This is a genomic window from Achromobacter sp. GW823-FHT04E03 (assembly GCF_058796095.1).
Genome location: NZ_JBXAIJ010000007.1, coordinates 56,654 through 113,601, shown reverse-complemented (window position 1 = coordinate 113,601; position 56,948 = coordinate 56,654). Strand labels below are relative to the sequence as shown.

The window sequence follows — 56,948 nt, the reverse complement described above, 5'->3', positions numbered from 1 at the left end:
TTCGGCGTTGGTCTTGGTGGCGCGCATCTTGTCCAGGATGAATTCCATCGACTGGACTTCGTCCATGTCGTGGATGAACTTGCGCAGCACCCAGACCTTCTGCAGCAGGTCGGGGGCGATCAGCAGCTCTTCGCGGCGGGTGCCGGACTTGTTCAGGTTGATCGACGGGTAGACGCGCTTTTCGGCCAGGCGGCGCTCGAGGTGGACTTCGGAGTTGCCGGTGCCCTTGAATTCTTCATAGATGACTTCATCCATGCGGCTGCCGGTTTCGATCAGCGCCGTGCCCAGGATGGTCAGCGAACCACCTTCTTCCAGGTTGCGGGCCGCGCCGAAGAAGCGCTTGGGGCGTTGCAGCGCGTTGGCGTCCACGCCGCCGGTCAGCACCTTGCCGGAGGCCGGCACCACGGTGTTGTAGGCGCGGGCCAGACGGGTGATCGAGTCCAGCAGGATCACCACGTCCTTCTTCATTTCGACCAGGCGCTTGGCCTTCTCGATGACCATTTCCGCGACCTGCACGTGGCGGGTGGCGGGTTCGTCAAAGGTCGAGGCGACCACTTCGCCGCGCACGGTGCGCTGCATTTCGGTCACTTCCTCGGGGCGTTCATCCACCAGCAGGACGATCATGACCGCGTCGGGGTAGTTGGTGGTGATGGCGTGCGCGATGTGCTGCATCATCACCGTCTTGCCGGACTTGGGGCTGGCGACGATCAGGCCGCGCTGGCCCATGCCGATGGGGGCGAAGACGTCAAGAATGCGGCCCGTGAGGTTTTCCTCGCTCTTGATGTCGCGTTCCAGGCGGATGTTGCGGTTCGGGTGCAGCGGCGTCAGGTTTTCGAACATGATGCGATGCTTGATCGCTTCCGGCGCCACGCCGTTGACCTTGTCCACCTTCACCAGGGCGAAATAGCGCTCGCCGTCCTTGGGCGTGCGCACTTCACCTTCGATCGAGTCGCCGGTGTGCAGGTTGAAGCGGCGGATCTGCGAGGGCGAGATGTAGATGTCGTCCGTGCTGGCCAGATACGAGGTCTCGGGCGAGCGCAGGAAGCCGAAGCCGTCGGGCAGGACTTCCAGGACGCCGTCGCCGAAGATCTGCTCGCCTTGCTTGGCGCGCCGTTTCATGATGGCGAACATCAGCTCCTGCTTGCGCAGGCGGTTGGCGTTCTCGATTTCCAGGCCGGCGGCCATTTCCAGCAGCTGCGAGACGTGCAGCGCCTTCAGTTCGTTGAGGTGCATCGCGGTGGATTTTTGGGGGAAAGTGAAGGAGAGTTCTGGCGGCGCGCCACGGACGGGCACACGCGGTATTGAATGAGCGCCGCCCCGAGGGCGGCGCCTTCGTTCACGGCACGCGGCTTACAGCGCGCCGTCCAGGAATGCGGTCAGTTGCGACTTCGACAGCGCGCCAACTTTGGTGGCGGCAGCTTGGCCGTCTTTAAAGAGCATAAGGGTGGGAATGCCGCGGATGCCGTACTTGGTGGCGGTACCCTGGTTTTCATCGACGTTCAGCTTGGCGATCGTCAGGCGGCCAGCGTACTCCGTGGCGACTTCTTCCAGGATCGGGGCAATCATCTTGCAGGGGCCGCACCAGGCAGCCCAGTAGTCCACCAGCACCGGCTGGCCGGATTTCAACACATCGGCATCGAAGCTGGCGTCACTGACGTTCTTGATTTGGTCGCTCATGATGGTGATTCTCGGTTCGGCAGCAAAAGGCGCGTAAAAAGGGACGCGCCCCGCCGTTGTTCTTGTTTGTGGATGGACTCAAGCATACCACTGTCAATATCAACAGGCATACCACTGTTAATAACAACAGGAGTTGCTGGATTTGTGTAGGATGTTGCGGCGCAGTTGTCGCGATCCGGGCGGTACCGACCCGATGCGCTGGCTGTGACTGTCATCATCCTACCGAATTCGGAGCTGGTCAGGTCGTGCTCATCCCACTGGGAGCCGCGCAGAATCTGGACTTATCCGTAAAATGTCGGTTTTTTTCCACAGATGTTGGGGATAACTTGGCCACTCCACGTTACACCGAGGCGTCCATTCGCGTCCTGAAGGGACTGGAGCCCGTGCGCCAGCGCCCGGGCATGTACACCCGAACCGAAAACCCCCTGCACGTCGTGCAGGAGGTCATTGATAACGCCGCAGACGAGGCATTGGCCGGATACGGCAAGCAGATCCAGGTCACGCTGCACGTCGACGGCAGCGTTTCCGTCGAGGACGACGGGCGCGGCATTCCCGTTGGCCTGCACCCTGAAGAGAACGCTCCCGTGGTGGAGCTGGTGTTCACGCGCCTGCACGCAGGCGGCAAGTTCGACAAGGCGGGCGGCGGCGCCTACGCCTTTTCCGGCGGCTTGCACGGCGTGGGCGTGTCCGTCACCAACGCCCTGGCCACGCGCCTGGAAGTGGTGGTGTGGCGCGATGGCGCCGTCAACCGCCTGGTCTTCAAGGGCGGCGACGTGGCCGAGCCCCTGGCGCCCTACGACCAGGGTGGCCGCAAGAAGTCCGGCACCCGCGTGCGCGTCTGGCCGGACGCCAAGTATTTCGACAGCCCCAACATTCCGCTGGGCGAGCTGACGCACCTCCTGCGCAGCAAGGCCGTGCTGCTGCCGGGCGTCAAGGTTTCCCTGGTCAACGAGAAAACCGGCGACACCAAGACCTGGCAGTACCAGGACGGCCTGCGCGGCTATCTGTCCGAGGCGCTGGCCGGGGCGGAGCTGATGGTGCCGTTCTTCGAAGGCGAACAGTACGCCGGGGCCGACCATGAGAACTTCGCCGAAGGCGAGGGCGCCCAGTGGGTGGTGGCCTGGACCGAGGACGGCAACGCCGTGCGCGAGTCGTACGTGAACCTGATTCCGACGCCTGCCGGCGGCACCCATGAATCGGGCCTGCGCGAAGGCCTGTTCGGCGCGGTCAAGGGTTTCGCCGAGCTGCACAGCCTGCTGCCCAAGGGCGTCAAGCTGCTGCCGGAAGACGTGTTCGCCCGCGCCAGCTTCGTCTTGTCGGCCAAGGTGCTGGATCCGCAGTTCCAGGGCCAGATCAAGGAACGCCTGAACAGCCGCGACGCGGTGCGCCTGGTCGGCGGCTTCTCCAAGAGCGCGCTGGACCTGTGGCTGCACAGTAACGTCGAATACGGCAAGAAGCTGGCCGAACTGGCCATCCGCCAGGCCCAGGCGCGCCAGCGCTCGGCCCAGAAGGTCGAAAAGCGCAAGAGCTCGGGCGTGGCCGTGCTGCCGGGCAAGCTGACCGATTGCGAATCCAGCGACGCGACCCGCACCGAAGTCTTCCTGGTCGAGGGCGACTCCGCGGGCGGTTCGGCCAAGATGGGCCGCGACAAGGAATTCCAGGCCATCCTGCCGCTGCGCGGCAAAGTGCTCAATTCCTGGGAAGTGGATCGCGACCGGCTCTTCGCCAACAACGAAATCCATGACATTTCCGTCGCCATCGGCGTGGACCCGCACGGTCCCGGCGATACCCCGGACCTGTCGGGCCTGCGCTACGGCCGCATCTGCATCCTGTCCGACGCCGACGTCGACGGTTCGCACATCCAGGTGCTGTTGCTGACGCTGTTCTATAAGCACTTCCCCAAGCTGGTCGAAGCCGGCAACGTGTTCGTGGCCAAGCCGCCGCTGTTCCGGCTGGACGTGCCGGCGCAGGGCAAGCGTCCGGCGCGCAAGATCTACTGCCTGGATGAAGGCGAACTCGAGGCCGCGCAGGACAAGCTGCGCAAGGAAGGCGTGCGTGAAGGCGCCTGGGCCGTCAGCCGCTTCAAGGGCCTGGGCGAAATGAATCCCGAGCAACTGTGGGAAACCACCATGAATCCGGACACGCGCCGCCTCCTGCCCGTGGGCTATGGCGACCAGACGCCCGAAGACACCACCCGCATGTTCGACATGCTGATGGGCAAGGGCGAGTCCTCGCAGCGCCGCGCCTGGATCGAAGAGAAGGGCAATCTGGCGGAGCTGGACATCTGATGGCCGGGTCCGCGCCCGGCTCGGCCCGCATGGACGTCCAGATGACTGCCGACGACTACGCCGACTTCGCCGCTTACGTGTACAAGCGGCCGGAGCTGCGCCGCCGCCGCTACCGCTCCCATCTGCGTTTCGCGGTCCTGATGATCGTGGCCCTGCTGGCCTACCTGATCTGGCAGACCTGGGACGGCAATACGCCGAACTGGGGGCGGATCCTGCCCGTGTATTTCCAGGGCTTGGCGGTGGGCCTGGGCATTCTTGCGCTCCTGGCGCTGGCTTACGAGTACGTCCTGCCCTCGCTGGTCAGGATGAACACGCGCCGCATGCTGAAGCGTCAGCCCGACGAGCTGTTCCTGGGACGGCATCAGCTGGACTTCGGCCCCGACGGCATCACGGATACCACTGCCACCGCCTCCGGACGCATGGACTGGTCCGATGTGCGGCGGGTCGAGGAAACCCCGCAGCATCTCTATGTCATTCTCGGCACTTTGCAAGGCGTGATCATCCCCAAGCGCGGGCAGGACGCCGCCACGTTGGATGCGGTGCGGACCCAGTTGCGCGCGCATGTCGCCGATACGCAGCTGATGTCGTCCGCGCAGGCGCTTTGACGCCGTTTCGATGAAATTGTCTACCTGAATACATCATGACCGACAGCAATCAACCCGGCTTGTTCGATTCCAATCCGCCCGGCGGCGATGGCGGTGGCGATGGCGACGCCGCCATCACCCTGGCGCGCTACGCCGAGCAAGCCTATCTGGACTACGCGGTGTCCGTGGTGCGCGGCCGCGCCCTGCCGGACGTGGGCGACGGGCAGAAGCCCGTGCAGCGGCGCATTCTCTTCGCCATGCAGGCGATGGGGCTGGCCGCTGGCGCCAAGCCCGTCAAGTCCGCGCGCGTCGTGGGCGACGTGCTGGGCAAGTATCACCCGCACGGCGACCAGGCCGCCTATGACGCCATGGTGCGCATGGCGCAGGATTTCTCGCTGCGCTATCCGCTGATCGACGGCCAGGGCAACTTCGGTTCGCGCGACGGCGACAACGCCGCCGCCATGCGCTACACGGAAGCCCGCCTTACCCCCATCGCCAAGCTGCTGCTGGACGAGCTGGACGAAGGCACCGTGGACTTCGTGCCCAACTACGACGGCAGCCAGCAAGAGCCGCAGATGTTGCCGGCGCGCCTGCCCGTGATGCTGCTCAACGGCGCCTCGGGCATCGCGGTCGGCATGGCGACCGAGATCCCGCCGCACAACCTGCGCGAAGTGGCGCAGGCCTGCGTGGCGCTGCTGAAGCATCCGCAGATGCCGGACGCCGAGCTGCACGCCCTGATCCCGGGGCCGGATTTCGCGGGCGGCGGGCAGATCATCACGCCGGCCGAGGACATCGCCCAGATCTACGCGGGCGGCCGCGGTTCGCTCAAGGTGCGAGCGCGCTGGCAGTTCGAGGAAATGGCGCGCGGCCAATGGCAACTGGTGGTCACCGAGCTGCCGCCGGGCACCTCGGGCCAGAAGGTGCTGGAAGAGATCGAGGAAATCACCAACCCCAAGGTCAAGACCGGCAAGAAGAGCCTGACGCCCGAGCAGACGCAGGCCAAGGCCGTGATGCTGAACCTGCTGGACGCCGTGCGCGACGAGTCGGGCAAGGACGCCGCCGTGCGCCTGGTCTTCGAACCCAAGACCTCGCGCGTGGACCGCGACGAATTCGTCAACACGCTGCTGGCGCAGACCAGCATGGAAAGCAGCTCGTCCATCAACCTGGTGTGCATCGGCACTGACGGCCGGCCGCGCCAGAAGGGGCTGCGCGACATCCTGGTCGAGTGGCTGGCGTTCCGCACCAACACCGTGGTGCGCCGCACGCGCTTCCGCCTGGACAAGGTCATCGACCGCATCCACGTGCTGGAAGGCCGCATGGTCGTCTACCTGAACGTGGACGAAGTCATCCAGACGATCCGCGAATCCGACGAGCCGCGCGCCGCGCTGATGGAACGCTTCAAGCTGTCCGAACGCCAGGCCGAGGACATCCTGGAAATGCGCCTGCGCCAGTTGGCCCGCCTGGAAGGCTTCAAGATCGAGCAGGAACTGGCCGACAAGCGTGACGAACAGGTGCGCCTGCAGGAACTGCTGGACAATCCCGCTTCGCTCAAGCGCCTGCTGGTCAAGGAAATCGAGGCCGACGCCAAGCAATACGGCGACGACCGCCGCACGTTGATCGAGACCGCCGAACGCGCCGTGCTCGAAACCAAGGTGCTGGACGAGCCCGTCACCGTGATCGTGTCGCAGAAGGGTTGGCTGCGCGCCCGCCAGGGCCACGGCCACGATGCGTCGCAATTCGGCTTCAAGCAGGGCGACGATCTGTACGGCGCCTTCGAGTGCCGCACCACCGACACGCTGATCGCCATGGGCGACAACGGCCGCGTCTATTCGGTGCCGGTCGCCGGGCTGCCTTCGGCCCGCGGCGACGGCCAGCCGGTCACCACCATGATCGACCTGGGCAGCGGCACGCGTATCGTCCACACGATCGCGGCCGCGCCCGACAGCCGCTGGCTGCTGGCTACGCGCGGCGGCTACGGCTTTGCCGCCAAGCTGTCCGACATGGTCAGCCGCCAGCGCGCCGGCAAGCAGTTCATCACCCTGGAAGAGGGCGACGAACTGCTGCGTCCGGTGCCGCTGTTCGACGGCGCCAAGCAATTGGCGTTGCTGTCGCACAAGGGCAAGTTCCTGGTGTTCGGCCTGGACGAGGTCAAGACGCTGTCCGGCGGCGGCCGCGGCACCATCCTGATGGGGCTGGACGGGACCGACAAGCTGGACCAGACCGTGCCCATCGGCGCGGGCGGCCTGCGCGCGGCCGGCATCTACCGCAACAAGCACACCGAGGACATCCTGGCGGGCGACGCGCTGGCGCCGTACATCGGCAAGCGCGCCCGCAAGGGGCGGGCGCTGGATGTGCGGCCCAAGCAGCCGGTGGTGCTGTCGCCGGTGCTGGGCTAGGTTCCGGGCGGGCAGACAAGAGAATGGCGGGCTGCGGCCCGCCATTTTTTTCGTCTGTTGACCGGCTGCGCGATCCCGGTATTTAATAGATAGATCATTCAGTCTATTAATAGCATGCGCAAGATCGACCCCATCAAGCAGCAGGAACGGCGCACCCAGATATTGGCCGCCGCAGCGGATTGCTTTGCAGAGCAGGGCTTCCATTCGACCTCGACGGCGCAGATCTGCGCCCGCGCCGGCATGAGCCCCGGCAACCTGTTCCACTACTACGGCAGCAAGGCGGAAATCATCGAAGCGATGATTGCGTCGGATACCGAGTCCGCGCGCGAACGCATGCGGCAAGCGTGCGCCGCGCCCGACGCGAGGCGGGCGTTGGCGGATTGGGTCGCCGCGCAGTTGGCGCAGCATCAAGACCCGGCCTACGTCAGGCTGGGCATGGAGATCCTGGCCGAAGCCGTGCGCAACCCGCGCGTGCACGCGCTGGTGCTGGAGAACGAGGCGGCGCGCAAGGCCGGGTTGATGGCCTTGCTGGAAACGGTGTGGGCACAACGCACGCCGCCGCAGGCGGCAGCCGAGATGGCCGATACGCTGTTGTTGCTGCTGGACGGCGTCTACAGCCGGTCGGTGGTCGACCCCGCCTTTGGCGCGGCGGCCGGCAGCCGTCTCCTGGAACAGGCCTTGTCGCGGTGCCTGCCTGGCGACGCGCAACAAGGCGCAGCCGCAGGGGGGCAGGCATGAGCGCGGCGGCAACCCATGCGCGGCTTGAGCAGGTCGATGCGCTGCGCGGCTTCGCGCTCTTCGGCATCCTGGTGGTCAACATCGGCGTGTTCTCGTCGCCGTTCTATGGCGCCGGCGTGGCCGACCCGGCGTACTCGCAGCCCTTGGACCTGGCCGTGCGCTGGCTGATCGCGTGGCTGTTCGAGACCAAGTTCTACCTGCTGTTCTCTTTCCTGTTCGGGTACAGCTTCACCTTGCAGATGACCGCTGCCGAACGCAGCCAGGCGGCTTTTGCGCCGCGCTTCCTGCGCCGCTTGGCGGGCCTGGCTTTGCTGGGGCTGGCGCACGCGGTGCTGTTCTACCAGGGCGACATACTGCTGACCTACGCATTGCTGGGCCTGGCGCTGCTGCTGTGCCGGCGGATGGAGCCGCGGCGGGCGCTGCGCATTTCGCTGTGGCTCATCGTGCTGACGGCCTCGTTGTGGGCCATTCTGGGCGCATTGAGCTATCTGGACCCGGTGTCGCCCGGGTACGAGGCGCAGTACCACGCGGACGCCCTGGCGGCGATCGACGCCTACCGGGGCAGCATAGGCACGACCATCGCGCAGCACTGGAAAGAGCTGACCGGGGGCGTGTGGTTGACGGTGCTGTTCGTGCAAGGGCCGTTCGCGTTCGCAATGTTCCTGGCGGGCTACGCGCTGGGCCGCCGTAACGCGCTGGCCGATCCCTGGCGTCAGCCTCGTGTGCTGTGGTTGCTGTGCGCGCTGGGCCTGGCGCCAGGCCTGGCCGGTTCTGCGGCCTACGCCTTCAGCACGCTGCCGTCAGCGGGGGCAGCCTGGGAACTGCCGGGTCTGGCGGTGGACCTGCTGACCGCGCCGTTGCTCAGCATGTCGTACGCGGCGGCCTTGCTGCTGGCCATGCGCACGCAGCCGGGGGCGCGGCTGGCGGGCTGGCTCGCGCCCGCCGGGCGGATGGCATTGAGCAACTACCTGATGCAATCCGTGGTCTGCGCCTTTCTTTTCACCGCTTGGGGCCTGCGCCTGTTCGGCTCGGTCTCGCCGCTGGCGACGTTCTGCATTGCCGTCGCGATATTCGCGGCGCAGTTGCCGCTGTCCGCCTGGTGGCTGCGGCGCCACGCCTACGGCCCGGTCGAGTGGTTCCTGCGCGCGCTCACCATCGGCGCCTGGCCGGCCTGGCGGCGCGCGCGGGCTGACTGATCAGACCGGCTTGGCGCGCAGCCGGCCGACGGGGGCGCCGCCGTCGCGCCGGCCCTGGCGCGCCCACATGCCTGCCAGCAGCAGCAACGCCGGCACATATACCCAGAAGTCGGACCAGCGCTGCGGGTTGGGCGCCTTCACTTCCAGCACGTCCCAGCCTTGTTCCCAGCCGGCGCGCTGGGCGCGGCTGCCGAAACGCACGCCGCCGATCTGCGTCTGCTCGCCCAGGCTCATCAGTGTCAGTCCGGCCTCGGCCAGGCGCTTGCGGCCCGCGTCCTGCCCGCCCGGGTTGTCCGTCAATTCGGGCAGGGCAACGGCCACCGTCTTGGTCAGTTCGTCGCCTTCCAGGTTGATGCCGCGCAGCACCACCGTCAGCCTTCCATTGTCGGGCAGCGCGCCCGCGATGGCCTGCATCTCGGAGGCCGGACGGCTTTCATGGCGCGGCGCGAAATGGTCCATGAACCAGTCCGGACGGAACAGCATGAACGTGACCAGCAGCAGCACGCCGACTTCGGCCAGCGTGCAGCGCACGCGGAACCAGCGCATGGTGGCGGCGGCGAAGGTCAGCGAGGCGATCGTGGCGCCCGTCACGACCAGCGCCAGTTCCCAACCGTAGGTGACGTCGATCAGCAGCAGCATGGGGTTGAACACGAACATGAACGGCAGGATGGCCGTGCGCGCCGCGTAGGTCACGCCCTGGATGCCGGTCTTGATCGGGTCCTCGCCCGAGATGGCGGCGGCCGCGAAGGTCGCCAGGCCGACGGGTGGGGTGATGTCGGCCATGATGCCGTAGTAGAAGACGAACATGTGCACCGCGATCAGCGGAATCACCAGGCCGCTCTGCGCGCCCAGCTCCACCACCACGGGCGCCATCAGCGTCGCCATCAGGATGTAGTTGGCCGTGGTCGGCATGCCCAGGCCCAGGATCAGGCACACCACCGCCGTGAAGATCAGCATCAGCAGCACGTTGCCCATGGACACCAGTTCGACGAAGGCCGTCATGCGCAGGCCCAGGCCGGTCAGGGTGATGGCGCCCACGATCAGCCCGGCGGTGCCGCAGGCGATGGCGATGCCTATCATGTTGCGGGCGCCGTCCTCCAGGCCGCCGATGGCGTCGCGCCAGCCGTGGCGCCAGGCCGCGGACACCGGCTGCTTGCGGAACCAGGCGATCAGCGGACGCTGCGTCACCATCTGGAACAGCATCGCCATCGCCGCCCAGAACGCCGACAGTCCGGCCGACAGCTCTTCCACGCTCAGGCACCAGACCAGGATGCCGATGGGAATCAGAAAGTAGAGCCCGGCGCGCACCGTGGGCCAGGGTTGCGGGCGCACGGGGTGGTTGATGTCGATGTCCTGCGGCAAGTCGGGGTGGCGCGCCGCCACGCGCAGCAGCCACAGATAGAGCACGGCCAGGATGGCCAGCAACACCCAGATGGCCGCGGCGCCTGCCACGGCCTGCACGCCCGTGCCTATCCAGTAGACCGCGCCCATCACCAGCAAGGTGCCGCTGATGCCCATGCCCCATCCGGCCAGCTTCTGCAGCGGCGTGCGCGCGGGGCCCGAGGCCATCATGGGCTGGATGCCCAGTTTCAGGGCTTCCAGGTGGACGATGTAGAACAGCGCGATGTAGGAGATCGCGGCCGGCAGGATCGCGTGGCGGATGATGTCGGTGTATGGAATGCCGACATACTCGATCATCAAAAAGGCGGCTGCGCCCATCACGGGCGGCATGATCTGGCCGTTGACGGACGAGGCGGTCTCGATGGCCCCGGCGCGCACGCCGCCGTATCCGGCCTTCTTCATCAGCGGAATCGTGAAGATGCCGCCCGTCACCACATTGGCCACCGACGACGCCGACACCAGGCCGTTGACGGCGGAGGACACCACCGCCACCTTGGCCGGCCCGCCGCGCAGGTGCCCCAGCAGCGCGAACGACACCTGCATCATGTAGTTGCCCGCGCCGCACTTGTCCAGCATCGAGCCCAGCAGCACGAAGATGAAGATGTACGACACCGATACGCCCAGCGCCACGCCATAGACGCCTTCCGTTGTCAGCCACATGTGCGACATCAGGCGTTCCAGCGACGCGCCGCGGTGCGCCAGCACGTCGGGCAACCAGGGACCGGCCAGCGCGTAGGCCACGAACACCAGGCCCAGCACGGTCATGGGCAGGCCGAGCGCGCGGCGCGTCACCTCCAGCAGCAGCGCCAGGCCAATCGCGGCAGTGGCCACGTCCATGGTGGTCGGCTGGCCGGGACGGCCCGCCAGCTCGTTGTAGAAGACGTACAGATAGCTGCCGCAGAAGCCCGCCATCAGCGCCAGCGCCCAGTCGTACCAGGGCATGCGGTCGCGCGCAGAGCGCTTGCTGGCGGGGTAGGCCAGATAGCCCAGGAACATGGCGATGCCCAGGTGCAGGGCGCGCGCCTCGGTGTCGTTGAAGATGCCCCAATTCAGGGAGAACGGCAGCGGCGACGCGTACCAGAGCTGGAAGAGGGACCAGATCAGCGCGCCCGCCGCCAAGGTGGCGCCCGCCAGGCCGCGCACATTGCGGCCTCCGCGGTCGGCGTCGGCGACCAGCTGTTCCAGGTCCGGGGCCGGCGTATGCGGCTCTTTATTCATGAAATTCCCCTACGTGTCATGGCGCGCGCCGGCGGCGCGGCGCGCGTTGAGCCCCCGCGCTTGCTGTGCGCAGGGGACGGCAGCCTGCGTGGCGGGGTTGGACCCGGCCACACACGCGTGCCGTTTCAGCGGCCCTTGGGCCTGGGCCTCAGAGCAGGCCCTTTTCCTTGAAGTACTTCTCGGCGCCCGGATGCAGCGGCGCCGACAGTCCGTTCTTCACCATGTCCGCCGCCTTCAGGTTGGCAAACGCGGGGTGCAGCTTCTTGAAGTCGTCGAAGTTGTCGAACACCGCCTTGACCACGGTGTAGACCGTCGCCTCGGGCACGTCGGCGGAAGTGACGAAGGTAGCGGTCACGCCGTAAGTCTTGGTTTCCGTCGGGTTGTTCGGATACAGCCCGGCCGGAATCGAGGCGTGGGCGTAGTACGGGTACTTCTCGACCAGCTTGTCCACGGCGGGACCGGTCAGCGACACGAGCTTGGCGCCGCAGCTGGTGGTGGGGTCCTGGATGTTGGCCGAGGGGTGGCCCACGCCATAGAAGAAGCCGTCGATCTTGCCGTCGCACAGCGCGGAACCGTGCTCGTCGGGACGCAGTTCGGACGCCAGCGAGAAGTCCTTCAGCGTCCAGCCCATGGTGCTCAGCAACTCCTCCATCGAGGCGCGCGTGCCCGAGCCGGGGTTGCCGACGTTGAAGCGCTTGCCCTTGAGGTCTTCGAAGCTCTTGATGTTCGCTTCCTTGCGCGTCACGACGGTGAAGGGCTCGGGGTGGATGGAGAACACCGAGCGCAGCTTGGTGTACGGTCCGGCCTGCTTGAACTGGCCTTCGCCCTTGTAGGCGTTGAAGCCGACGTCGGATTGCACCACGCCCAGGTCCAGCTCACCGGCCTTGATGGTGTTGGCGTTGAAGACCGAGCCGCCGGTCGATTCGACCGAGCAACGGATGCCGTGACTGGAACGATCCTTGTTGACCAGACGGCAGATGGCGCCGCCGGCGGCATAGTAGACGCCGGTGACGCCGCCCGTGCCGATACTGACGAACTTCTGTTGGGCGGCGGCGGGCGCCGGCGCCGTGGACAGCAATGCCGTGGCAAGGCCCGCGGCTGCGAGCGTCCAGGCGTTGCGATGGCCCAAGGGGTGTTTGACGGACGTGGTCATGCAAACTCCTTTTGGGGTTTTTCCCCGTGATATTGCCGGTCTTGGCCGGCGGTTGGTGCGCCCCGCGAGCCGCGGAGCACCCTGTGCGTATCATCACGAGCCCGCGCCAGGCGGGCGGCACGGCGCAATCGCTTGCGCCGCGCTTGCAGCAGGCGGCTAGGCGCGCGCCTGCGCGATGGCGGCGTCGATGGCGCCGCTCAGACGTTCGGTCAACTGGTCCAGTTCATCGTCGGAGATGATGAAGGGCGGGGCGAGCAGCACGTGGTCGCCGTGGCGGCCGTCGATGGTGCCGCCCATCGGGTAGACCATCAAACCGAGCGCCATGGCTTCGCGCTTGATGCGCGCGTGCAGCGACAGCGCGGGGTCGAAGGTCTGCTTGCTGGCGCGGTCCTGCACCAGCTCGATGCCCATGAAGAGGCCGCGGCCGCGGATGTCGCCGACGTGCGGATGCGCGCCCAGCGCGCTCTCCAGCCGCTGGCGCAAGCCTGCGCCCTGCGCTTGCACGCGCGCCAGCAGGCCGTCGCGCCGGATCACCTCCTGCACGGCGAGCGACGCGGCGCAGGCGATCGCATGGCCCAGATAGGTGTGGCCATGCTGGAAGAAGCCGCTGCCTTGCTGCATGGCATCCACGATGCGCTGCTGCACCATCACCGCGCCGATCGGCTGATAGCCGCCGCCCAGGCCCTTGGCGATGGTGATCAGGTCAGGCGTGACGCCTTCCTGTTCCACTGCGTACAGCGTGCCGGTGCGGCCCATGCCGCACATGACCTCGTCGGCGATCAGCAGCACGCCGTGACGGTCGCAGACTTCGCGGACGCGGCGGAAATAACCCGGCACAGCCGTGACGGCGCCGGCGGTGGCGCCGACCACGGGTTCGGCCACGAAAGCCATCACCGTATCCGGACCCAGGCGCTCGAAGGTCTGTTCCAGTTCCTGCGCCAGGCGCTCGCCGTATTGCTCGGGGCTTTCGCCCTCGCGCTGGTCGCGGTAGGCGTAGCAGGGCGACACGTGCTCGACCTCGATCAACAGCGGCGCGAACTGCGCGCGGCGCCAGGCATTGCCGCCCACCGCCAGCGCGCCCAGCGTGTTGCCGTGATAGCTCTGGCGCCGCGCGACGATGTGGCGGCGTTCCGGCTGGCCGATTTCCACGAAGTACTGCCGCGCCATTTTCAGCGCGGCTTCGACCGCTTCCGAGCCGCCCGAGACGAAGTAGGCATGGGAAATGCCCGGCGGCGCATCGGCCACCAGGCGCTCGGCCAATTGCTCCGCGACCTCGGTCGTGAAAAAGCTGGTGTGGGCATAGGCCAGCGCGTCGATCTGCGCATGCATGGCGGCCTGGATATCGGGGTGGTTGTGTCCCAGGCAGGAGACCGCCGCGCCGCCCGAACCGTCGAGGTAGGAGCGGCCGGCGCTGTCGTAGACCCACACGCCCTGGCCGCGGACCGCGACGGGAGGCGTCTGGCGCAATGAACGATGCATGACATGGGTGTGGCTCATGGGGCAATTCCGCGATGCAGGAGGTTGAAGGCGAATCCGGACGGGATGTCAGGCGGGGCGGCGCGGCGGCGCGCTCCAGTAAACGTTGTCGTTGAGCAGGCGCTGTTCCACTTCGGTCAGCCGGTTCAGCACCTCCTCGCCGCCGCGCGCGGTCAGCCGGGCGATCAGGTGCTCCGCCAGGCCCAGCAGGCCGGCGGTGGTGTGGAAGAACGACCCGGGCCCCTGGCGCGCCGGGCGGGCCCGCACGCCTTCGCGGTCAGGAGGCGCGAAGCGCAGGGTGTGGCGGGCGTCGACCGCCAGCGGCGACAAGGGGTCATCGGTCAGCGCGATCAGCGCCACGCCGCGCTGCGCGGCCTGGCGGGCCAGTTGCACGGTGGCGGTGGGATAGGGCGCCTGCGAGATCACGATCAGCGCGTCGCCGGGTCCCAGGTTGTCGGCTTGCTCGGCGGGCGCGCCGCCCAGGCCGTCTATGAGCACGCTGTTGCGCCGCACCAGCTGGTAGGCGTAGCGCATCTGGAAGGCAATGCCGAAGGCTGAGCGCGTGCCCAGGAAGCCGACCTGCCTGGCTTCCAGCAGGGTCTGCACCGCGGCGTCGAAGGCGGAGGGCGGGTTCAGCGCGCAGACGGAGCTCATGGCCCGAACCTGATAGTCGGTGAGCACGTCGTGCCCGGGCGCCGCGGGTTCGCCCGCCGCGGCCTGCAGCGCGGCAGCGCGCTCGCGCAGTCCCGGCGCGGCCTGCCCTGCCAGGGCCTGCTGGAAGGGCTGACGGAAATCCTCGTAGCTGGAAAAGCCGACGGCCCGCGCCAGCCGCAGCATGGTTGCCGGCGCCACGCCCAGGGTCTGGGCCTGGCGCCGCATGGACCACAGGCCGACCTCGGCGGGGTGCGCCACGACCCAATGCGCCGCCCGCTGCAGTTCCGGCGGCAGTTGTTCCAGTTTTTCCTGGAGGGTCAGGAGGAGGTCGGACGGCAAGGACATGTACGGCGGGAAGAGGCTGTAAAAAAACAGATGATAAATCTTGAATCAATAAAAAAACATATGTTTTTATAAGGGGTTCCACCTAGAGCGCCTGACGGTTCAGGCAAGCTCGCTCGCAGGTAAGTCCTTGAAATTCGCTGCCAATTCCCGCAAATCGGCGCTCATTTACTTACATCACGCAACGGGATTTTTGTTTGACGGGAATGAATCGTGCGCATATCATTTGTGTAGAAATGAATTTGACTGAACACGTTTTCCCATGACTGACACCGCGAAATCCGACCCTGCACAGCAATACGATTTGCGCATCTTGCGGGCCCTGCGCCGCATCACGCGTTCCATCGCCTTGCATTCGCGCCAGTTGTCCGCCGTCAGCCACATTACGGCGCCGCAACTGATGTGCCTGCGCACCGTGATCGCCAACGGTCCGATGACGGCCACCGCGATCAGCCGCGAAATGCACGTCAGTCCCAGCACCGTGGTCGGGATCCTGGATCGCCTGGAAGACAAGGGCTTGATCCGCCGCGAACGCGGCCGCGAAGACCGTCGCATCGTATTCGTCACGGCCACGGACGCGGGCCGCGAACTGGCGCAAGGCGCGCCGTCGCCGCTGCAAAAGCATCTGGCCGACGCGCTCAATGCCTTGCCCGAACTGGAACAGGCCACCATCACGCTGTCCCTGGAGCGCATCGTGGCGCTCATGGAGCAGGACGGCCAGGCCGCCGTCGACACGCATGGCGACGTGTCTTCGCCCATCCTTGAAGTGCCCACGGGCGGGGCACCCCCTGAATCGGGAATCGTTGCATGAAGAAAACCGAACTGGATACCCCAACCCTCTCAAGTGCCGTGGCGCCGGCGGTCAGCGCGCAGACCCATACCATGCGTCTGCCCGACCGCAAAGACGGCGCCGCCATCCACCGCCTCATTTCCGAGTGCCCGCCGCTCGACCTGAATTCCCTCTACGCGTACCTGCTCCTCGCTGAGCATTTCCGCGACACCTGCGTCCTGGCCGAAAGCGCCGGCGGACGCATCGACGGTTTTATCTCCGCATACGTGATCCCGGACCGGCCCGACACCTTGTTTGTCTGGCAGGTCGCGGTGCACACCCGCGCACGCGGCCATCGACTGGGCCGCGCCATGCTCCGCGAGCTCTTGCGCCGCAAGGGTCTCGAGCATGTCCGCTATCTCGAAACCACGGTGGGGCCTGACAACCAGGCATCGCGCCGCAGCTTTGCCGGCCTGGCCAGCGAACTCGGCGCCCACGTCTCCGAGCAGCCGTTCTTCGACCGGCAGCTTTTCGGCGGCGCGGACCATGACGACGAGATGTTGTTGAGGATAGGTCCGTTCGCCTTGCCAGCCCCCTAGGGGCGGCGCAAGCCCAGCGGTCTTATCGAATTACCGGGATGGTTGGCCGATCCGGATGCGCAAGCGCACCCGGAAGGGTTCTGGCCGTCCGTCCACTCATGAGATGAAAAGGGAGGATTAATCATGGACTTGAAGATCTTTGACCGGATGGAGTCGGAGGTACGGGGCTACATCCGGTCGTTCCCCGTGATATTCAGCCAAGCCAGGGGCTCGACCCTGATCGATGAGGACGGCACCGAATACATCGATTTCTTCAGCGGCGCCGGCACGCTGAACTATGGCCACAACAATCCTGTTCTCAAGGAAAAGCTGCTGGAGTACGTCCAGTCGGACGGCGTAGTGCATGGCCTGGACATGGCCACCAGCGCGAAGAAGCGTTTCCTGGAGACGGTGGACCGCGTGCTGCTCAAGCCGCGGAACTGGCAATACACCTTGCAGTTCACCGGTCCCACCGGCACCAACGCGGTTGAAGCCGCGCTGAAGATCGCGCGCCAGGTCAAGGGACGTCCCAACGTCATCTCTTTCACCCATGGTTTCCATGGCGTGAGCGGCGGCTCGTTGGCGGTGACGGCCAATATGAAGTTCCGCGACGCGTCCGGCTATGCGCTGGGCAACACCACCTTCATGCCCTACGACGGATACTTCGGTCCGGACGTGGACACCATGGCCTATCTTGAACGCATGCTGGAAGATCCCAGCAGCGGCATGGACAAGCCGGCGGCCGTCATCGTGGAAACGGTGCAGGGCGAAGGCGGCGTCAACGTGGCGACGCTGCGCTGGCTGAAGGAACTGGAAAAGCTGTGCAAGCGCCACGACATGCTGCTGATCGTGGACGACATCCAGGTTGGCTGCGGGCGCACCGGCACGTTCTTCAGTTTCGAGTCCGCGGGTATCCGCCCCGACATCATTACCCTGTCGAAATCGCTGTCGGGCTTCGGCCTGCCGATGTCGCTGGTGCTGATGAAGCCCGAGCTGGACATCTGGAAACCCGGCGCCCACAGCGGCACCTTCCGCGGCAACAACCTGGCCTTCGTCACGGCCGCGCAGGCGCTGGAAACCTATTGGGCCAACACCGCCTTCGCCACCGAAATCCAGCGCAAGGAGCGCCAGGTGCGCGACTGGCTGGAGAACCTGGTTCACAGCTATCCCAACGCCGGCCTGTCGGTGCGCGGCCGCGGCCTGATCCAGGGCCTGGTGTGCAACGCCACGCCCGCGCTGGCCAACCGCATCGCGCAGAACGCCTTCAAGAAAGGCGTCGTGATCGAGACCTCGGGCGCGCACGATGAAGTGCTCAAGCTGCTGCCCGCGCTGACCATCGAGGAAGAGCTGCTCGGCAAGGGCCTGGACGTGATCGAAGCCAGTGTCGCGGAAGCGCTCGCCGAAGAAGGGCAGTCCGCCCGCATCCTGAAATTTGGAGGAAAACGTCAATGATCGTACGCAATGTCAAAGATGTGATCGGCACCGCCGACGAAGTCCGCACCAACACCTGGGTCAGCCGCCGCGTGCTGCTCAAGAAGGACGGCATGGGTTTCTCCTTTCACGAGACCACCATCTTTCCGGGCGGCCGCACCCACATCCACTACAAGAACCATCTTGAAGCGGTGTGGTGCATCGAAGGCGACGGTTCCATCGAGACCATCGCCGACGGCAAGAAGTACGAACTGGGACCCGGCGTGGTCTACGCCCTGAACGAACACGACGAGCACTGGCTGTGCGGCGGCAAGGAGCCGCTGCGCGTCATCTGCGTCTTCAACCCGCCGCTGACCGGCCAGGAAGTGCATGACAAAGAAGGCGTCTACGCCTTGCCTGAAGCCGAAGCCCAAGCGGCCTGAAACACAAGGAGGTTCGCATGATCTCACCTGCACAGGATCCGTACGCCTCCCGTACGGATCGAAGTTCCGCCATCATCGCCCGCCAGGACCCGGTGGTCTATGAAAACGGCCAGTACGCCAGCGCATTGAACGCCGGCCAGGTCGAGCAATACGAGCGCGACGGCTTCATCCTGCTGGAGAACCTGTTTTCCGAAGATGAAATCCGCGCGCTGTCCACCGAGGTCGAGCGCATGACGCGCGATCCCTCGATCGTGCGCCGCGAAGAGTCCATCACCGAGCCCGGCAGCAATGCGGTGCGCTCGATCTTCATGGTGCACGTGCTCAATCCCATTCTGTCGCGCCTGGTGCGCGATCCGCGCCTGGTCAATGTGGCGCGGCAGATCCTGGGGTCCGAGGTGTACATCCACCAGTCGCGCGCCAACATGAAGCCCGGTTTCAAGGGCAAGGAGTTCTACTGGCACTCCGACTTCGAAACCTGGCACGTCGAGGACGGCATGCCGGCGATGCGCGCGCTGAGCTGCTCGGTGCTGCTGACCGACAACAACGAGTGCAACGGCCCCTTGATGCTGGTGCCCGGATCGCATCGCCAGTTCATCTCGTGCGTGGGCGAGACGCCGAATGAACACTACAAGCAGTCGCTGAAGAAGCAGGAATACGGCGTGCCGGATCCGGTCAGCCTGCAGCTGCTGGTGGAGCAGGGCGGTATCCGCTCCATGACGGCCAAGGCCGGCTCGGTGGTGTTCTTCGACTGCAACACGATGCACGGCTCCAACAGCAACATCTCGCCGTGGCCGCGCGCCAACGTGTTCATGGTCTACAACAGCATGGAAAACACGCTGAACCCGCCCAAGTACGGCCTGACTCCGCGTCCCGAGCACATCGCGACGCGCAAGGGATTCAAGGCGGTCACCCCGCTGGATACCTTGAAGCTGGTGGGGGGCTGAGCCTCCTGTGAAAATGCCCAGGCGCTGCCTGGGCATTTTTTCTTCCGGGCGTCTGCTATTCTCTGCGCACTTCGCCCCATCGAGACTCCGCACGCCATGTCCGCCCGCATCCTCAGCCTGCACATCTACCCGGTCAAATCCTGCGCGGGCATTGCCCTGGACGAATCGCCCATCGACCGCGCTGGGCTGGCCCACGACCGCCGCTGGATGCTGATCGGCGCCGATGGCCAGTTCATGACGCAGCGCCAATGGCCTGCGATGGCCCTGATCCGCACGGCGCTCACGGCCGACACGCTGCGCCTGTCAGCGCCGGGCATGTCCGATCTGGACGTTGCCCTGGACGGATCGGGACTGGAACAAGAGGCGCAGTCCGTGGCCGTGTGGAGCGATACCACGTCCGGCCGGCGCGAAAGCGCGGCGGCCGGGCAGTGGTTTTCCGACTTCCTGAAGACGCCGTGCCGGCTGTACAAGGTGGACGCGGCCGCGCAACGCAACGCCAAGCCGGACTGGGTGTCGCGCTGGGTGGACGCGCATCCAGACCTGGCCGAACCGTTCGCGGGCCAGCACTGCTTTGGCTTTGCTGACGGCTTCCCGCTGCTGGTGGCCAACCAGGCCTCGCTGGACGACCTGAACGCCCGCCTGCAGGCCAAGGGCGTGGCGCCGGTGCCGATGGACCGCTTCCGACCCAATATCGTGGTCCAGGGCGAATGGGAAGCCTTCGAGGAAGACCACACCGCCCTGATCGAAGCCGCGGGCGTGAAGATGGCTTTCGTCAAGCCTTGCACCCGTTGCTCGATTCCCGACATCGACCAGAACACCGCCCAGCAGTATGAAGAGCCTGGCCGCACACTGGCCGGCTACCGCAATCTGGAAATCGGCGTGGTGTTCGGCCAGAACGCCATCCTGGACGCGCCCGAGGGCGCGCGCCTGAAGGTCGGCGACGAGGTCGGGATCGAACTGGATTTCTGAATCCGGGGCCTCGCCGCCGGGGCCTTAGGCCGAGGACAGCTTCAGGCCTACCAGGCCGAGCACGATGAGGGCGACGCTGGCGATGCGCATCCAGCTGGTGGATTCGCCGAACAGCACGATGCCGGCCACGAAGGCGCCGATCGTGCCGATGCCTACCCACACCGCATAGGCCGTGCCCAGGGGCAGGGATTTCATGGCGACCGCCAGCAGCCAGACGCTGATGGCCATGCCTCCCGCGGTGATGGCCGAAGGCCAGAAACGGGTGAATCCGTGGGTGTATTTCAGGCCTACGGCCCAGACGATTTCAAACAGGCCTGCGAGTACCAGGATGATCCAGGTCATTACGACTCCTACCTTGTGCTGCCGGCGTGCCGCCGGCGCGAGGGGCCGTCCCCAGAATCAAACGCGCCAGCCTAGTCGCCGCGCGCGGCAGCGGGCCGTCCCGCTGCGGCAAAAATTATAGAATACCGGGTTCATACGGCAAAACCGGGTGCCGGGCATCACTCTTGCAACACTTCGCGTTCCGGGCCGCGAAACCAGGATATTTATCATGCAACGCATCATGCTGCGGGCAAAACTGCACCGCGTCACGGTCACCGAAGCCGACCTCCACTACGAGGGGTCTTGCGGCATCGACGAAGACTTGCTGGACGCTGCCGGCATGCGCGAGTTCGAACGCATCGAGCTCTACAACGTCACCAACGGTGAACGTTTCGACACCTACATCATCAAGGCGGCCCGCGGCAGCGGCGCCATCTCCTTGAACGGCGCCGCCGCGCGCCGCGCCCAGGTCGGCGACCTGATGATCATCTGCACCTACGGCCCGATGTCCGAGGCCGACTCGGCCACGCACAAGCCGCTGGTGGTGCTGGTGGACGACGCCAACCGCGTCAAGGAAATCCGCAAGTTCCCGGCCTGAGGCCGGGCCGGGCGGAGCGCCTCGCGCACGAGGCGCTCCGCTAACACCCTGAACCGTTTCATCATGAGCTTCCAGGTCATCATCCAACCCAGCCAGCATCAATTCCCGGTCGAACCCGGCCAGACCGTGCTCGATGGCGCGCTGGCCGCTGGCATCGTCCTGCCGTACAGCTGTCGCAACGGCGCCTGCTCCACCTGCAAGGGCCGCGTGGTGTCCGGGGAGTTCGACGCGGGGCAGTATCCCGCGCAGATTCTTTCGCCCGAGGAACTGGCCGGCGGCTACACGTTGTTCTGCCAGGCCCGGCCTGAATCCGACATGGTGGTCGAATCCACCGAAGTCCGCCTGGCCAGCGATATCCAGATCCGCAAGCTGCCTTCGCGCGTGCAGGCGCTGGAACGCGTGGCCCCGGACGTCACCGTGATCAAGCTGCAGTTGCCCGCCTCCGAGCAGTTCCGCTACTACGCCGGCCAGTACATCGAAGTCATCCTGAAGGACGGCCGCCGGCGCAGCTATTCGATGGCCGGCGCGCCCCACACTGGCAGCCCGCTTGAACTGCACATCCGGCATATGCCCGGCGGCGTGTTCACCGACCATGTGTTCGGCGCCGGCGACACGCAGATGAAAGAGCGTGAGATCCTGCGCCTGGAAGGGCCGTTCGGTTCCTTCTTCCTGCGTGAAGACAGCGACAAGCCAGTCGTGCTCCTGGCCAGCGGCACGGGCTTTGCCCCGGTCAAGGCCATTGTCGAGCACATGATCCACAACAACATCAAGCGCCCCGTGGCGCTGTATTGGGGCGGACGCCGTCCGCGCGACCTCTACATGGACGCGCTGGCCCAATCGTGGACCGGCATGCTGCCCGATTTCCGCTACGTGCCGGTAGTCTCCAATGCCGTACAGGAAGACGGCTGGACCGGGCGCACCGGCTTTGTCCACGAAGCCGTCATGCAGGACATCGCCGACCTCTCGGGCCATCAGGTCTATGCCTGCGGCACGCCCCTGATGGTGGACGCCGCAAGGCGCGAATTCAGCGCCCAGAATGGCTTGCCGCCCGAAGAGTTCTACGCCGACGCCTTCACGTCCGAAGCGGACCTGGCCAAGGCTGCAACCCAGTCTTGAGTAACAGGGCATGAGCGAATCGGGGTGGAACGAGCGGGCCTGGAAAGGTTTGTGACTTCCGCCCCTTTTTATTCCATAGGCGCGGGCAAAGCGCCGGGGTAAACTGCCGGGCAGCAGCTTGCCATGGGGCGCGGACATCGGGTCGGCGGACCGAGCTGGCACGCAAGGAGCAATGCGGGCATGAAAGTAGCGGTATTGGGTGGCGGCATCATCGGAATCTCCAGCGCCTGGTGGCTGAACCAGGCCGGCCATGACGTCGTCGTCATAGATCGCTGCACCGGTCCCGCCCAGGAAACCAGTCTGGCCAATGGCGCGCAGATCTCGGTCTCCTACGCCGAACCCTGGGCCAATCCCCAAGCCCCGCTCAAGCTGCTCAAATGGATGTTCCAGGACGACGCCCCGCTGCTGTTCCGTCCGCAACTGGACTGGCGGCAATGGATGTGGGGGCTGGCGTTCCTGCGCGAGTGCCTGCCCAGCCGCCTGGCTCCCAATATCCGCGCCATGGTCCGCATGGCGGAATACAGCCGCGCGACCCTGCGCAGCATGCGCGCTGAACTGGGCATCCAATACGATCACCTGGAACGCGGCATCCTCAATTTCTACCGCGATCCGCACGAATTCGAAAACTCGCAGCGCGCCGCGGGCCTGATGCGCGACTTCGGCGTGGAACGCCGTGTGGTATCGACCGACGAGGTCATCGCCATCGAGCCCGCGCTGGCGCCGCACCGCCAGACCATCGTCGGCGGCGATTACACGCCCGAGGACGAGAGCGGCGACGTGCACCTGTTCACCGTGGCCCTGGCCGAGCGTTGCGCCCGGGCCGGCGTCGAATTCCGCTACAGCACGCGCGCCACGCGCCTGCTGACCACCGGCGGCACGGTGCAAAGCGTCGAGATCATCGAACCCGATGGCCGTTACGGCGCCTTGTCGGCCGACGCCTACGTCGTGGCGATGGGCAGTTTCAGCCCCTACCTGCTGCGGCCGCTGGGCGTGCCCTGCAACGTCTATCCGGCCAAGGGCTATTCCGCGACTTTCCCGGTGATCAAGCCGGACGCCACGCCCACGGTCAGCCTGACGGACAGCAGCCACAAGGTGGTTTTCTCGCGCCTGGGCGACCGCCTGCGCATGGCCGGAACCGCCGAGCTGTCGGGCTATTCCCGCAGCCTGAACACCGGACGTTGCGAAGCCATGACCCGCTTGGCGCGCGAACTTTTTCCCGACGCGCTCGATTTCGAGCGCGTCAGTTATTGGTCGGGCTTGCGCCCGTCCACTCCCTCGAACGTGCCCATCATCGGCCGCAGCCGTATCCCCAACCTGTACGTCAACACAGGACACGGTACGCTCGGGTGGACGATGGGCGTTGGCTCGGGCCGGGCATTGGCCGATCTGCTCAGCGGAAGGCGGCCGGAACCGGAATTTCCTTTTCTTGGTCTGTGAACCTATGAAGAATCTGCAATTGGCGGGCGTTGCCCGCGCGATGTTCGCCAGCCGGCGCGCATGGTTGTTCGGCGCCGCCATGGCGATGGCCGGTGCGGCGAATGCCGCCGCGGTCGAGATCCAGGTCTGGCACACGCTGACCGACGCAAACAAGGCCGAGTTCGAAAAGCTCGCCAAGCAATACAACAAGGAGCAGGACGAGGTCCGCGTGACGCTGCGCGGCTTCGCCTCGCCCAGCGCGCTGGAACAGGAAGCCGTCACGGCGGTCAAGGCCAAGAAGGGCCCGAACCTGCTGCAGTTGACCGACAACCATTCGCCTGAAGTCGTCGCCCAGCACAAGGCCGTGCTGCCGCTGTACGAACTGCTGGCCAAGTACCCGATCAAGGACCTGAACTGGTTCGTGCCGGCCACCAGCAGCTTCACGCGCGACAGCAAGGGCCGCCTGCTGGCCTTCCCCTGGATGGCCGAAGTGCCGGTGATGTTCTACAACACCGCCGCCTACAAGAAGGCCGGCCTGGATCCCAACAAGCCCGCGCGCACGTGGACCGCTCTGCAAGGCGAGCTGCTGAAGCTGCGCGACGTGGCGGATATCGACTGCCCCTACGCCTCCAGCGACCAGGTCACGGTCCACCTGGAGAACCTGGCGCCGATCAACAACCAGCAGTTCACCAGCAACAACAACGGGCTGGACGCGGTCACCAAGAAGTCGGCCGCGCCGGCCATGCAGTTCGACACGCTGTACATGCGCCACATCTCGCTGATGGTCAGCTGGAAGCGTTCGCTGCTGTTCATGGCGCATTCGGGCGACAACGCCAGCGACAAGCTGTTCGCCAAGGGTGAATGCGCCGTGCTGACCGCCAACACCGGCGCGTTCGGCCAGTTCCTCAACACCAAGTCGCTGTCCTTCGGCGTGGCGCCGCTGCCTTACTACGAGCAGGCCACCAAGGACGGTGGCAAGCCCTTCGTGAGCGGTTCGGCGCTGTGGGCGCTGGAAGGCCATCCCCAAGCCGAGGAAAAGGCCACCGCCCAGTTCCTGGCCTGGCTGTCCAAGCCCGTCATCGCCGCGGAATGGCACCAGCGCACCGGCTACCTGCCCTTGACCGAGGCCGCTTTCCGCGCCTCGGACGTGTCGTTCTATAACCGCATTCCGGGCGTCCAGGCGCTGATTGCCTCCATGCGCACCAACCCCACGGCAAACAGCCGCGGTTTCCGCATGGCCAACTACACGCGCATCGAGCCCGTGCTGAACCAGCAACTGAACGATGCCTTCGAAGGCAAGGTGCCGCCGGTGGCGGCGCTGAACAACGCCGCCACCCAGGCACGCAGCATCGCGGCGCAACGCTGATCCAGGCAGGCGCCGCCGAATCCTGATGCAAACCCGGTCCCTGGACCGGGTTTTTTTTCGTCCGTCCGCCGCGCGACCAAACCATCCATGCGTACATGCCAGTCTGGTGACGCTGGGGCCGCTCGTCCACCATGCCTCTCATGCGTATCGATTCCGGTGCGCCTTTTGCTCGCGGTGAGGCATGGTTCGTTTCTTCTTTCTGGCGGCGGGGCTGTCCTGCCTGGGGGCCTGCACAGGGGCCGGCAAGAGTCCGGCCGCAACGTCATGGGAAGCCTCGCGGCAGGCGGCCCAAGGCTTCCGCTTCGACTGGCAATTGTCCGGCGATCCCTCGGTTGCGCCCATGCAGGTGTTCGACGACGGCAAGGAAACCTGGCTGCAATTCGCGCCGGGCCAGCCGCTCCCGGCGATTTTCGGCGTAGGCAGCGACGGCGAGCGCGCCTTGCCCTACTTGCGGCGCGACCCCTATGTCGTGCTGGCGGGAGGGTGGAGCGGGCTGCTGTTTCGCGGCGGGCGTCTGAGCGCCCGCGCGCAGCGACTGCAACCGGTCGCCGACGCCCGGGCGGGGAGCAGGCCGCAGGATGAGCCTGCGCCGCTGGCGCCAGCCGTCGTGGCTGAGCGCATCGGTCCGGCGCGGCCCACCGAACCGGCGCTGCCCGCCATCGGCGCGCTGCAAGCCGCCGGGCCGTTGGCGGGCGCGGCTCCCGCCGCGGGCGTTGCGTCGGCCCCGGCCGCCGGCGTCGCATCGGCGCCGGTCTCAGCGCCGCAGCCCGTCTACCGCGCGGCGCCGCCGGACGCCACGCTGCGTGCCGTGCTGGCGCGCTGGTCGGATCTGGCGGGCTGGACCTTCCAGCCGCAGCACTGGGCCGTGGACGTGGACATTCCCTTGTCGGCAACGGCCGAATTCTCCGGCGACTTCAAGTCGGCCGTGCGCGAACTGCTGGGCGCCACGGAACTCGCCGAAAGGCCCCTGCAGCCATGCTTCTACGGCAACCGGGTCCTGCGCGTGGTGCCATTGGCACAGTCCTGCACGCGCATGGCTGCGCCAGGAGGGGCCGCGACATGATGCGCAAACTGTTCTTGAGTGCGGCGGCCTGCGGAGTATTGGGCGGCTGCGCGGTGTCGCAGCAGGTTGCGGACCAGCGCCGCGCGGCGAACGCGCGTCAAGCCCAGGTGGCCGCCAGCCATCAGGCCTTCACCGAAGGATTGTCGGATCGCGCCAAGCGCGTCGCGGCCCAGGATGTCGCCATGCCTTGGCTTGCCGGCAAACCGCAGCCGCTGGCGCGAGAAGTGGCGCTGCCACCCGCATTGCGCGAGAACCTGCGGACAACCTTGATACTGGCCGACGACGCCGATCTGCCGATGCTGGCCCAGCGCCTGAGCGCCGCCACCGGCATTGCAGTGCGAGTGCGCCCCGACGCCTTGCTGCCGCTGGAGTTGTTCCTGCCCCGGCTGGCCGTCAATGGCGCATTGTCCGTGCCGGCCCCCGCCAGCCTGGAGATCCGCGCGGGCGCGCAGCCGCTGGCCGACTTGCTCGACACGCTGGCCGCGCGCTTCTCGGTGCATTGGCGCTACGAGCACAACGCGCTCGAGTTCTACCGCACCGAGACTCGTGTGTTTGATTTGCGCGCGCTGTCGCTGAGCAGCAAAGTGGACGTGCGCCTGGGCCGCGAAGGCAGCCCCGAGGGCGAAGGCTTCGAGAGCACGTCCAATACCTCCCTATCGGCGGGACAGCATGACGCGATGGCCGTCCTGCGCGCCAACATCGTGCCGTTCCTCACACGTTCCGGCGTGGTCGCCGAAGCGGTCGAGGGCTCCACTTCGATTGTCGTCACGGATACGCCCGAAGCGCTCGAGCGCGTCGCCCGCTACCTCGAGCGCGAGAACAAGGCGCTGACCCGTCGGGTGCGGCTGGTGTTCGAGGAAATCACGGTCGTTGCCAACGACGCCGTTTCGGGCGGCATCGACTGGAACATCGTCTACGCCGCGGCGGGAGCGGCGGCGCGGTTGGCGGTGCCTGGCGCCGGATCGGGCGGGGGCAGCCTGGAGGCTTCTGCGGCCCGGGGGCCATACCAAGGCTCTCAGGCCATCATCTCCGCGCTCAGCACCATGGGCGCGGTCGTGCGGCACAACAAGGTGCCCATCCTGACCCTGAATCGTCGTCCAGTTACGCATGCGGTAAGAACGACATTCAGCTACATCGACCGGGTGCAGAGCACTGCGGTCCCAGGCACCACGGCGGGGGGCGCCAACGGTACGCTGCCCGCGGTATCCATCAGCCAAAAGGAAGAAACAGTAGGTTCGTTCCTGACGCTGTTGCCGGACATCCAGGAGGACGGCCAGATCCTGTTGTCGCTGGCCTACGACAACGCGGTTGCCCAGCCCTTGAAGACCATCACGTTCGGCGAGCGCGGCAACCAGGTGCAGGTCCAGCAGGTCACGATCGACGGCAACGGCACGGTGCAGCAGGTCGAGCTGCGCCCCGGCCAGCCCATCATCGTTTCCGGTTTCGACCGCGGCCAGGAACAGCATGACCGCCAACGGCTTGCGCCGAGTCTGCCGCTTATTACTGGCGGCCTGGACAGCGCCGCCTCGGAACGCACGACAACCCTGGTACTGGTAACCGCCCAGGTCGAGGAAGGGTACTAGGCATGGAACGCGTCCCTCCCACCTTGTTGCTTGAGGTTCCAGATACTGGCCGCAGCCTGGCGTTCGGCCTGCGCTGGTTCGCCCTGATCGGCTCCAACATTCCCGCGCTGGCCCGTTCGCGCGGGCGCCGCCTGCGGGCCAGCCACTATCTCGTGGGCGGGGCGCCGGCCATGGTGGCCGGCTATGGCCGCGTGCGCTCATCGTGGCGCAGCGGTCCGCGGGCGGGGCGGCGCAGGCAGGGGCACATCCAGGCTGCCGCGCAGTTGTACGCCTTGTTGTATCCGGACGGAGGCCATAGCCTGATCAGCCTGCCGGGCGGCGGGCATTGGCTGGTGGCGGCGCAGCGCGGCACCGTGCTGTCGCAGGCGGACAGGGTATACGCCACGCTGGACGAAGCCTTGCGTGAACAGGCGTTGTTGTGCGCCCGGCGCCCCGCGTTGCAGGCGCGGGACGCCGAGGAGGCCTGGGCCTTGCTGATGCAGGCGGCGGACCCGGCCGCGCAGTTGGTCGTCTTGTCCTCGCGCTGGGCCGAGCTGCCGCTCGCGTTCCGCTTGTTCCTGGCCTGCGTCGCGCTTGCCGCTGTCGCTCCGCCCATATGGGACGGTCTGCCCGCGCTGAGGCCGGACCGCGCATCGCCCGATTCGGCCGCTGCGCAGGACCTCCCGCCGCAGCGGGATCCGCATCTGACCCTGCTGCAAAACACTGTGGCCCACGCTCCCGCCGAAGTTGCACGCTTGCTGGACGGCGTCGGCAGGCTGCCCATACAGGTGCGCGGTTGGGCGCTGAGCCGCGCGCGCTGCCTTGCCGGGGAGCAGGCTTGGAACTGCTCCGCGGTCTATATCAGGGCGCACCCGCAGGCGGCCAACGATGTGCTGCACGCGCTGCGGCCCGCAGGCTGGCAGGTGACATTCCAGCCGCTGGAAGAAGCCACGCTGTCATGGCGCATGGCGTCCTCGCCGGTGATGCTTGCGGACCTGGCGCTGCCCTCATCGCTGCAGGTCGATACCGGGCTGATCGCTGCGCTGCAACGCATGCGGGCGGCGTTTACGTCGGTGATCCTCGCGGCCGCGTTGCCGCTGCCGTTGCCAGTGCAGTCTCAACCCGTCGCGGGCCAAATCGACGCCCCGATGCCGTTGCAACCTGCCATTCGCAGCCGCGCCATCACCTTGCGGGGACCGCTGCGTTCCTTCGCGCTTCTGGACGGTGCCGTCGCGGCGGCCAGATGGTCCCGCCTGTCGCTGGACATCCAGGCGCAACCCCGGCCCACATTGGTTTCCAGCACGCTGGTAGCCGAACTACAGGGAGAACTTTATGAACAGGAATAGGGGCGCCGCCACGCGCCCGAATCCCGCGGCAGGATTCATCGGGCGTCTGCTCTTGTCGGCCGCTTTGGTTCCGGCCGCTCATGGCCAACCGTCACCGCAAAGCGCCGACGAACCGCGGCCCTGGCCAGAGACGGAAACCGTGCGCGCCTTGCTACGCGCGGATGCTGCGGCCGCCCTGGCGGACTGCCGCGTCCCCGGTCTGTGCCGTCCCGGACCCGAGTCCGTGGCGCAGGCGACGCCGCCGGCCAGGGCATCGGACGATATCCGGGTGATGGCGATCTTCGGCCTCGCGCGCCGCTTGAGCGCCGATATCGCCGTCAATGGCGCCGTGCTCCGCTACCAGGCGGGCAGGGGCGAACCCGTCGCGGGAGCTGTCGATGGCCGCGCCTATCAGCTGCTAGCCATCGACGACAGTTGCGTAAGGCTGCGCCGCGGCGATACCGAACGCACCGCCTGCGTCGATGCGGGCAGGGGGCGGCCATGACTGTGCATGCCTTGCCGTCCGTCGCGGCGCATCGCGCGGTGGCGCTTTCCTCGGCGGCGGCTTGGGAGCCGCCTCAGCTTCAAACAGCCGACGACATCGCCCGTCTGCAGCCCGCGTTCGCGCGTGCGCTGGGGCGCGATTTCGATCTTGCGGCGCTCGCGGGCAGGCTGTGCCCCGTGTTGCTCGAAAGCGGCGAGGTCGCCGTGTTCGCGGTCAAGGACTACACGGAGGGCGACCAGATCGAAGAGGTCGAGCGCATGGTGCGGGCGCGCGGCTACCGGCTGGCGCAAGTGCCGCGCTATCAGTTGCCCGCGCCGCTGCTGCTGATGATCGCGCGCGGCCAGCTGGCGGAGCCAGCGTGCGCCGGGCGCGGCAAGGAGCGGCAGGAAGAGCGCGCCTCGGCCCTCGCCGCAATGTTCCTGGATATCGTGCGCTGGGGCGTTGCGCAAGGAGCGAGCGACGTGCACATCAACGTCAACCGTCGGCGCGCTGCCTGCGAGATCCGCTACACCATCGGTGGGGAATACGTCAGTACGGAACGCTTTGCGGGCCTGTCCAATGCGACGCTGCTGGAGGTCCTGGCGGTGGCCTGGATGGATGTCAGGGGAGGCAACGGCGCGGTGTTCGACCCGGCGCTGGAGCAGCAAGGGCGCATCGGGCTGGACATCGATGGCGTGCCTATCGTGCTGCGCTGGGCCTCGTTGGCCGCCGATGCCGGCCCCTCGGTCTGCTTGCGCATCTTGCGGCTGGACGCGACCGCCAACGCCGATCTCCTCGCGTTGGGCTATCTGCCCACGCAGGTCGAAACGCTGGCGCGGGCGCGCGAACGCGAGGGCGGGGCCATCGTGCTGGCGGGCGTGGTTGGCTCCGGCAAGTCAACCACCATCGCGACGCTGATGCGGGGCATCGCGCCCACGCGCAAGGCCATCACGCTGGAAGATCCGGTCGAATACGTCATCGACAACGCCTTGCAGAATACCCTGGGAGGCGCTCTGGCCGAATCCGCCTGGCCCGCGTTCGACGCCAAGCTCAAGACCATCAAGCGCTCGGCGATGAACGATCTGCTGATCGGCGAGATCCGGGACGCCGATACCGGCCGTGCGTTCATGGATCTGGCCGGCTCGGGCGTCAGCCTGTACACCACCACCCACGCCGCGGGCGCCGTGCTGATACCCGAACGCCTGGCGTCGGATTCGATCGGCGTGTCGCGCGATTTTCTGGCTACGCCAGGCATCCTCAAGTTGCTGGTCTACCAGACCTTGCTGCCGCGCTTGTGCAGCCATTGCTCGCTGCCCGTGGACAGTCTGTGGTCCAGATCCGCCGGGAGCAATAAACGTCCCGAATGGCAGGCATGGTTGAAACGGTTGCAGCATGAGTTCCTGCTGGATCCTGGCGCGCTCCGGGTCAGGAATGCCGCAGGTTGCAGCGCTTGCAGGCGCCCGCAATTGCCTGAGTTGAACGGCATCGCAGGCCGTAGCGTGGCGGCGGAAATGCTCGAGCCCGAGCGCGTCGACGGCTTTCTTGAGCGGGTGCGTACGCGCGATAACGTGGGGCTCAAGCGTCAGGCCGAGGCCGCCGGGCCCACCGCCTGGCGCAGCGAGGCCGCGCGCGGCGCGCTAGCGCGGGACTGCGCCCTGTACAAGGTCAGCCGTGGCGAGGTCGATCCCCGCGTGCTGCTGCGCCGCTTCGACTTTCCAGCAGTCTTGCCTGCGCAGAGCGCTGGACCCGGCGGGGGCGGCCATGGCTGAGCCGCTGTTGGCGCGACCCTTCCTCGGCCTGCCTTCGGGTCGCACGCTGTCGCTGCGCCTGGACGCGCTGCGCTTTCGTGCGGGGCGAGCGGACTACTACGAGTATCTGGCCGACCTGGTCGAAGGAACGCAGGGCCGTAAGAATTTGCGCGACGTCTTCGAGGACGATGCGCGCCGTCATGGCGAGGATACCGTGCGCGGCCGGCTGTCGAGGCATTGGGCGGGCATGTATCTGGAGGCCGGCGGCGATCTGGGCGTGGCCTGGACGGACACGCTGCCGTCCAGCGAATGCGTGCTGCTCAGCTGCGTGCAGGAAGAAGGCGGCGATCTGTCCGCCGCGTTGCGGGACGTGGCAAGGGCTGTACGGCTGGCGTCGGATGCGTGGCTGGCGCTGGTCTCGGCCGCGGCGGCGGGCCTTGCGGCGGCAGCCGTCGCATTCGCCTTGCTGTGCGCCATTCCTTTTTTCAGCGTGCCGCGCTTGCAGCAGGTGTTCCAGGCCGTGCCGGCGGAGGAGTACGGCCGCATGACCCGCGCGCTGTTCGCGCTGTCCCAAGGCCTGAGGCAATGGCTGGCCCTGTGGCTGGTGCTGTTGTTGGGCCTGGCCTTGCTGTGCCTGTGGTCGCTGCCGCGCTACACGGGCGCTGCGCGGCCGCGGCTGGACCGCTGGTTGCTCTGGAGGCTCTACCGCGATTTCCACGCCATCCGCTTTCTTGCGTTGCTGGCCGTGCTGGTCAGGCAGCACGGCGCGGCCGACACCCGCCTCAGGCGAGCCCTGGCCGTGCAGGCCCGGGATACGGTTCCCTGGATGCATGCGCATCTGCTGGACATGCTGGGACGGATAGACGGCGGCCAGACGGGGCCGGAGATTTTCGGCACGGGGCTGCTGGACGCGGATACCTGGTGGTACATGGCCGACATGATGGACGCCCTGGGCATGGAGGCCGGGCTTGCGCAGGTGCGGCTGCGCGTCGAGTCGCGCCTGCTGGCGCGGGTGCGTCGTCAAGCGTCGGTGTTGCGCTGGGCATTGCTGCTCACGTCCGTGGCCGGCGTGCTGGGCATCACGCTCTGGCATTACGCCGTGATCGACGAACTGCGCCAGGCGTTGACCAATTTCTATGCAAGCCAATAGGGGCTGCATCAGGCATGCGGCGCTTATCCGCCTGCGTGCTTTTTTCACGAGGAGAGCAAGCATGCACCAAGTCCACGCAATCCCATTACGCGCCAAGCGGCAGCGGGGCTTTTCATTGATGGAGGTGTCCATCGTCACCGCCATCGTCCTGTTGATCGCGATCGTTGGCATTCCGGCCATTGGCGCCTATGTCGTGGAGAACAAGGTTCCCAAAGTGGGCGAGGAACTGCAGCGTTTCATCGCCAGCATGAAGACCAATGCGCAAGGCGGCGGGGTCACGCCCTATGCCGGTCTGGACACGGGCGCCATGGCCAATGCGCTGCGGGAATCCAGCGTCCTGGCCGTCGACGGGACAGGGGGCGCGGCGCGCATTGCCCATGGCTTGGGCGGCAGCGGCGTCGGAGGCAATGGGGTGGTCGAGGTCGCCGCCGCCTCGTTCGGCAGCGCGGGGCAGGGTTCCGCATTCTCCATCAAGCTGACCAACGTCAGCCAGGCAGCATGCCCGTCGCTCGCCTCGGTGCTGCAACGGATGTCCGAGACCATCTCGATAGGCGGCGGGGGAGGCGGCCTCCGGGTCGTGAAGGATGCGTTCGCGACGCCCAGCGTGCCCTACCGCGCGGCCTTGGCTCAGGCCCAATGCAGCCCGGGCGACGTCAACACCTTTGTGTTCCTCGCAAAATGAGCCGGCTCGCGCGTATCCCGGCTGCTCGATCGCAGCGTGTTGCCGTGCGGCTGCGACAACGCGGCTTTTCGTTGCCGGGCTTGGTGGTGGCGCTGGCCTTGAGCGCCATGGCGGCCATCTGGGCCTCAGGCCAGGTGGTGCAGCGGATCGAAGATGCCGCTGCCCGTGCCGCCGGCGTATGGCTGACGCAGATCCGCCTGGCGGTAACGGCGGTGCTGGCGCGGCACTCCACCATCCTCGCCCAAGGAGACGTGCCCCGCAGCGAACAGGGGAGTCCGCTGTTCGCGGATCCACTGGCGCCCACCGTGGGTGAATTGCGCGGACTGGGGCTGTTGCCCGCCGATTTTCCCGACCGTTCCGCCCTGGGCTTCTCGGCTCAGATCCGGATCGCGCGCTCGCAGGCGTGCCCTGGCGAACGTTGCCGGATGGACGGACTGGTCTACAGCGCCACGCCTCTGATCAAAACGGGGACGCAAACGCCGGACCTGACCGCCATCGCCGCCGTGATCGATGCCGCTGGCGGCTACGCCGGGGCGGTGTGGCCGGCGACGCCGGGTCTGGTGCGCGGCGCGGCATTCAGTTTCGCCAATCCCCTGGCGTCCGGCGGGCCGGCCTATGCGCCGGGCACGCTCGCCCTGTGGGCGGGAGCCGGGACCGGCGGGCCGGATCTGGAGCGCTATGTCCGGATACGGGATACGCGCGATCCGCAGCTGCAGGGTGAACTGAGCGTTGCATCCTCGGCGCAGGTCGGCTCCTATCTGACGGTCGGCGCGCGCGCCAGCGTGGGGCAGTCATGTGGCGTCTCGTCCGGCACCATAGCCACCTCGGCACAGGGGGAACTGCTGACCTGCCAGTCCCAGGTCTGGGCGCCGGCAAGCGGCGGTTTCGGCGGGGCGTACAGCCTCAATTTCCCGTTTGGTTGCAACCGTTCCACAGTGAATCCCCGCACCGGCGCTTGCTCCTGCCCTGGCGGCTATACGCCCGTGGCAGTTTCCGGGCGGGACGACTGGAACGAGGCGATGGGCCGGACCACAGGTTACGTCTGCGTGCGCTGAGGCTGCCGTGCGGCCTCTTTTCCTGGGATGCCCGCCAACCCTCTATAATCAAAAATTCGCCTAAATTCTGCTTCGCCCACGATGAAATCCTCCGAGATTCGCCAGCAGTTTCTGCAATTCTTCAAGTCCAAGGGACACACCATTGTTCCCTCGTCGTCGCTCGTCCCCGGCAACGACCCGACCTTGCTCTTCACCAATTCGGGCATGGTCCAGTTCAAGGACGTCTTCACGGGCAAGGAATCGCGGTCCTATACGCGCGCCACGTCGTCGCAGCGCAGCGTGCGCGCCGGCGGCAAGCACAATGACCTGGAGAACGTGGGCTACACCGCCCGCCACCATACGTTCTTCGAAATGCTGGGCAATTTCAGCTTCGGCGACTACTTCAAGCGCGACGCCATCCAGTACGCCTGGGAGCTGTTGACCCAGGTCTACAAGCTGCCCGCCGAGAAGCTCTGGGTCACCGTCTACCAGGAAGACGACGAAGCCTACGACATCTGGGCCAAGGAAGTCGGCGTGCCGACCGAGCGCATCATCCGCATCGGCGACAACAAGGGCGCGCGCTACGCCTCGGACAACTTCTGGCAGATGGCGGACACCGGTCCTTGCGGCCCGTGCTCGGAAATCTTCTATGACCACGGTCCTGAAATCTGGGGCGGCCCCCCGGGATCGCCCGAGGAAGACGGCGACCGCTACATCGAGATCTGGAACCTGGTTTTCATGCAGTTCGAACGCGATGCCGCCGGCAATATGCCGCGCCTGCCGCGTCCCTGTGTCGATACCGGCATGGGCCTGGAACGCATCGCCGCCGTGCTGCAAGGCGTGCATTCCAACTACGAAATCGATCTGTTCCAGCACTTGATCGCCGCCGCTGCGCGCGAAACCGGCATCAAGAACCTGGAAGACAATTCGCTCAAGGTCATCGCCGACCACATCCGCGCCTGCTCGTTCCTGATCGTCGACGGCGTGATTCCCAGCAACGAAGGCCGCGGCTATGTGCTGCGCCGCATCGTCCGCCGCGCGCTGCGCCACGGCTACAAGCTGGGCCAGACCAAGCCGTTCTTCCATCGCCTGGTGCCGGACCTGGTCGCCGAAATGGGCGAGGCCTATCCGGAACTGGCGGCCACGGCCGACCGCGTCGCCCAGGTGCTCAAGCAGGAAGAAGAGCGCTTCGGCGAAACGCTGGAACACGGCATGCGCATCCTCGATTCGGCCCTGGCCAACGTGCCCAAGGGCGGTCAGCTGGACGGCACGACCCTGTTCACGCTGTATGACACCTACGGCTTCCCGGTGGACCTGACGGCCGACATCTGCCGTGAACGCGAAGTGGATGTGGACATGGCCGGCTTCGAGGTCGCCATGGAGCGCCAGCGCGACCAAGCGCGCGCCGCCGGCAAGTTCAAGATGGCCGAAGGCTTGAGCTACGAAGGCGCGGACACGCGCTTCGAAGGCTACGAAAAGCTCGAGCTGGATGGCGTCAAGGTCACGGCCCTGTACGTCGACGGCACGCAGGTGCAGCAGGTCAAGGCGGGCCAGAGCGCGGTCGTCGTGCTGGACGCCACGCCGTTCTACGCGGAGTCGGGTGGGCAGGTTGGGGACACCGGCCTGCTGGAAGCCGACGGCGTGCGTTTCGCCGTGGCCGACACCCTGAAGATCCAGGCCGGCGTTTTCGGCCATCACGGCGAGCTGGAGTCCGGCACGCTGTCCGTGGGCGATACGCTGCTTGCCCGCGTGGACGCCGTCCGCCGCGCCCGCACCGTGCGCAACCACTCGGCCACCCATCTGATGCACAAGGCGCTGCGCCAGGTGCTGGGCGCGCACGTGCAGCAGCGCGGTTCGCTGGTGGATCCGGACAAGACCCGCTTCGACTTCGCCCAGGACGCCCCGCTGACGGCCGAGCAGATCGCGCGCGTCGAAGCCATCGTCAACGCCGAGATCCTGGCCAACCAGCCTACCGTGGCGCAGGTCATGGGCTATGACGACGCGGTCAAGGGCGGCGCCATGGCGCTGTTCGGCGAAAAATACGGCGACACCGTCCGCGTGCTCGATATCGGCTTCTCGCGCGAACTCTGCGGTGGCACGCACGTCAGCCGCACGGGCGACATCGGCCTGTTCAAGATCGTGTCCGAAGGCGGCGTGGCCGCGGGCGTGCGCCGCGTCGAAGCCATCACCGGCGACAACGCGCTGGCCTGGGTGCAGAACCAGAATGCCTTGCTGACCCAGGTTGCCGGCATGCTGCGTAGCACGCCGGCGGATCTGCCGGCGCGCATCGCGCAGGTGCAGGAACAGGTCAAGAGCCTTGAAAAGGATCTGGAACAGTCGCGCAACAAGCTTGCCGCCAGCGCCGGCAACGACCTGGCGACCAGCGCCGCGGTTGAGGTCAAGGGCATCAAGGTCCTGGCTGCCAGCATCGGCGATGTGGACCCCAAGGCCTTGCGCGGCATGGTCGACAACCTCAAGGACCGCCTGAAGCCCGCGGTCGTGCTGCTGGCCACGGGTTCGGCCGACGGCAAGATCAGCGTGGTGGGCGGCGTCACCGCCGACCTGACCGGCCGTGTCAAGGCGGGCGACCTGGTTGGTTTCGTGGCGGCCCAGGTGGGCGGCAAGGGTGGCGGCCGTCCGGACATGGCCATGGGCGGCGGCACCGACCTGGCGGCCCTGCCCGCGGCGATCGCCAGCGTGCAGAAATGGGTGGACGAGCGTCTGTGATGAGCGGCGCGGATACCAGTCTTGATGGCGGCGCGCAGGCGCCGTCCTTCGAGCAGGAAGTCGATGCCAGCGGCTTGACCTGCCCGCTGCCCATCCTGCGCGCCAAGAAGGCCTTGGCGCAGATGGCCAGCGGCGAAGTGCTGCGCGTCATCACCACGGATCGCAACGCAATCCGCGACTTCCAGGCCTTTGCTCGCCAGACGGGCAATGCGCTGGTCGCACAACAGGAGGTCGACGGCCGCGGAGTGCATTTCCTGCGGCGGCGCTGACCGTAGCCAGCAGTACTCCCCGTGCGAAAGGCCCGCCGCAAGGCGGGCCTTTTCTCATGGGGAGAGTGCCGATTACTTGCGGATGGCGGCGGCGACAGCCCGGGTGATCGTGAAGTCCACCAGATCGCCTTCCTTCAATTGCTGCAGGCGCGCCTGCAAGGCGGGATCCTGGACCTGGATGGTGCGCATGCCCCCTTGCGGTCCCTTCAATGTCACCAGGTTGGCGCTCTTGTTGATGTGCCAGATTTCGGCGGTGATGGTGGTCTGACGCCCGGCTGCGCCGCCGGGCATGGCTCCCTTGGCGTTGCGGGTTGCCGCGGTTTCGGTCTTCACTTCCGGAATGCCGGACCCGGCCGGGCGTACGTCCACCGCCACCGACTCGTAGTAGTCGAGCGTCAGCGTGTCGCCAGGCTTGATCTGCTGGAAGTTGCGGACATTGGGGCCAGCCTGGATGTCCACGCTATTGCCGTTTTCGCCTTGCAGCGTGATGGTCCGGGTGGCCGGATCCACTGCGGTGACCTTGCCGGAGGCGGTCGTCAGGGCGGCGCCCACGACTCGGGCCGAGGCGGCAAGCGGCATGGCCAACGTACCCGCCAGCAAGCCCGCCAGGGCCAGGCGCGCAACAGGGGTGAAGACTGATTTCTGGTTCTTCATGGTGGTGCACCCTCCGGTTAGAGGAAGTTGGGGAAAAAACGCCGAAAAAATGGGGGAGCAGGTGGCCGAAAGGCCGCCCTCAGGGGAATGGTTTGAAGCCGGTGCGGTGGCGGCGCCGTGGACAGGCGGCAGGGAAGATCAAAGCGCGGGGTCTTGCGTAGGTCGACATAAAACCGATCTCCTCAATCGGGTTATTTCTTCACACGCACTGAGTTCTGACGCACTAAGACAAGCAAGAGAGGGGCAGGGCGGCTACACTTCGAACTGCGGCGCGGGCCCCGGCCCGTGTTTGTAGAATACCCGGATGTGGTGTTTTAGGATACAAATCGCGCCGCTACGCACAATTCAGCACTGCCATTTGCCAGCCGGCCTGTTTAAGTGCTAGAATTTCCCGTTTTTCACAACTAATTCAAGGGATTACCTATGGTGGTGATTCGCCTGGCCCGCGGTGGGTCCAAGAAGCGTCCGTTTTACAACCTGGTGGCCACCGATTCGCGTAACCGTCGCGACGGCCGTTTCATCGAGCGCGTGGGTTTCTACAACCCCGTAGCCAGCGAAGGCACGGAAGCCCTGCGCATTGCGCTGGATCGCGTGCAGCACTGGACCAGCAACGGCGCCCAACTGTCGCCCGCTGTCGAGCGTCTGGTCAAAGAATACTCGGCCAAGGTTTCCGCCGCGGCTTAATTGCCCGCGTCGCAGACCAAGCCCTGAGCTTTACCGCGCTTTAAAAGCTGCCATTCATAGCTGCTTCATAGTTACCAAGAGCACGATACATGCCTGATGCCGCAACCTCCAACGCGGCGCCGACGGATTTGATCGAGCTGGGCCGCATCAGTGCAGCCTACGGTGTGAAAGGCTGGGTCAAAGTGCAGCCGCATTCGGCCAATGCCGAAGTGCTGCTCTCAGCATCTCAATGGTGGTTGACTCGCCCTGTGCCTGAATTGGCGCGGGGCGTTGTCGCGTCTGCGCCTGTCGCATACAAGGTCGTGCAAGTCCGTTCGCAAGGGGCCACCGTGGTGGCCCAGTTGGCGGGCATTGCGGATCGCGATCAGGCCGAAGCCCTGCGCGGTTGTTCCGTGCAGGCGCCGCGGGGATCCTTCCCTGCGCCAGAGGAAGACGAATACTACTGGGTCGATCTCATCGGTTGCGCGCTGTACACCAGCGCCGATGGTGAGCCTGCGCTCTTGGGCGTGGTCGACGAGGTTCTCGACAACGGCGCTCATGCCGTGCTGAGGGTCTTGCGCCAGAAGGCTGGGGCTGAAGGCCCCGAGCCCGTCCTGAACGCCAAGGGCCGGCCCGCCGAAATGCTTGTTCCGTTCGTGCGCGCGCACATACACGCCGTCGATCTGTCAGCTCGCCGCATAGACAGCGACTGGCCGGCGGATATTTGATGCGTATAGACGTCGTTACGCTCTTTCCCGAAATGTTCGGGGTAGTGCGGGACCTGGGTGTCACCGGCCGGGCGCATGCCCAGGGCCGGTGGTCCCTGCATGCCTGGAATCCCCGTGATTTCACGCACGACGTGCACCGTACCGTGGACGACCGCCCCTACGGCGGCGGCCCCGGCATGGTGATGATGGCGGGGCCTCTGGAAGCCGCCGTCAACGCCGCCCAGGACGCGCGCGCCGCGCTAGGCCTGGGTCGCGCCCCTGTCGCGCTGCTGGCTCCGGTCGGCCGGCGCTACGATCAGGCGGGCGCCGAATCCCTGGCGGCAAGCGAGGGGCTCATCCTCATTTGCGGCCGCTACGAAGGCGTGGACCAGCGTTTCATTGCGCGCTGCGTCACGCAGGAAATCTCGCTGGGCGATTTCGTGCTGTCTGGCGGAGAGATCGCCGCGCTCGCCGTGATCGACGCCGCCGTGCGGCTGTTGCCCGGCGTGCTCAATGATGGCGAGTCCGCGCTGCAGGATTCGTTCAACGACGCCTTGTCTGGCCTGCTGGATAGTCCGCACTACACGCGCCCCGAAGTTTACGAAGGCGAGCCCGTGCCCGGGCCCTTGCTTAGCGGGCATCACGCGAACATCGCCCGCTGGCGGCGTGAGCGTTCGCTGGAGTTGACCGCGGCGCGGCGTCCTGAATTGATCGAGGCTGCTCGCGCAAAAGGGGTGCTCACCCTGGCCGACGAGCGTTATCTGGCCGAGCTGGCGGGCAAGCCGCTGCCGGAGCCAGCCAAGCGGCGCCGGCCATCCCGGCCCAAGCCGCCCGCGACTTCCTGACGCTTCCTTTTCGGATGAAATAAAAAACCCCGGAACAACGTTCCGGGGTTTTTTGTTTCCAGTGCTGGGATGGGGCTTAGTTGCCCAGCTTGGCGCGCTGTTCACGCACCTTGTCCAGGGTTTCGCCGAACTGCGCCATGCGCGCCTTTTCCTGTTCGACCACGGCGGCCGGCGCACGTTCGACGAAGCTGGCGTTCGACAGCTTGCCGTTGGCCTTGGCGATTTCGCCTTCCAGGCGCGCGATTTCCTTGTCCAGGCGCACGCGTTCCGCTGCTACGTCGATTTCGACGTGCAGCATCAGGCGGCTGCCGCCCACGACCTGGACCGGCGCGCCGGCGTCGGGCAGGGCGTCGAGCACCTCGACCTGGCTCAGCTTGGCCAGCGCAGCCAGGTATGGCGCGTTGCGGGTGAGGGTGGGGGCATCGCCCTGCGCGCACAGCGGCACCTTCTGGGCGGGCGACAGGTTCATTTCGCCGCGCAGCGCACGCACGGCTTCGACCTGCGCCTTCAGTTCGGCCACGTCGGCTTCGGCGGCGGTGTCGATCGCGGCGGGGTTGGCCTGCGGGTAGGGCTGGACGCTGACGCTGTCGGCGACGCCTTCCTTGCGCTTGCCGGCCACCAGCGACACCTTTTGCCAGAGCTCTTCCGTGATGAACGGAATGATCGGGTGCGCCAGGCGCAGCACGCCTTCCAGGACGCGGATCAGCGTGCGGCGCGTGCCCAGTTGCTGGGCCGGCGTGCCGGTCTGGATCTGGACCTTGGCCAGTTCCAGGTACCAGTCGCAGTACTCGTCCCACACGTAGCGGTAAAGCGAATTGGCGATGTTGTCGAAGCGGTAGTCGGCAAAGCCGCGCGCCACGTCGGCTTCCAGCGCTTGCAGCTGGCTGACGATCCAGCGGTCCACAAAGGATGTTTCGCCGGTTTCCGGGCCAGTCAGATCGTGGCCTTCGGTGTTCATCAGCACGAAGCGCGTGGCGTTCCACAGCTTGTTGCAGAAGTTGCGGTAGCCCTCGCAGCGCTTCAGGTCGAAGTTGATGTTGCGACCCAGCGTGGCGTAAGCCGCCATGGTGAAGCGCAGCGCGTCGGTGCCGAAGGCCGGGATGCCGTCCGGATACTGGCGGCGCGTGGCCTTCTCGATGGCGCCGGCCTGCTTCGGATTCATCAGGCCGTAGGTGCGCTTGACCACCAGGCCGTCCAGGTCGATGCCGTCGATCAGGTCGACCGGATCCAGCGTGTTGCCCTTGGATTTGCTCATCTTCTGGCCGTCCGCGTCGCGGATCAGGCCGTGCACGTAGACGTGCTTGAACGGGATGTGACCGGTCAGGTGGGTGGTCAGCATCACCATGCGCGCCACCCAGAAGAAGATGATGTCAAAGCCCGTGACCAGCACGCTGGACGGCAGGTAACGCTGCAGGTCCGGCGTGTTTTCCGGCCAGCCCAGCGTGGTGAAGGGAACCAGGCCCGACGAGAACCAGGTGTCCAGCACGTCCGGGTCGCGCTTGAGCTCGCCAGTCACGCCGGCCGCGCGGGCCTGCGCCGTGGCTTCGGCTTCGTCGTGCGCGACGAAGACCTGGCCGTCTTCCGAGTACCAGGCCGGAATCTGGTGGCCCCACCAGAGCTGGCGCGAAATGCACCAGTCCTGGATGTTGTTGAGCCACTGGTTGTAGATGGTGGTCCAGTTGTCCGGATAGAACTGGATGCGGCCGTCGGCCACGACTTCCAGTGCAACCTCGGTAATGCTCTTGCCCGGATTCAGCGTGCCTTCGGGGGCGGGCTTGCTCATCGCCACGAACCACTGGTCCGTCAGCATCGGCTCCAGCACGACGCCGGTGCGGTCGCCCTTGGGCTGCATCATCTTATGCGCCTCGACCTTGACCAGATAGCCTTCGGCTTCCAGTTGCGCGACCACGGCCTTGCGGGCCACGTAGCGCTCCATGCCCTGGAACTGCGCGGGGCCGTTCTCGTTGATGTGGGCATCCAGCGTGAAGATCACGATCATGGGCAGATCGTGGCGCAGCGCGCAGGCGTAGTCGTTGAAGTCGTGGGCGCCAGTGATCTTCACGCAGCCCGTGCCGAACTCGGGGTCGACAAAATCATCGGCGATGATGGGAATGTTGCGGTCGCACAGCGGCAGTTCGACAAGCTTGCCGACCAGGTGCTTGTAGCGCGGGTCTTCGGGGTGCACGCACAGCGCGCCGTCGGCCAGCATGGTCTCCGGGCGGGTGGTCGCGATGGTCAGGCCGCGCAGCGTGACGGTCTGGCCGTCCTTGTCGACGATGGTTTGCGGACCATCGACGAAGGGGTAAAGGATGTGCCACATGTGGCCGTCGGTTTCCTCGGAAACCACTTCCAGGTCGGATACGGCCGTCAGCAGCTTCGGATCCCAGTTGACCAGGCGCTTGCCGCGGTAGATCAGTCCCTGTTTATGCAGGCGCACGAAGGTTTCCACCACGCCACGCGACATGCGGTCGTCCATGGTGAAGTACTCGCGCGGCCAGTCGGCCGAAGCGCCCAGGCGGCGGACCTGGCTGGTGATCGCGTTGCCGGATTTTTCCTTCCATTCCCACACTTTTTCCACGAATTTCTCGCGGCCGAGGTCGTGGCGGGAAACCTTCTCGGCGTCCAGCTGTCTTTCAACCACGATCTGCGTGGCGATGCCGGCGTGGTCGGTGCCGGGGATGAATACGGTGTCGTCGCCCAGCATGCGGTGGTAGCGCACCAGGCCGTCCATGATGGTCTGGTTGAAGGCGTGGCCCATGTGCAGGGTGCCCGTCACGTTGGGCGGCGGGAACTGGATGACGTAGGGCTGGCTTTCGGTCCCCGTTTTTACATGCTGGCCCGCCTGGAAGTACCCACGCTTGTCCCACTCGGCGTACCAGCGGGATTCCAGCGCGGAGGGTTCGAAGCTCTTGGAGAGTTCCTGGGTATCGCTCGCGGCGTTCGCGGCGTTCGGGGGAGCAGCTTGAGTCATTGCAGGGTTCCGGCAAACAGGGGCGCCCGGGCTAGGGACGCGGGCGGCAAACCGCACATTTTAAGATGTAATGCGGTCTTCTCAGCGTGTTAGAATACCGGGTTACTGTAAACCTTTTAGAAGTCCCTGAATTCATTGAGGATTCCGGGTGAGTCCGACAGGTAGGCAGTGTCGAATCCCTGCCTTGGACCAGTGGTTCGGGACGGCCCGAAACATGCATTCGTTTCGGACCGCCCCGTGCGCCAACAGCGCGATGACGCTTCAAGGGTGACACCGACAAGCGCAGATCCACGCCAGGCAATTCACAGAAACCAAGTCAGAAATCAGTTTTTGGAGTTCTTATGTCCATTCAACGCACCCTCTCGATCATCAAGCCCGACGCCGTCGCCAAGAACGTCATCGGCCAGATCGTCGGCCGTTTCGAACAAGCCGGCCTGAAGGTCATCGCCGCCCGCCTGGCCCAGCTGTCGCGCGCCGACGCCGAGCGTTTCTACGCCGTGCACAAGGAACGCCCCTTCTTCAAGGACCTGGTCGACTTCATGATCTCCGGCCCGGTGTTCGTGCAAGTGCTGGAAGGTGAAGACGCCATCCTGAAGAACCGCGACCTGATGGGCGCCACCGACCCCAAGAAGGCGGCTCCTGGCACCATCCGCGCCGACTTCGCCGACAGCATCGACGCCAACGCCGTGCACGGCTCGGACGCTCCGGAAACGGCCGCTGTCGAAGTCGCTTTCTTCTTCCCCGAAATCAACATCCACAGCCGTTGATTCTCGCGGAACATCTGTTCTAGCTTTTGAGTTTTACCCAGGTCATGGAATCCGTCGAACGAATCAATCTGCTGGGGCTTGACGGCTCCGCCCTGTCCGAACTGGTCGGAAAGTGGGGCGGCAAGCCGTTTCGGGCCCGCCAGTTGCAGCGCTGGATGCACCAGCGCGGTGCCGATTCGTTCGACGCCATGACCGACCTGGCCCGCGAATTCCGCGGCCAGCTTGCGCAGCATTGCCGCATCGAGGCTTTGCCCGTCAACATCGAGCAGCGCTCGACCGACGGCACCCGCAAGTGGCTGTTCGACGTGGGACAGGGCAATGCCATCGAGACCGTCTTCATTCCCGAGGACGACCGCGGCACGCTATGCATTTCCAGCCAGGCCGGATGCGTGGTGAACTGCCGCTTCTGCTCGACCGGGCACCAAGGCTTCAACCGCAACCTGAAGACCAGCGAGATCATCGGCCAGCTGTGGTGGGCCAAGCGCGTGCTGGAGGCCGACATCGGCACCGCCCGCCTGGAAAGCGCCCGCGCCACTGAAGACACCCGCGTCATCAGCAACGTGGTCATGATGGGCATGGGCGAACCCCTGCTCAACTACGACCAGGTCCTGCCCGCCTTGCGCCTGATGCTGGACGACAATGCCTATGGCCTGTCGCGCCGCCGCGTCACCGTATCCACCTCCGGCGTGGTCCCCATGATGGACCGCCTGTCGCAGGACTGTCCCGTGGCCCTGGCCGTGTCCCTGCATGCGCCGAACGATGCGCTGCGCGACGAGCTGGTGCCGCTGAACAAGAAATATCCGCTGAAGGAGTTGCTGGCGGCCTGCGAACGTTATCTGGCGTTCGCCCCGCGCGACTTCATCACTTTTGAATACTGCATGCTGGACTGCATCAACGATACCGACCAGCACGCCAAGGAACTGATCCAAATTGCACGCCAGCTGCGCTGCAAGCTCAATCTGATCCCGTTCAATCCCTTTCCCGAGTCCGGCCTGAAGCGCTCGAACTCGGCGCGGGTGAAGGTGTTTGCGCAGCGTCTGATGGACGCCGGCATCATCACCACCGTCCGCAAGACCCGGGGTGACGATATCGATGCGGCCTGTGGCCAACTGGCCGGAGAAGTGCGCGACCGTACCCGGATCACCGAACGGAACGCCGCACAGCGCCAGACCATACCAATTAAACAGGTGCACGCATGACGCAGGATTTCGCTTCGGCAGTTTCAGAAACGCCCGCAGGCGCTGCGGGAGGCATCGGCTCGGCATTGCGCGCGCTGCGCCAGTCCAAGGGCTGGTCGCTCGACGAAGTGTCCAGCCGCATCAAGTTTTCCACGAAGCAGATCGAAGCCCTGGAAAACGAGCAGTGGGCCAACCTGCCCACCGGCGTTTCGCTGCGCGGCCTGGTACGCAACTATGCGCGTCTGCTGGGCGCGGACTCGCAAACCATCGTCGATTCGCTCGACCCCAAGGCGCGCGTCACCGGCCCGGTGAAGCTCAGCCCGGGCGCGCTGCATTCGGCGCATTCCATTCCCCAGTCAGGCGCCGACGACGACCGTTCGTCCTCGACCTCCTGGGGCTGGCTCATTGCCATCGTGCTGGTGCTGGCCGCCGGCGTGGCGTATGCCTTCTGGCAAGGCTGGCTGCCGCAGCACTGGCTGCCGTCGGACTGGCTGCCGAAGTCGACCAAGTAACAACCCGGTTCCACCGATGCAAGAATCCTCTCTGCCTTGCCAGGATGCCCCGCCTCCCTCCGTGGGGGCGGCTGAGCGCCGCGCCACGCGTTCGGTGGCGGTGAAGTGGGGCGACCGTGTCGTGAAGATCGGCGGCGACGCCCCGGTCGTGGTCCAGTCCATGACCAACACCGACACGGCGGACGCCATTGCCACCGCCATCCAGGTCAAGGAGCTGGCCCAGGCCGGCTCCGAGCTGGTGCGGATCACGGTGAACACCCCTGAAGCCGCGCGCGAAGTCATCGCCATCCGCGAACAGCTCGACCGCATGGGCGTGAACGTGCCGCTGGTGGGCGATTTCCACTACAACGGCCACAAGCTGCTGACCCAGTTCCCGGAATGCGCGCAAGCGCTGTCCAAGTACCGTATCAACCCCGGCAACATGGGCGGGGGCAAGCGCCGCGACGACAACTTCGCGCAGATGATCGAAGTGGCGTGCCGCTACGACAAGCCGGTGCGTATCGGCGTGAACTGGGGCAGCCTGGATCACGAACTGATGGCGCGCAAGATGGACGAGAACAACCTGCGCGCCCAACCGTGGGAAGCGCAGGCCGTGATGCGCGACGCCTTGGTAGTGTCCGCCATCAGCAACGCACAGCGCGCCGAAGAGCTTGGTCTGCGGCGCGACGCGATCATCCTGTCCTGCAAGGTCAGCCACGTGCAGGACCTGATCGCGGTCTATCGCAACCTGTCCGCGCGTTGCGACTACCCGCTGCATCTGGGCCTGACCGAAGCCGGCATGGGCAGCAAGGGCATCGTGGCCTCCACCGCCGCGCTGGCCGTGCTGCTGCAGCAGGGCATCGGCGACACCATCCGCATCTCGCTCACGCCCGAACCCGGCGGCGACCGCAGCCGCGAAGCGATCGTGGCGCAGGAAATCCTGCAGACCATGGGTCTGCGCGCGTTCACGCCCATGGTCGTCGCCTGCCCCGGCTGCGGCCGCACCAGCAGCACGTTCTTCCAGGAACTGGCCGACAGCATCCAGACCTACCTGCGTCGCCAGATGCCGCTCTGGCGCGCCCAGTATCCCGGCGTCGAAAGCATGAACGTCGCGGTCATGGGCTGTGTGGTCAACGGGCCGGGCGAAAGCCGCCATGCCGATATCGGCATCAGCCTGCCCGGCACTGGCGAAGTGCCGGCGGCGCCGGTGTTCGTCGACGGCGAACGCACGGTCACGCTCAAGGGCGACCATATTGCCGAAGAGTTCCAGGCCATTGTCGAAGACTACGTCGCGCGCCGCTATGGCGCGCCTGCCTCTCACTAAAGTAAGGGTGTGGCTGCTAGCGCGCTTGCCGGCGCGCGATGCGGCATGATCAAGATGACTCAAGCTTTCCAGAAAGTCGCCGCCATACGCGGCATGAATGATCTGTTGCCAGGGGCCAGCGCCCGCTGGGAGCAATTCGAGGAAATCGTGCGCGGCTGGCTGCGCGGCTACGGCTATCGCAATGTGCGTACGCCCGTGCTTGAGCATACGCGCCTGTTCGCGCGCGGCATCGGCGAAGTGACCGATATCGTCGAAAAAGAGATGTACACCTTCACCGATGCGCTCAACGGCGAATCGCTGACCATGCGTCCGGAAATGACCGCGGGCATCGTGCGCGCGTCCATCGAGCACAACCTGCTCTATGACCGCCCGCAGCGCGTCTATTCCATCGGCCCCGTGTTCCGCCACGAGCGCCCACAGCGCGGCCGCTACCGCCAGTTCCACCAGATCGACGTCGAGGCCCTGGGCTTTGCCGGTCCCGACGTGGACGCCGAACTCATCGTCATGCTGGCCCGCCTCTGGAAGCTGCTGGGCCTGACCGACGTGCGCCTGGAGCTGAATTCGCTGGGCCAGCCGGCCGAGCGTGCCGCTCACCGCGCCGCCCTGATCGAGCACCTGGAAAAGCACCGCGACATCCTGGACGAAGACGGCCAGCGCCGCATGTACAGCAACCCGCTGCGCGTCCTCGACACCAAGAACCCCGCCATGCAGGAAATGGCCGACAGCGCGCCGCGCCTGTTCGACTTCCTGGGCGAGGAGTCGCGCGCGCACTTCGACGGCGTGTGCCAGCGCCTGGCCGACGCCGGTATCGAATATCGCCTGAATCCGCGCCTGGTGCGCGGGCTGGACTACTACAACCTCACGGTGTTCGAGTGGGTCACCGACCGCCTCGGGTCCCAGGGCACCGTGTGCGGCGGCGGCCGCTACGACGGCCTGATCGAGCTGCTGGGCGGCAAGCCCGCGCCCGCGGTGGGCTTTGCGATCGGCATGGAGCGCCTGCTGGACCTTTGGGAGCAGAGCGTGCAGGTGGAACAGCCGGCCGAGTGCGACGTCTACGTCGTGCACCAAGGCGAAGAGGCGCAGCGCCTGGCCGCCCGGGTCGGTGAAGACCTGCGCGATGCTGGCCTGTCGGTCATCGTGCATGCGGGTCCCGCAAGCTTCAAGTCGCAATTCAAGCGCGCCGATGCCAGCGGCGCCCGTGTTGCGGTTATTCTTGGCGCCGACGAAGTGGCTGCGCAGACGGCCAGCGTCAAGTTCCTGCGCGCCGAGGCGCAGGGCGAATCGGCCCAACAGCAAGTCCCGTTGGCGGGATTGGCCGACGTATTGAATAACAAGGGTTAATGCATGGCATACGATCTCGAAGAACAGGAAAAACTCGACGCAATCAAGGCGTGGTGGGCGCGCTACGGCACCCTGGTGGTCACGCTGGTGGCGGCGGTGGCGCTGGCCTGGGGCGGCTGGTGGGGCTGGAAGGCCTACCAATCGCACCGCGCCAACCAGGCCATGGGCTACTTCGAAGCGCTGGAAGACGCGGCGCGCCTGGGTGGCGCCGATTCCTCGGTCCGCATCAAGACCGCCGCGGCCACGCTGCGCGAGCAGTATCCGTCCACCGGCTACGCCGCGCGCGGCGCGCTGGTGGCGGCCCAGGCGCTGCAGGCCCAAAAGGATGACGCCGGCGCCCGCGAGCAGCTGGAATGGCTGGCTGCCCAGGGCAAGAACCCGTCCATGCAGTCGGTGGCGCGCCTGCGCCTGGCCGGCATGCTGCTGGACCAGAAGCAATACGATGCCGCCCTGGCGCAGTTGAACAACCCGCCGGCAGCCTTCGCCGCCTTGTACGCGGATCGCCGCGGCGATATCCTCGCCGCGCAGGGCAAGCGCGAGGAAGCGCGCGCCGCCTGGCAAAGCGCCATCGATGGCCTGGGTACGGCAAATCCCTTGACCCAGGTTGTGCAACTGAAACTGGATGCCCTGAGCGGAGCGTGACTGTAATGCGTAAATTTGCACCTGGCCGTACGTGGCGTGGCGCCGTTTGCCTGGCGGGCTTGCTCGCCCTGGGCGGATGCGGCATGTTCTCCCATGATGACGGCCGCTACGATCCCGCGCCCCTGACCGAATACAAGGCCGGCATGTCCGTGCGCCAGGTCTGGAGCGTCTCGGTCGGCAGCGGTTCCGGACTGGGCTTTGCGCCCACGGTGTTGGGCGACGCCATCTACGCCGCCACGCCCGATGGTTCGGTCGGCAAATTCGACCTGCAAAGCGGCCGTGCCATCTGGAAGGCCAGTGTCGACGGCAAGTTGTCCGCCGGCGCCGGCAGCGATGGCACCACCACCGCTGTGGCCTCGCCGAACGGCGACGTCATTGCCTTTGACGACACCGGCAAGGTGAAGTGGAAGGTTCGTGCCACCAGCGACGTGACCATTCCGCCCGTCGTGGGCTATGGCATCGTCGTGGTCCGCAGCGGCGACTACCGCATCCAGGCCTTCGACGCCAACAGCGGCGAACGCGTCTGGAACGTGCAGCGTCCCGGCCCCTCGCTGGCTCTGCGCAGCGTGTCGCAGATGGTCCTGGCCGAAGGCCTGGTCATTACCGGCCTGCCGGGCGGCAAACTGATGGCCATTGCCTCCAATAGTGGTAACGTGCAATGGGAAGGCACCGTGGCGACGCCGCGCGGCGCCAGCGACCTGGAGCGCCTGACCGACGTGGTCGGTGCGCCCCGTATCGCGGGCAATCTGCTTTGCGGCGTGGCCTACCAGGGACGTATCGTCTGCTTCGACGTCACGGCCGGCGGCCGCCCGATGTGGGCCAAGGACTTCTCCAGCGTCAGCGGCCTGTCGCTGGACGAGCGCTTCGCCTATGCGGCGGACCAGAACAGCGTGATCAACGCTTTTGCGCTGGATAATGGCGGCAACGTCTGGAAGCAGGCGGCCTTGAAGAACCGCCAGGTCACCGCGCCCGCCATGCTCGGCGGTGCGTTGGCAGTGGGCGACCTGGACGGCTACGTGCATTTCCTGTCGCGCAGCGACGGCAGCCTGATGGCGCGCCTGTCGGTGGGCGGTGGTCCAGTGGTTTCGCCGCCGCAGACTACTTCCCAAGGTGTGCTGGTCCAGACGGGTAATGGCAACCTCGTCCTGATCGGCGCCAACTAAAACCTATAGAACAAAGCCTTACACCGTGTCTTTCAAGCCTGTCGTCGCCCTGGTCGGCCGCCCCAATGTGGGGAAGTCGACCCTATTCAACCGCCTGACGCGATCGCGCGCCGCGCTGGTGGCCGATTACTCCGGCCTGACCCGCGATCGCCATTACGGCGAGGGCAGGGTAGGCGAGATCCCCTTCATCGTCATCGATACCGGTGGTTTCGAGCCCGTCGCCAAGGATGGCATCCTGCTGGAGATGGCCCGCCAGACCCGGCAGGCCATCGCCGAGGCCGATGTCGTGGTGTTCCTGGTTGATGCCCGTGCGGGCATCAATGCCCATGACCACGAAATCGCCCAGCTGCTGCGCAAGTCCGGGCAGCAGCGCGTGTTGCTGGCGGTGAACAAGGCGGAAGGCATGGGCGCCAGCGGCGCCATTTCCGAGTTCCATGAGCTCGGGCTGGGTCAGCCTTATCCGATTTCCGCGGCGCACGGCGATGGCATCGTCGACCTGATCGAGCTGGCGCTCCAGGACCTGGCCGAGCCGCCCGCCGAAGAAGACGCATTCGAAGAGGCTGAGCACGATCACCGCATCAAGCTGGCCATCGTCGGCCGTCCCAACGTGGGCAAGTCCACGCTCATCAATACCCTGATGGGCGAAGAGCGCGTGATCGCGTTCGACATGCCGGGCACGACCCGCGACGCCATCGAGATCGACTTCGAGCGCGACGGCCGCCGCTACACGCTGATCGATACCGCAGGCCTGCGCAAGCGCGGCAAGGTATTCGAGGCGGTCGAGAAGTTCTCCGTCATCAAGACGCTGCAGGCCATCGAGGCCAGCAACGTCGTGCTGCTGATGCTGGACGCGCAGACCGAGATCTCCGAGCAGGATGCGCACATCGCAGGCTTCGTGCTGGAAACGGGCCGCGCCGTGGTCGTGGCCATCAACAAATGGGACGGCCTGGACGGCGAAGCCAAGGAACGCATCGAACGTGAATTCCAGCGCAAGCTGCGCTTCCTGTCGTTCGCGCGCATGCACACCATTTCGGCGCTGCGCGGGCAGGGCGTCAAGCCCTTGCTCAAGTCGATCAACGCGGCGCACGCCGCGGCGTTCGCCAAGCTGTCCACGCCCAAGCTGACGCGCGAGCTGCAGATCGCTGTCGAACAGCAGCAGCCGCCCCGCAAGGGTATCTTCCGTCCCAAGATGCGCTATGCGCACCAGGGCGGTCAGAACCCGCCGCTGGTCGTCATCCACGGCAATGCGCTGGACGCCATTCCGGACTCCTATCGCCGCTACCTGGAAACGCGCTTCCGCAATGCGTTCGACCTGGCCGGTACGCCGCTGCGCATCGAATTCAAGTCTTCGCACAACCCCTACACGCAGGAAAGCTGATCCATGAGCCGCTTCTGGAGTCCCGTGGTCGGGACGCTCAGTCCGTATGTTCCGGGCGAGCAGCCCAAGCTTCAGAATCTGGTCAAGTTGAACACCAACGAGCATCCTTACGGCCCGTCGCCCAGGGTGCTCGACGCGATCCGCTCGGCCTGCGACGACACCCTTAAGCTCTATCCGGACCCTTCGTCCGACCGCCTGCGGCAGGCCATCGCCGGCACGGTCGGTGTGCAGCCCGGCCAGGTCTTCGTGGGCAACGGCTCCGACGAAGTGCTGGCGCATGTCTTCCTGGCGTTGCTCAAGCATGAACGCCCGCTGCGCTTTCCGGACATTACCTACAGCTTCTATCCGGTCTATTGCGGCCTGTACGGCATCCAGTACGAAACGGTGCCGCTGACGGCTGATTTCAGCATCGCAGTCGAAGACTATCTGCCCGGCGCCAAGGGGCAGGCGGGCGCCATCATCTTTCCGAATCCCAATGCGCCCACCGGCCGCGCCCTCAGCGCGGCGGAGGTCGAGCGCATCGTGGCCGGCAATCCCGACGCGGTCGTCGTGGTGGATGAGGCCTACGTGGATTTTGGCGGAGAGTCCGTCATTCCTTTGGTGGACCGCTACGACAATCTGCTGGTGGTGCAGACGCTGTCCAAGTCGCGTTCGCTGGCGGGCTTGCGCGTCGGTTTTGCCGTAGGCAGCGCCGAACTCATCGACGGGCTTGAGCGTGTAAAGAACAGTTTCAACTCCTACCCCATCGACCGCCTTGCCTCCGCGGGAGCGGTGGCGGCCCTGGAAGACGTGGAGTACTTTGAACGCACCCGCCAGGCCGTGATCGACACCCGTTCGCGGATGAAGGGGGGGCTGCAGTCCCTGGGCTTCGAGGTGCTGCCCTCGGCCGCGAACTTCGTGTTCGCGCGGCACCCCAACAAGGATGCCGCCGGTCTGGCTGCCGCCTTGCGCGAGCGCAGCATCATCGTGCGTCATTTCCGCCATGAACGCATCGATCAATTTTTGCGAATTACCGTGGGCACCGACGAGCAGTGCGAACTGCTGTTGAAGGCGCTTGCGGAGGTCCTGCAGGCTTGAGCGGCAGCAGCTTTCCAGTCGGAAAACTCTGGTGTCACTTTTGCTTCCTGCCCAAGTAGCACGGGCCGGGAAAACCCTGTAGAGTACAAGTTTCGGCGTACCCCACCAGTACAGAAGTACGCCACCACTCAATAACAAACAAATGGAGCCTGGCCAATGAGCAATAAAGGGCAAACTCTGCAAGATCCGTTCCTGAACACGCTGCGCAAGGACCATGTGCCCGTGTCGATCTACTTGGTGAACGGCATCAAGCTTCAAGGGCAAATCGAATCCTTCGACCAGTACGTGGTGCTGCTGCGCAATACGGTCACGCAAATGGTTTACAAGCACGCCATTTCGACCGTCGTCCCCGCGCGCGCCGTGAATTTCCAGGTGGAAGTCCCTGCTGAGTAATCTCGCTCCAGCTTTACCTTTTATTGCCCGCCGGACGGTCCTCGTCGGCGGGCATTTTCGCTTTGGCTCCAATATGGTGCATGTATGCGCGCTCTGATTATCAGCGTGGATCTGGGAGATCCGGACTTCGCGGCCCATGCCGAGGAATTCGCCATGCTGGCCAAGGGCGCTGGCGCGGAAATCGTCGGCACCTTGACGGCACGGCGGGACAGACCCGACGCCAAGTTCTTCATCGGTTCAGGCAAGGCCGATGAGGGCGTGGCGATGGCCCAGGCCTTGCTGGCCGACATCGTCCTTTTCGACCAGCCGCTGTCCCCCGCACAGCAACGCAACCTGGAACGCGCCTTCAACTTGCGCGTGGTGGATCGCGTTGCGCTCATTCTCGACATCTTCGCGCTGCGCGCGAAGAGCCATGAAGGCAAGCTGCAGGTCGAATTGGCCCAGCTGCAGCATCTGGCCACGCGCCTGACCCGCATGTGGAGCCACCTGGAGCGGCAGCGCGGCGGTATCGGCATGCGCGGACCGGGTGAATCCCAGCTCGAAATGGACCGCCGCATGATCGGCGCCAAGGTCAAGGTGCTGCGCGAGCGGCTGGACAAGGTCGAACGCCAGCGCGTGACCCAGCGCCGGGCGCGCGCGCGCGGCGGTGCGCTGTCGGTATCGCTGGTCGGCTATACCAACGCTGGCAAGTCCACCTTGTTCAATGCCTTGACGCGCGCCGACAGCTACGCCGCCGACCAGTTGTTCGCGACGCTGGATACGACCACGCGCCGCATCTGGATCGAAGGGGCGGGCTCGGTGGTGGTGTCCGATACGGTCGGGTTCATCCGCGATCTGCCCCACGGCCTGATCGCGGCGTTCCGCGCCACCCTGGAAGAAACCGTGCATGCCGACCTGCTGCTGCACGTGGTCGATGCCGCCAGCCCGCAGCGCGATGAGCAGATCTTTGAGGTGAACAAGGTTCTGGCCGAAATCGGCGCGGCCTCGATTCCCACCATTCTGGTCTACAACAAGATCGATCTCGCCGGATTGGAGCCGCGGGTGGAACGCGATGCACATGGTACGATTGCGCGAGTATTTGTAAGCGCCACCGAGCGCGCCGGTTTGGATGCGTTGCGCGGGGCAATTGCGGAAACCGGACAGATTGTGGGAAACAATGCCGCGAATTATCAAACTCTTCAATCTGAATGACCCCGGCTGGGGTCGTGGGAACAACAATGGCTCCGAGCCGCCGCCCAAGCGGCCCCAAGGCAACGGAGACGGCCCTCCCGACCTGGACGAGGTCTGGCGCGATTTCAACAATCGCATCGGATCGTTGTTCGGGCGCAAGGGCGGGGGCGGCAATAACCGCCCCGGAAACCGCGGCGGCATGACGCCGCCGTCGCCGCGCGGTGCGCGCATCGGCCTGGGGGTGATCGCCCTGGTCGCGGCCGGCATCTGGCTGGCCAGCGGTTTCTACATCGTGCAGGAAGGCCAGGTCGCGGTTGTGACACAGTTCGGCAAGTACAAGTCGACGTCGCAAGCCGGTTTCCAATGGCGCCTGCCGTACCCCATTCAAAGCCACGAAATGGTCAACGTGTCGCAACTGCGCACGTTCGAAGTCGGTTTCCGTGGCGGCGCACGCAACAAGGTTCTGCCTGAAGCGCTGATGCTCACGACGGACGAGAACATCGTCGATATGCAGTTCGTCGTGCAGTACCGCCTGCGTGCCGATGGCGCGCCCGACTACCTCTTCATGACGCGCGATCCGGATGAATCCGTCCGCCAGGCCTCAGAAACGGCCATGCGCGAAGTCGTGGGCAAGCAGTCCATGGACTTCGTGCTCTACGAAGGCCGCACCACGGTGGCCACGCAAGTGCAAACCCTGATGCAGCAGATCCTGGACCGCTACCAGACCGGCGTGCAGGTCAGTACTGTGGCCATCCAGAACGTGCAGCCGCCTGAACAGGTGCAAGCCGCGTTCGACGACGCCGTCAAGGCGGGCCAGGACCGCGAGCGCCAGATCAACGAAGGCCAGGCCTACGCCAACCAGGTCGTGCCGCTGGCCAGCGGCCAGGCTTCCCGCATGACGGAGCAGGCCGAAGGCTACAAGGCCAAGGTTGTCGGTGACGCCCAGGGTAATACCTCGCGCTTCACCAGCATCCTCGGCGAATACGAAAAGTCGCCGCAGGTCATGCGCCAGCGCATGTATCTGGAGAGCATGCAGGAGATCTTCACGCGCGCCAGCAAGGTCATGGTCGACACCAAGAGCAACAACAACATGCTGTACCTGCCCTTGGACAAGATCATGCACCTGGCCGCTCAGGACGCCAGCAAGTCCGGTGTCGCCGGTTCCGGTTCGACCACGCTGGCTTCGCCCGCGCAGTCGCCGGCTCGCGGCAGCGCCGCGCCGGTGCCTCAGTCTTCCGGCAGCAGCAATAGCAACACGCTGCCTCGCGACCGTACGTCGCGCTAACCCGGAGGAGTCCTGATCATGCAACGTCTCATGCCTATCCTGGTCGGCCTGCTCATCGTGCTGGCCGCCCTTTCTTCCTGCGTCTTCGTCGTGCGCGAGCGCGACTACGCCCTGGTGTTCTCGCTGGGTGAAGTACGCAAGACCATCAACGAACCCGGCCTTTACTTCAAGGCGCCGCCTCCGTTCCAGAATGTCGTGACGCTCGACAAGCGCATTCTGACCATCGAAACCAACGAAGCCGAACGCATCCAGACTTCCGAAAAGAAGAACCTGCTGATCGATTCGTACGTCAAGTGGCGCATTCTGGATCCGCGCCAGTACTACGTGTCCACCGGCGGCAACGAGCGCGTGGCGCAGGAGCGCCTGCAGGCGCTGATCCGCGACGCGTTGAACGCTTCGGTCAACGTGCGCACGGTGCGCGACGTGGTCTCGACCGAACGCGACAAGATCATGGCCGAAATCCTGACCAACGTCGCCAAGCGCGCCGAACCGTTAGGCGTCCAGATCGTCGACGTGCGTCTGCGCCGCATCGAGTTCGCGCCGGAAATTTCGGAATCGGTGTACCGCCGCATGGAAGCGGAGCGTACGCGCGTCGCCAACGAGCTGCGTTCCATCGGCGCCGCCGAAGGCGAAAAGATCCGCGCCGAAGCTGACCGCCAGCGTGAAGTCATCGTGGCCCAGGCCTACGCCAAGGCCCAGGGCATCATGGGTGAGGGCGATGCCGCGGCTGCCGCGATCTATTCGCAGGCCTACGGCAAGAACCCGCAGTTCTACACGTACTACAAGAGCCTGGAGGCCTACCGCGCTTCGTTCTCGAAGCCGGGCGACGTGCTGGTGGTCGACCCCAGCTCCAGCTTCTTCCAGTTCATGAAGGATCCCACCGGCGACGCCCTGGCGCCGGTGACCGTGCCGGCCAAGTGATGCGGCGACGGTAATGCGGAAGAAAAGCCCCTTGGAAGTCCAAGGGGCTTTTTGCTTGCTGGCAAGGCGGCATCCCGAATTCCCCGCAATAGGGGACGGTTACGCTGCCGCGGCAGTCCCGCTGGCATTGGCCGCCGAACCATGTACAATACCCCGTAAGCTAGAAAACATTCCGCAGCGGCTGAGCGGGCTTACGCCCCCTCAGCCGCTTTTTCGTTTGGGCGACGCCCACGCATCACTTGGCGTTCTTCAGGTAAACATTCATGGGTAACTGGTTGCTGCCCGAGAGCCTTGCCGACGTACTTCCGGCAGAGGCCCGGCGCATCGAGGAATTGCGCCGCGAACTTCTCGATCTGTATCGCACTTACGGTTTCGAGCTGGTCGCGCCGCCCCTGGTCGAATACATCGATTCATTGTTGTCCGGCACGGGCAGCGATCTGGATCTGCGCACTTGCAAGCTGGTCGATCAATTGTCCGGACGCACGCTGGGCGTGCGCGCGGACATGACGCCTCAGGTTACGCGCATCGACGCGCATTTGTTGAACCGCGCTGGCGTTACCCGCCTGTGCTATTGCGGCAACGTGCTGCATGCCCGCCCGGCGGACCTGCTGGCCAGCCGCGAGCTGCTGCAGATCGGCGCTGAAATCTACGGCCACGCCGGCTTCGAGGCCGACCTGGAGATCATCCAGCTGGTGCTGGAAACCGTGGCGATTGCCGGCGTGCGTAACCCTAGGCTCGATCTGTGCCATCCGGGCGTGCTGCGCGCGCTGCTGGAGTCCGATCCGGCGGCGACGGCCCTGTCGCAGGACGTCATCCTGCTGATGCGCGAGAAGGACGTTCCGGGGCTGGGTGAATTGGCCGAGCGGGCTCCCGGGTTGCGT

At 65.8% G+C, this 56,948-nt stretch carries 51 protein-coding genes (2 of these 51 running past the window's edge); 42 read left to right on the top strand and 9 right to left on the bottom strand.

Going from position 1 to position 56,948, the window contains the following annotated elements; all coding sequences use genetic code 11:
• Window positions 1-1,233: the 5' portion of a transcription termination factor Rho gene (rho, locus tag AC1RHV_RS30235; protein ID WP_054458721.1), read on the bottom strand. It extends 27 nt beyond the left edge of the window; 1,233 of the gene's 1,260 nt are visible here — the first part of the coding sequence; its start codon is at window positions 1,231-1,233; its stop codon lies off the left edge, out of view.
• A 117-nt stretch (window positions 1,234-1,350) separates the two neighbouring features.
• Complete coding sequence (trxA, locus tag AC1RHV_RS30230) at window positions 1,351-1,677, bottom strand: thioredoxin TrxA (protein ID WP_006218534.1); 327 nt, start codon at window positions 1,675-1,677, stop codon at window positions 1,351-1,353.
• Between the two features lie 326 nt (window positions 1,678-2,003).
• Between trxA and AC1RHV_RS30225 the strand changes: the two genes are divergently transcribed.
• From AC1RHV_RS30225 to AC1RHV_RS30205, 5 genes are all read left to right on the top strand, one after another.
• The gene (locus AC1RHV_RS30225) at window positions 2,004-3,965 is read left to right on the top strand and encodes a DNA topoisomerase IV subunit B (protein WP_054458719.1); all 1,962 of its coding nucleotides are present in this window, start codon (window positions 2,004-2,006) and stop codon (window positions 3,963-3,965) included.
• Window positions 3,965-4,570 (top strand): YcxB family protein, encoded by a 606-nt coding sequence (locus AC1RHV_RS30220; RefSeq protein ID WP_054458717.1) that lies wholly within the window; start codon window positions 3,965-3,967, stop codon window positions 4,568-4,570. The genes AC1RHV_RS30225 and AC1RHV_RS30220 overlap by 1 nt, the downstream gene beginning before the upstream one ends.
• 35 nt (window positions 4,571-4,605) lie before the next feature.
• Window positions 4,606-6,945 (top strand): DNA topoisomerase IV subunit A, encoded by a 2,340-nt coding sequence (parC, locus tag AC1RHV_RS30215; RefSeq protein WP_054458716.1) that lies wholly within the window; start codon window positions 4,606-4,608, stop codon window positions 6,943-6,945.
• Window positions 6,946-7,059: 114 nt separating this feature from the next.
• The gene (locus AC1RHV_RS30210; RefSeq protein ID WP_306653484.1) at window positions 7,060-7,683 is read left to right on the top strand and encodes a TetR/AcrR family transcriptional regulator; all 624 of its coding nucleotides are present in this window, start codon (window positions 7,060-7,062) and stop codon (window positions 7,681-7,683) included.
• Window positions 7,680-8,879, top strand: coding sequence for a DUF418 domain-containing protein (locus tag AC1RHV_RS30205; protein WP_306653483.1), 1,200 nt, complete (start codon window positions 7,680-7,682; stop codon window positions 8,877-8,879). The genes AC1RHV_RS30210 and AC1RHV_RS30205 overlap by 4 nt, the downstream gene beginning before the upstream one ends.
• Here AC1RHV_RS30205 and AC1RHV_RS30200 read toward each other — a convergent pair whose 3' ends face one another.
• The 4 genes from AC1RHV_RS30200 to AC1RHV_RS30185 form a co-directional block, all read right to left on the bottom strand.
• Window positions 8,880-11,498 carry a TRAP transporter permease gene (locus AC1RHV_RS30200; RefSeq protein WP_175182326.1) on the bottom strand — a complete coding sequence of 873 codons (2,619 nt, stop codon included), beginning with the start codon at window positions 11,496-11,498 and terminating at the stop codon, window positions 8,880-8,882.
• A gap of 148 nt (window positions 11,499-11,646) precedes the next feature.
• Entirely contained in the window at window positions 11,647-12,651 is a 1,005-nt protein-coding gene (locus tag AC1RHV_RS30195) for a TAXI family TRAP transporter solute-binding subunit (RefSeq protein ID WP_054458708.1), read from the bottom strand.
• 156 nt (window positions 12,652-12,807) lie between these two features.
• Window positions 12,808-14,148: an aspartate aminotransferase family protein gene (locus tag AC1RHV_RS30190; RefSeq protein WP_492302602.1), complete on the bottom strand. Its 1,341-nt coding sequence runs from the start codon at window positions 14,146-14,148 to the stop codon at window positions 12,808-12,810.
• A 48-nt stretch (window positions 14,149-14,196) separates the two neighbouring features.
• A complete protein-coding gene (locus AC1RHV_RS30185; protein WP_054458705.1) occupies window positions 14,197-15,126 on the bottom strand; it encodes a MurR/RpiR family transcriptional regulator in 930 nt (309 codons plus the stop codon).
• 259 nt (window positions 15,127-15,385) lie between these two features.
• Here AC1RHV_RS30185 and AC1RHV_RS30180 point away from each other — a divergent pair, with 259 nt between their 5' ends.
• The 6 genes from AC1RHV_RS30180 to AC1RHV_RS30155 all read left to right on the top strand — a co-directional run bounded on the left by AC1RHV_RS30180 (window position 15,386) and on the right by AC1RHV_RS30155 (window position 20,236).
• Window positions 15,386-15,934: a MarR family winged helix-turn-helix transcriptional regulator gene (locus AC1RHV_RS30180; protein ID WP_054458703.1), complete on the top strand. Its 549-nt coding sequence runs from the start codon at window positions 15,386-15,388 to the stop codon at window positions 15,932-15,934.
• Complete coding sequence (ectA, locus tag AC1RHV_RS30175; RefSeq protein WP_054458701.1) at window positions 15,931-16,491, top strand: diaminobutyrate acetyltransferase; 561 nt, start codon at window positions 15,931-15,933, stop codon at window positions 16,489-16,491. Before AC1RHV_RS30180 ends, ectA begins: the two co-directional genes overlap by 4 nt.
• Before the next feature lie 123 nt (window positions 16,492-16,614).
• Window positions 16,615-17,922 carry a diaminobutyrate--2-oxoglutarate transaminase gene (ectB, locus tag AC1RHV_RS30170; RefSeq protein ID WP_054458699.1) on the top strand — a complete coding sequence of 436 codons (1,308 nt, stop codon included), beginning with the start codon at window positions 16,615-16,617 and terminating at the stop codon, window positions 17,920-17,922.
• On the top strand, window positions 17,919-18,323 hold the full coding sequence (locus AC1RHV_RS30165; protein WP_492302599.1) for an ectoine synthase: 405 nt from the start codon (window positions 17,919-17,921) through the stop codon (window positions 18,321-18,323). Before ectB ends, AC1RHV_RS30165 begins: the two co-directional genes overlap by 4 nt.
• 17 nt (window positions 18,324-18,340) lie before the next feature.
• Window positions 18,341-19,267, top strand: a complete 927-nt coding sequence (thpD, locus tag AC1RHV_RS30160; protein ID WP_054458697.1) for an ectoine hydroxylase — start codon at window positions 18,341-18,343, stop codon at window positions 19,265-19,267.
• 96 nt (window positions 19,268-19,363) lie between these two features.
• Window positions 19,364-20,236, top strand: a complete 873-nt coding sequence (locus AC1RHV_RS30155) for an MOSC domain-containing protein (protein WP_175163894.1) — start codon at window positions 19,364-19,366, stop codon at window positions 20,234-20,236.
• A gap of 24 nt (window positions 20,237-20,260) precedes the next feature.
• Here AC1RHV_RS30155 and sugE read toward each other — a convergent pair whose 3' ends face one another.
• Window positions 20,261-20,578, bottom strand: coding sequence for a quaternary ammonium compound efflux SMR transporter SugE (sugE, locus tag AC1RHV_RS30150; protein ID WP_013392803.1), 318 nt, complete (start codon window positions 20,576-20,578; stop codon window positions 20,261-20,263).
• A 208-nt stretch (window positions 20,579-20,786) separates the two neighbouring features.
• On the opposite strand from sugE, the gene panD reads away from it, so the two are divergent.
• From panD to AC1RHV_RS30080, 14 genes are all read left to right on the top strand, one after another.
• Window positions 20,787-21,155 (top strand): aspartate 1-decarboxylase, encoded by a 369-nt coding sequence (gene panD / locus AC1RHV_RS30145; protein WP_013392804.1) that lies wholly within the window; start codon window positions 20,787-20,789, stop codon window positions 21,153-21,155.
• A 63-nt stretch (window positions 21,156-21,218) separates the two neighbouring features.
• Window positions 21,219-22,271 (top strand): CDP-6-deoxy-delta-3,4-glucoseen reductase, encoded by a 1,053-nt coding sequence (locus AC1RHV_RS30140; protein WP_054458694.1) that lies wholly within the window; start codon window positions 21,219-21,221, stop codon window positions 22,269-22,271.
• A 180-nt stretch (window positions 22,272-22,451) separates the two neighbouring features.
• Window positions 22,452-23,708, top strand: a complete 1,257-nt coding sequence (locus tag AC1RHV_RS30135; protein ID WP_054458692.1) for a D-amino acid dehydrogenase — start codon at window positions 22,452-22,454, stop codon at window positions 23,706-23,708.
• A gap of 4 nt (window positions 23,709-23,712) precedes the next feature.
• A complete protein-coding gene (locus AC1RHV_RS30130) occupies window positions 23,713-25,053 on the top strand; it encodes an extracellular solute-binding protein (RefSeq protein ID WP_054458690.1) in 1,341 nt (446 codons plus the stop codon).
• 181 nt (window positions 25,054-25,234) lie between these two features.
• Window positions 25,235-26,116 carry a TrbG/VirB9 family P-type conjugative transfer protein gene (locus AC1RHV_RS30125; RefSeq protein ID WP_125473258.1) on the top strand — a complete coding sequence of 294 codons (882 nt, stop codon included), beginning with the start codon at window positions 25,235-25,237 and terminating at the stop codon, window positions 26,114-26,116.
• Entirely contained in the window at window positions 26,113-27,699 is a 1,587-nt protein-coding gene (locus AC1RHV_RS30120) for a type II secretion system protein GspD (RefSeq protein ID WP_119450754.1), read from the top strand. The genes AC1RHV_RS30125 and AC1RHV_RS30120 overlap by 4 nt, the downstream gene beginning before the upstream one ends.
• Window positions 27,700-27,701: 2 nt before the next feature.
• Complete coding sequence (locus tag AC1RHV_RS30115) at window positions 27,702-29,024, top strand: hypothetical protein (protein ID WP_492302596.1); 1,323 nt, start codon at window positions 27,702-27,704, stop codon at window positions 29,022-29,024.
• On the top strand, window positions 29,011-29,508 hold the full coding sequence (locus tag AC1RHV_RS30110) for a hypothetical protein (RefSeq protein ID WP_119450753.1): 498 nt from the start codon (window positions 29,011-29,013) through the stop codon (window positions 29,506-29,508). Before AC1RHV_RS30115 ends, AC1RHV_RS30110 begins: the two co-directional genes overlap by 14 nt.
• A complete protein-coding gene (locus tag AC1RHV_RS30105) occupies window positions 29,505-31,256 on the top strand; it encodes an ATPase, T2SS/T4P/T4SS family (RefSeq protein ID WP_492302593.1) in 1,752 nt (583 codons plus the stop codon). The genes AC1RHV_RS30110 and AC1RHV_RS30105 overlap by 4 nt, the downstream gene beginning before the upstream one ends.
• Window positions 31,249-32,385 (top strand): general secretion pathway protein, encoded by a 1,137-nt coding sequence (locus AC1RHV_RS30100; RefSeq protein WP_225590554.1) that lies wholly within the window; start codon window positions 31,249-31,251, stop codon window positions 32,383-32,385. The genes AC1RHV_RS30105 and AC1RHV_RS30100 overlap by 8 nt, the downstream gene beginning before the upstream one ends.
• 61 nt (window positions 32,386-32,446) lie before the next feature.
• Window positions 32,447-33,067 (top strand): type 4 pilus major pilin, encoded by a 621-nt coding sequence (locus tag AC1RHV_RS30095; protein WP_054458681.1) that lies wholly within the window; start codon window positions 32,447-32,449, stop codon window positions 33,065-33,067.
• 44 nt (window positions 33,068-33,111) lie between these two features.
• On the top strand, window positions 33,112-34,122 hold the full coding sequence (locus AC1RHV_RS30090) for a type II secretion system protein (RefSeq protein WP_492302592.1): 1,011 nt from the start codon (window positions 33,112-33,114) through the stop codon (window positions 34,120-34,122).
• An 81-nt stretch (window positions 34,123-34,203) separates the two neighbouring features.
• Entirely contained in the window at window positions 34,204-36,828 is a 2,625-nt protein-coding gene (gene alaS, locus AC1RHV_RS30085; protein WP_054458677.1) for an alanine--tRNA ligase, read from the top strand.
• Window positions 36,828-37,097 carry a sulfurtransferase TusA family protein gene (locus AC1RHV_RS30080; RefSeq protein WP_119450750.1) on the top strand — a complete coding sequence of 90 codons (270 nt, stop codon included), beginning with the start codon at window positions 36,828-36,830 and terminating at the stop codon, window positions 37,095-37,097. The genes alaS and AC1RHV_RS30080 overlap by 1 nt, the downstream gene beginning before the upstream one ends.
• Window positions 37,098-37,169: 72 nt before the next feature.
• On the opposite strand, the gene AC1RHV_RS30075 is transcribed toward AC1RHV_RS30080, so the two are convergent.
• Window positions 37,170-37,751, bottom strand: coding sequence for a hypothetical protein (locus AC1RHV_RS30075; protein ID WP_054458674.1), 582 nt, complete (start codon window positions 37,749-37,751; stop codon window positions 37,170-37,172).
• A 423-nt stretch (window positions 37,752-38,174) separates the two neighbouring features.
• On the opposite strand from AC1RHV_RS30075, the gene rpsP reads away from it, so the two are divergent.
• From rpsP to trmD, 3 genes are all read left to right on the top strand, one after another.
• A complete protein-coding gene (gene rpsP, locus AC1RHV_RS30070) occupies window positions 38,175-38,435 on the top strand; it encodes a 30S ribosomal protein S16 (RefSeq protein WP_054458672.1) in 261 nt (86 codons plus the stop codon).
• A gap of 89 nt (window positions 38,436-38,524) precedes the next feature.
• Window positions 38,525-39,142 (top strand): ribosome maturation factor RimM, encoded by a 618-nt coding sequence (gene rimM / locus AC1RHV_RS30065; protein WP_054458671.1) that lies wholly within the window; start codon window positions 38,525-38,527, stop codon window positions 39,140-39,142.
• A complete protein-coding gene (gene trmD, locus AC1RHV_RS30060) occupies window positions 39,142-39,966 on the top strand; it encodes a tRNA (guanosine(37)-N1)-methyltransferase TrmD (protein WP_192493318.1) in 825 nt (274 codons plus the stop codon). The genes rimM and trmD overlap by 1 nt, the downstream gene beginning before the upstream one ends.
• A 76-nt stretch (window positions 39,967-40,042) precedes the next feature.
• Here trmD and AC1RHV_RS30055 read toward each other — a convergent pair whose 3' ends face one another.
• The gene (locus tag AC1RHV_RS30055) at window positions 40,043-42,937 is read right to left on the bottom strand and encodes a valine--tRNA ligase (RefSeq protein WP_054458667.1); all 2,895 of its coding nucleotides are present in this window, start codon (window positions 42,935-42,937) and stop codon (window positions 40,043-40,045) included.
• A gap of 341 nt (window positions 42,938-43,278) precedes the next feature.
• Between AC1RHV_RS30055 and ndk the strand changes: the two genes are divergently transcribed.
• From ndk to AC1RHV_RS29985, 14 genes are all read left to right on the top strand, one after another.
• Window positions 43,279-43,704: a nucleoside-diphosphate kinase gene (ndk, locus tag AC1RHV_RS30050; protein ID WP_006393972.1), complete on the top strand. Its 426-nt coding sequence runs from the start codon at window positions 43,279-43,281 to the stop codon at window positions 43,702-43,704.
• 44 nt (window positions 43,705-43,748) lie between these two features.
• Window positions 43,749-44,903 carry a dual-specificity RNA methyltransferase RlmN gene (gene rlmN / locus AC1RHV_RS30045; RefSeq protein WP_492302588.1) on the top strand — a complete coding sequence of 385 codons (1,155 nt, stop codon included), beginning with the start codon at window positions 43,749-43,751 and terminating at the stop codon, window positions 44,901-44,903.
• The gene (locus AC1RHV_RS30040) at window positions 44,900-45,394 is read left to right on the top strand and encodes a helix-turn-helix domain-containing protein (protein WP_054458663.1); all 495 of its coding nucleotides are present in this window, start codon (window positions 44,900-44,902) and stop codon (window positions 45,392-45,394) included. Before rlmN ends, AC1RHV_RS30040 begins: the two co-directional genes overlap by 4 nt.
• A gap of 16 nt (window positions 45,395-45,410) precedes the next feature.
• Entirely contained in the window at window positions 45,411-46,697 is a 1,287-nt protein-coding gene (gene ispG, locus AC1RHV_RS30035; protein ID WP_492302586.1) for a flavodoxin-dependent (E)-4-hydroxy-3-methylbut-2-enyl-diphosphate synthase, read from the top strand.
• Window positions 46,698-46,751: 54 nt separating this feature from the next.
• The gene (hisS, locus tag AC1RHV_RS30030) at window positions 46,752-48,038 is read left to right on the top strand and encodes a histidine--tRNA ligase (protein ID WP_119450758.1); all 1,287 of its coding nucleotides are present in this window, start codon (window positions 46,752-46,754) and stop codon (window positions 48,036-48,038) included.
• Window positions 48,039-48,041: 3 nt separating this feature from the next.
• Complete coding sequence (locus AC1RHV_RS30025; protein ID WP_054458657.1) at window positions 48,042-48,680, top strand: YfgM family protein; 639 nt, start codon at window positions 48,042-48,044, stop codon at window positions 48,678-48,680.
• A gap of 5 nt (window positions 48,681-48,685) precedes the next feature.
• Window positions 48,686-49,843, top strand: a complete 1,158-nt coding sequence (gene bamB / locus AC1RHV_RS30020) for an outer membrane protein assembly factor BamB (protein ID WP_054458655.1) — start codon at window positions 48,686-48,688, stop codon at window positions 49,841-49,843.
• 25 nt (window positions 49,844-49,868) lie between these two features.
• On the top strand, window positions 49,869-51,221 hold the full coding sequence (gene der / locus AC1RHV_RS30015) for a ribosome biogenesis GTPase Der (protein ID WP_054458654.1): 1,353 nt from the start codon (window positions 49,869-49,871) through the stop codon (window positions 51,219-51,221).
• 3 nt (window positions 51,222-51,224) lie between these two features.
• Window positions 51,225-52,298 carry a histidinol-phosphate transaminase gene (gene hisC, locus AC1RHV_RS30010; RefSeq protein WP_492302583.1) on the top strand — a complete coding sequence of 358 codons (1,074 nt, stop codon included), beginning with the start codon at window positions 51,225-51,227 and terminating at the stop codon, window positions 52,296-52,298.
• 156 nt (window positions 52,299-52,454) lie between these two features.
• Window positions 52,455-52,691: an RNA chaperone Hfq gene (gene hfq / locus AC1RHV_RS30005; protein WP_006218585.1), complete on the top strand. Its 237-nt coding sequence runs from the start codon at window positions 52,455-52,457 to the stop codon at window positions 52,689-52,691.
• An 84-nt stretch (window positions 52,692-52,775) separates the two neighbouring features.
• A complete protein-coding gene (hflX, locus tag AC1RHV_RS30000) occupies window positions 52,776-53,882 on the top strand; it encodes a GTPase HflX (protein ID WP_054458649.1) in 1,107 nt (368 codons plus the stop codon).
• Entirely contained in the window at window positions 53,848-55,146 is a 1,299-nt protein-coding gene (gene hflK / locus AC1RHV_RS29995) for an FtsH protease activity modulator HflK (RefSeq protein WP_492302581.1), read from the top strand. The genes hflX and hflK overlap by 35 nt, the downstream gene beginning before the upstream one ends.
• A gap of 18 nt (window positions 55,147-55,164) precedes the next feature.
• Window positions 55,165-56,067, top strand: coding sequence for a protease modulator HflC (gene hflC, locus AC1RHV_RS29990; protein WP_054458645.1), 903 nt, complete (start codon window positions 55,165-55,167; stop codon window positions 56,065-56,067).
• Window positions 56,068-56,330: 263 nt separating this feature from the next.
• Window positions 56,331-56,948, top strand: partial view of an ATP phosphoribosyltransferase regulatory subunit gene (locus AC1RHV_RS29985; RefSeq protein ID WP_054458643.1) — the 5' portion only. The gene runs 540 nt beyond the window's last position; the window shows 618 of its 1,158 coding nt (coding positions 1-618); its start codon is at window positions 56,331-56,333; its stop codon lies off the right edge, out of view.

Coding starts and splice junctions, on each gene's coding strand:
- trxA (WP_006218534.1), bottom strand. CDS start 1,677: ATGAGCGACCAAATCAAGAACGTCAGTGACGCCAGCTTCGATGCCGAT.
- AC1RHV_RS30220 (WP_054458717.1), top strand. CDS start 3,965: ATGGCCGGGTCCGCGCCCGGCTCGGCCCGCATGGACGTCCAGATGACT.
- parC (WP_054458716.1), top strand. CDS start 4,606: ATGACCGACAGCAATCAACCCGGCTTGTTCGATTCCAATCCGCCCGGC.
- AC1RHV_RS30210 (WP_306653484.1), top strand. CDS start 7,060: ATGCGCAAGATCGACCCCATCAAGCAGCAGGAACGGCGCACCCAGATA.
- AC1RHV_RS30205 (WP_306653483.1), top strand. CDS start 7,680: ATGAGCGCGGCGGCAACCCATGCGCGGCTTGAGCAGGTCGATGCGCTG.
- AC1RHV_RS30200 (WP_175182326.1), bottom strand. CDS start 11,498: ATGAATAAAGAGCCGCATACGCCGGCCCCGGACCTGGAACAGCTGGTC.
- AC1RHV_RS30195 (WP_054458708.1), bottom strand. CDS start 12,651: ATGACCACGTCCGTCAAACACCCCTTGGGCCATCGCAACGCCTGGACG.
- AC1RHV_RS30190 (WP_492302602.1), bottom strand. CDS start 14,148: ATGAGCCACACCCATGTCATGCATCGTTCATTGCGCCAGACGCCTCCC.
- AC1RHV_RS30185 (WP_054458705.1), bottom strand. CDS start 15,126: ATGTCCTTGCCGTCCGACCTCCTCCTGACCCTCCAGGAAAAACTGGAA.
- AC1RHV_RS30180 (WP_054458703.1), top strand. CDS start 15,386: ATGACTGACACCGCGAAATCCGACCCTGCACAGCAATACGATTTGCGC.
- ectA (WP_054458701.1), top strand. CDS start 15,931: ATGAAGAAAACCGAACTGGATACCCCAACCCTCTCAAGTGCCGTGGCG.
- ectB (WP_054458699.1), top strand. CDS start 16,615: ATGGACTTGAAGATCTTTGACCGGATGGAGTCGGAGGTACGGGGCTAC.
- AC1RHV_RS30165 (WP_492302599.1), top strand. CDS start 17,919: ATGATCGTACGCAATGTCAAAGATGTGATCGGCACCGCCGACGAAGTC.
- thpD (WP_054458697.1), top strand. CDS start 18,341: ATGATCTCACCTGCACAGGATCCGTACGCCTCCCGTACGGATCGAAGT.
- AC1RHV_RS30155 (WP_175163894.1), top strand. CDS start 19,364: ATGTCCGCCCGCATCCTCAGCCTGCACATCTACCCGGTCAAATCCTGC.
- sugE (WP_013392803.1), bottom strand. CDS start 20,578: ATGACCTGGATCATCCTGGTACTCGCAGGCCTGTTTGAAATCGTCTGG.
- panD (WP_013392804.1), top strand. CDS start 20,787: ATGCAACGCATCATGCTGCGGGCAAAACTGCACCGCGTCACGGTCACC.
- AC1RHV_RS30140 (WP_054458694.1), top strand. CDS start 21,219: ATGAGCTTCCAGGTCATCATCCAACCCAGCCAGCATCAATTCCCGGTC.
- AC1RHV_RS30135 (WP_054458692.1), top strand. CDS start 22,452: ATGAAAGTAGCGGTATTGGGTGGCGGCATCATCGGAATCTCCAGCGCC.
- AC1RHV_RS30130 (WP_054458690.1), top strand. CDS start 23,713: ATGAAGAATCTGCAATTGGCGGGCGTTGCCCGCGCGATGTTCGCCAGC.
- AC1RHV_RS30125 (WP_125473258.1), top strand. CDS start 25,235: ATGGTTCGTTTCTTCTTTCTGGCGGCGGGGCTGTCCTGCCTGGGGGCC.
- AC1RHV_RS30120 (WP_119450754.1), top strand. CDS start 26,113: ATGATGCGCAAACTGTTCTTGAGTGCGGCGGCCTGCGGAGTATTGGGC.
- AC1RHV_RS30115 (WP_492302596.1), top strand. CDS start 27,702: ATGGAACGCGTCCCTCCCACCTTGTTGCTTGAGGTTCCAGATACTGGC.
- AC1RHV_RS30110 (WP_119450753.1), top strand. CDS start 29,011: ATGAACAGGAATAGGGGCGCCGCCACGCGCCCGAATCCCGCGGCAGGA.
- AC1RHV_RS30105 (WP_492302593.1), top strand. CDS start 29,505: ATGACTGTGCATGCCTTGCCGTCCGTCGCGGCGCATCGCGCGGTGGCG.
- AC1RHV_RS30100 (WP_225590554.1), top strand. CDS start 31,249: ATGGCTGAGCCGCTGTTGGCGCGACCCTTCCTCGGCCTGCCTTCGGGT.
- AC1RHV_RS30095 (WP_054458681.1), top strand. CDS start 32,447: ATGCACCAAGTCCACGCAATCCCATTACGCGCCAAGCGGCAGCGGGGC.
- alaS (WP_054458677.1), top strand. CDS start 34,204: ATGAAATCCTCCGAGATTCGCCAGCAGTTTCTGCAATTCTTCAAGTCC.
- AC1RHV_RS30080 (WP_119450750.1), top strand. CDS start 36,828: ATGAGCGGCGCGGATACCAGTCTTGATGGCGGCGCGCAGGCGCCGTCC.
- AC1RHV_RS30075 (WP_054458674.1), bottom strand. CDS start 37,751: ATGAAGAACCAGAAATCAGTCTTCACCCCTGTTGCGCGCCTGGCCCTG.
- rpsP (WP_054458672.1), top strand. CDS start 38,175: ATGGTGGTGATTCGCCTGGCCCGCGGTGGGTCCAAGAAGCGTCCGTTT.
- rimM (WP_054458671.1), top strand. CDS start 38,525: ATGCCTGATGCCGCAACCTCCAACGCGGCGCCGACGGATTTGATCGAG.
- trmD (WP_192493318.1), top strand. CDS start 39,142: ATGCGTATAGACGTCGTTACGCTCTTTCCCGAAATGTTCGGGGTAGTG.
- AC1RHV_RS30055 (WP_054458667.1), bottom strand. CDS start 42,937: ATGACTCAAGCTGCTCCCCCGAACGCCGCGAACGCCGCGAGCGATACC.
- ndk (WP_006393972.1), top strand. CDS start 43,279: ATGTCCATTCAACGCACCCTCTCGATCATCAAGCCCGACGCCGTCGCC.
- rlmN (WP_492302588.1), top strand. CDS start 43,749: ATGGAATCCGTCGAACGAATCAATCTGCTGGGGCTTGACGGCTCCGCC.
- AC1RHV_RS30040 (WP_054458663.1), top strand. CDS start 44,900: ATGACGCAGGATTTCGCTTCGGCAGTTTCAGAAACGCCCGCAGGCGCT.
- ispG (WP_492302586.1), top strand. CDS start 45,411: ATGCAAGAATCCTCTCTGCCTTGCCAGGATGCCCCGCCTCCCTCCGTG.
- hisS (WP_119450758.1), top strand. CDS start 46,752: ATGACTCAAGCTTTCCAGAAAGTCGCCGCCATACGCGGCATGAATGAT.
- AC1RHV_RS30025 (WP_054458657.1), top strand. CDS start 48,042: ATGGCATACGATCTCGAAGAACAGGAAAAACTCGACGCAATCAAGGCG.
- bamB (WP_054458655.1), top strand. CDS start 48,686: ATGCGTAAATTTGCACCTGGCCGTACGTGGCGTGGCGCCGTTTGCCTG.
- hisC (WP_492302583.1), top strand. CDS start 51,225: ATGAGCCGCTTCTGGAGTCCCGTGGTCGGGACGCTCAGTCCGTATGTT.
- hfq (WP_006218585.1), top strand. CDS start 52,455: ATGAGCAATAAAGGGCAAACTCTGCAAGATCCGTTCCTGAACACGCTG.
- hflX (WP_054458649.1), top strand. CDS start 52,776: ATGCGCGCTCTGATTATCAGCGTGGATCTGGGAGATCCGGACTTCGCG.
- hflK (WP_492302581.1), top strand. CDS start 53,848: ATGCCGCGAATTATCAAACTCTTCAATCTGAATGACCCCGGCTGGGGT.
- hflC (WP_054458645.1), top strand. CDS start 55,165: ATGCAACGTCTCATGCCTATCCTGGTCGGCCTGCTCATCGTGCTGGCC.